Annotated in this window: 56 protein-coding genes and 2 pseudogenes (1 of these 58 running past the window's edge); 39 read left to right on the top strand and 19 right to left on the bottom strand. The window is 65.2% G+C overall.

All coding sequences use genetic code 11. The features are described from left to right. The first annotated feature begins 360 nt into the window (after window positions 1-360). Window positions 361-1,602, top strand: coding sequence for an IS110 family transposase (locus HCA61_RS24860; protein ID WP_169690867.1), 1,242 nt, complete (start codon window positions 361-363; stop codon window positions 1,600-1,602). A 93-nt stretch (window positions 1,603-1,695) separates the two neighbouring features. Next, on the top strand, window positions 1,696-2,946 hold the full coding sequence (locus HCA61_RS24865; RefSeq protein ID WP_169690868.1) for an amidohydrolase family protein: 1,251 nt from the start codon (window positions 1,696-1,698) through the stop codon (window positions 2,944-2,946). Between the two features lie 221 nt (window positions 2,947-3,167). Here HCA61_RS24865 and HCA61_RS24870 read toward each other — a convergent pair. Next, window positions 3,168-4,362: pseudogene (locus HCA61_RS24870) on the bottom strand (IS110 family transposase). Window positions 4,363-4,849: 487 nt separating this feature from the next. Between HCA61_RS24870 and HCA61_RS26530 the strand changes: the two are divergent. Next, a complete protein-coding gene (locus HCA61_RS26530; protein WP_169690869.1) occupies window positions 4,850-6,292 on the top strand; it encodes an IS256 family transposase in 1,443 nt (480 codons plus the stop codon). Window positions 6,293-6,643: 351 nt separating this feature from the next. Here HCA61_RS26530 and HCA61_RS24880 read toward each other — a convergent pair whose 3' ends face one another. Then, complete coding sequence (locus tag HCA61_RS24880; protein ID WP_169690870.1) at window positions 6,644-7,153, bottom strand: TnsA-like heteromeric transposase endonuclease subunit; 510 nt, start codon at window positions 7,151-7,153, stop codon at window positions 6,644-6,646. Window positions 7,154-7,398: 245 nt separating this feature from the next. Here HCA61_RS24880 and HCA61_RS24885 point away from each other — a divergent pair, with 245 nt between their 5' ends. The 4 genes from HCA61_RS24885 to HCA61_RS24900 all read left to right on the top strand — a co-directional run bounded on the left by HCA61_RS24885 (window position 7,399) and on the right by HCA61_RS24900 (window position 11,386). Further along, the gene (locus tag HCA61_RS24885; RefSeq protein WP_346777643.1) at window positions 7,399-8,358 is read left to right on the top strand and encodes a PLP-dependent aminotransferase family protein; all 960 of its coding nucleotides are present in this window, start codon (window positions 7,399-7,401) and stop codon (window positions 8,356-8,358) included. A gap of 155 nt (window positions 8,359-8,513) precedes the next feature. Then, the gene (locus tag HCA61_RS24890; RefSeq protein ID WP_240960122.1) at window positions 8,514-9,281 is read left to right on the top strand and encodes a hypothetical protein; all 768 of its coding nucleotides are present in this window, start codon (window positions 8,514-8,516) and stop codon (window positions 9,279-9,281) included. Window positions 9,282-9,400: 119 nt separating this feature from the next. Beyond that, window positions 9,401-10,402, top strand: a complete 1,002-nt coding sequence (locus HCA61_RS24895; RefSeq protein WP_169690871.1) for an ABC transporter substrate-binding protein — start codon at window positions 9,401-9,403, stop codon at window positions 10,400-10,402. 105 nt (window positions 10,403-10,507) lie between these two features. Further along, window positions 10,508-11,386, top strand: a complete 879-nt coding sequence (locus HCA61_RS24900; RefSeq protein WP_346777644.1) for an SGNH/GDSL hydrolase family protein — start codon at window positions 10,508-10,510, stop codon at window positions 11,384-11,386. Between the two features lie 21 nt (window positions 11,387-11,407). Here HCA61_RS24900 and HCA61_RS24905 read toward each other — a convergent pair whose 3' ends face one another. From HCA61_RS24905 to HCA61_RS24915, 3 genes are all read right to left on the bottom strand, one after another. After that, on the bottom strand, window positions 11,408-11,995 hold the full coding sequence (locus HCA61_RS24905) for a DUF2510 domain-containing protein (protein WP_169690873.1): 588 nt from the start codon (window positions 11,993-11,995) through the stop codon (window positions 11,408-11,410). An 80-nt stretch (window positions 11,996-12,075) separates the two neighbouring features. Further along, the gene (locus HCA61_RS24910; RefSeq protein ID WP_240960123.1) at window positions 12,076-12,771 is read right to left on the bottom strand and encodes a DUF4352 domain-containing protein; all 696 of its coding nucleotides are present in this window, start codon (window positions 12,769-12,771) and stop codon (window positions 12,076-12,078) included. Between the two features lie 35 nt (window positions 12,772-12,806). After that, window positions 12,807-13,301 (bottom strand): hypothetical protein, encoded by a 495-nt coding sequence (locus tag HCA61_RS24915; protein ID WP_169690874.1) that lies wholly within the window; start codon window positions 13,299-13,301, stop codon window positions 12,807-12,809. Between the two features lie 136 nt (window positions 13,302-13,437). Here HCA61_RS24915 and HCA61_RS24920 point away from each other — a divergent pair, with 136 nt between their 5' ends. Next, window positions 13,438-16,632 (top strand): type I restriction endonuclease subunit R, encoded by a 3,195-nt coding sequence (locus tag HCA61_RS24920; RefSeq protein ID WP_169690875.1) that lies wholly within the window; start codon window positions 13,438-13,440, stop codon window positions 16,630-16,632. A gap of 103 nt (window positions 16,633-16,735) precedes the next feature. On the opposite strand, the gene HCA61_RS24925 is transcribed toward HCA61_RS24920, so the two are convergent. After that, the gene (locus HCA61_RS24925; protein ID WP_346777645.1) at window positions 16,736-17,380 is read right to left on the bottom strand and encodes a TetR/AcrR family transcriptional regulator; all 645 of its coding nucleotides are present in this window, start codon (window positions 17,378-17,380) and stop codon (window positions 16,736-16,738) included. Between the two features lie 99 nt (window positions 17,381-17,479). On the opposite strand from HCA61_RS24925, the gene HCA61_RS24930 reads away from it, so the two are divergent. Genes HCA61_RS24930 through HCA61_RS24950 form a run of 5 tightly spaced genes read left to right on the top strand, consistent with a single transcriptional unit; the run spans window position 17,480 to window position 23,361 of the window. After that, the gene (locus HCA61_RS24930) at window positions 17,480-18,640 is read left to right on the top strand and encodes a VOC family protein (protein WP_346777646.1); all 1,161 of its coding nucleotides are present in this window, start codon (window positions 17,480-17,482) and stop codon (window positions 18,638-18,640) included. Then, window positions 18,637-19,578, top strand: coding sequence for a fumarylacetoacetate hydrolase family protein (locus HCA61_RS24935; protein WP_169690877.1), 942 nt, complete (start codon window positions 18,637-18,639; stop codon window positions 19,576-19,578). Before HCA61_RS24930 ends, HCA61_RS24935 begins: the two co-directional genes overlap by 4 nt. After that, window positions 19,575-21,467 (top strand): acyl-CoA synthetase, encoded by a 1,893-nt coding sequence (locus HCA61_RS24940; RefSeq protein ID WP_169690878.1) that lies wholly within the window; start codon window positions 19,575-19,577, stop codon window positions 21,465-21,467. Before HCA61_RS24935 ends, HCA61_RS24940 begins: the two co-directional genes overlap by 4 nt. Continuing rightward, on the top strand, window positions 21,464-21,814 hold the full coding sequence (locus HCA61_RS24945) for a DoxX family protein (protein WP_169690879.1): 351 nt from the start codon (window positions 21,464-21,466) through the stop codon (window positions 21,812-21,814). Before HCA61_RS24940 ends, HCA61_RS24945 begins: the two co-directional genes overlap by 4 nt. Next, window positions 21,811-23,361, top strand: coding sequence for a bifunctional 3-(3-hydroxy-phenyl)propionate/3-hydroxycinnamic acid hydroxylase (locus tag HCA61_RS24950; RefSeq protein WP_169690880.1), 1,551 nt, complete (start codon window positions 21,811-21,813; stop codon window positions 23,359-23,361). The genes HCA61_RS24945 and HCA61_RS24950 overlap by 4 nt, the downstream gene beginning before the upstream one ends. A 94-nt stretch (window positions 23,362-23,455) precedes the next feature. Here the strand turns inward: HCA61_RS24950 and HCA61_RS24955 are convergent, their stop codons facing one another. After that, on the bottom strand, window positions 23,456-24,463 hold the full coding sequence (locus HCA61_RS24955; RefSeq protein WP_169690881.1) for an iron-siderophore ABC transporter substrate-binding protein: 1,008 nt from the start codon (window positions 24,461-24,463) through the stop codon (window positions 23,456-23,458). 157 nt (window positions 24,464-24,620) lie between these two features. Between HCA61_RS24955 and HCA61_RS24960 the strand changes: the two genes are divergently transcribed. Beyond that, the gene (locus HCA61_RS24960; protein WP_169690882.1) at window positions 24,621-24,965 is read left to right on the top strand and encodes a CD225/dispanin family protein; all 345 of its coding nucleotides are present in this window, start codon (window positions 24,621-24,623) and stop codon (window positions 24,963-24,965) included. Here the strand turns inward: HCA61_RS24960 and HCA61_RS24965 are convergent. Beyond that, window positions 24,904-26,007 (bottom strand): hypothetical protein, encoded by a 1,104-nt coding sequence (locus HCA61_RS24965; protein ID WP_169690883.1) that lies wholly within the window; start codon window positions 26,005-26,007, stop codon window positions 24,904-24,906. The two genes, HCA61_RS24960 and HCA61_RS24965, sit on opposite strands and share 62 nt — an antisense overlap. A 30-nt stretch (window positions 26,008-26,037) precedes the next feature. Further along, window positions 26,038-26,178: a helix-turn-helix domain-containing protein gene (locus tag HCA61_RS26535; RefSeq protein ID WP_308198798.1), complete on the bottom strand. Its 141-nt coding sequence runs from the start codon at window positions 26,176-26,178 to the stop codon at window positions 26,038-26,040. A 253-nt stretch (window positions 26,179-26,431) separates the two neighbouring features. Between HCA61_RS26535 and HCA61_RS24975 the strand changes: the two genes are divergently transcribed. The 3 genes from HCA61_RS24975 (at window position 26,432) to HCA61_RS24985 (ending at window position 29,898) form a co-directional block, all read left to right on the top strand. Next, complete coding sequence (locus tag HCA61_RS24975; protein ID WP_169690924.1) at window positions 26,432-27,991, top strand: FUSC family protein; 1,560 nt, start codon at window positions 26,432-26,434, stop codon at window positions 27,989-27,991. 258 nt (window positions 27,992-28,249) lie between these two features. Next, window positions 28,250-29,329, top strand: a complete 1,080-nt coding sequence (rsgA, locus tag HCA61_RS24980; RefSeq protein WP_169690885.1) for a ribosome small subunit-dependent GTPase A — start codon at window positions 28,250-28,252, stop codon at window positions 29,327-29,329. Between the two features lie 47 nt (window positions 29,330-29,376). Continuing rightward, the gene (locus HCA61_RS24985) at window positions 29,377-29,898 is read left to right on the top strand and encodes an N-acetyltransferase (protein WP_169690886.1); all 522 of its coding nucleotides are present in this window, start codon (window positions 29,377-29,379) and stop codon (window positions 29,896-29,898) included. Between the two features lie 136 nt (window positions 29,899-30,034). Here the strand turns inward: HCA61_RS24985 and HCA61_RS24990 are convergent. From HCA61_RS24990 to HCA61_RS25000, 3 genes and pseudogenes are all read right to left on the bottom strand, one after another. After that, a pseudogene (locus HCA61_RS24990) lies at window positions 30,035-30,457 on the bottom strand (amino acid transporter); the annotation flags it as partial. 200 nt (window positions 30,458-30,657) lie between these two features. Continuing rightward, window positions 30,658-31,833, bottom strand: coding sequence for an ATP-binding protein (locus HCA61_RS24995; RefSeq protein WP_169690887.1), 1,176 nt, complete (start codon window positions 31,831-31,833; stop codon window positions 30,658-30,660). Between the two features lie 203 nt (window positions 31,834-32,036). Then, entirely contained in the window at window positions 32,037-32,546 is a 510-nt protein-coding gene (locus HCA61_RS25000) for an AsnC family transcriptional regulator (protein ID WP_169690888.1), read from the bottom strand. Window positions 32,547-32,733: 187 nt separating this feature from the next. On the opposite strand from HCA61_RS25000, the gene hppD reads away from it, so the two are divergent. Both hppD and HCA61_RS25010 read left to right on the top strand, forming a co-directional pair. Beyond that, window positions 32,734-33,939, top strand: coding sequence for a 4-hydroxyphenylpyruvate dioxygenase (hppD, locus tag HCA61_RS25005; RefSeq protein WP_169690889.1), 1,206 nt, complete (start codon window positions 32,734-32,736; stop codon window positions 33,937-33,939). Window positions 33,940-34,007: 68 nt separating this feature from the next. Beyond that, window positions 34,008-34,634 (top strand): maleylpyruvate isomerase family mycothiol-dependent enzyme, encoded by a 627-nt coding sequence (locus HCA61_RS25010; RefSeq protein ID WP_169690890.1) that lies wholly within the window; start codon window positions 34,008-34,010, stop codon window positions 34,632-34,634. A 5-nt stretch (window positions 34,635-34,639) separates the two neighbouring features. Here HCA61_RS25010 and HCA61_RS25015 read toward each other — a convergent pair whose 3' ends face one another. Next, a complete protein-coding gene (locus tag HCA61_RS25015) occupies window positions 34,640-35,083 on the bottom strand; it encodes an SRPBCC family protein (protein ID WP_169690891.1) in 444 nt (147 codons plus the stop codon). Window positions 35,084-35,239: 156 nt separating this feature from the next. Here HCA61_RS25015 and HCA61_RS25020 point away from each other — a divergent pair, with 156 nt between their 5' ends. The 5 genes from HCA61_RS25020 (at window position 35,240) to HCA61_RS25040 (ending at window position 40,098) form a co-directional block, all read left to right on the top strand. Further along, the gene (locus HCA61_RS25020; RefSeq protein WP_169690892.1) at window positions 35,240-36,367 is read left to right on the top strand and encodes an NDMA-dependent alcohol dehydrogenase; all 1,128 of its coding nucleotides are present in this window, start codon (window positions 35,240-35,242) and stop codon (window positions 36,365-36,367) included. A gap of 36 nt (window positions 36,368-36,403) precedes the next feature. Further along, window positions 36,404-37,030: a TetR/AcrR family transcriptional regulator gene (locus tag HCA61_RS25025; protein ID WP_169690893.1), complete on the top strand. Its 627-nt coding sequence runs from the start codon at window positions 36,404-36,406 to the stop codon at window positions 37,028-37,030. An 88-nt stretch (window positions 37,031-37,118) separates the two neighbouring features. After that, the gene (locus tag HCA61_RS25030; protein ID WP_169690894.1) at window positions 37,119-38,336 is read left to right on the top strand and encodes an acyl-CoA dehydrogenase family protein; all 1,218 of its coding nucleotides are present in this window, start codon (window positions 37,119-37,121) and stop codon (window positions 38,334-38,336) included. After that, on the top strand, window positions 38,333-39,364 hold the full coding sequence (locus HCA61_RS25035; RefSeq protein ID WP_169690895.1) for a phosphotransferase family protein: 1,032 nt from the start codon (window positions 38,333-38,335) through the stop codon (window positions 39,362-39,364). Before HCA61_RS25030 ends, HCA61_RS25035 begins: the two co-directional genes overlap by 4 nt. After that, a complete protein-coding gene (locus HCA61_RS25040) occupies window positions 39,361-40,098 on the top strand; it encodes an SDR family oxidoreductase (protein WP_169690896.1) in 738 nt (245 codons plus the stop codon). The genes HCA61_RS25035 and HCA61_RS25040 overlap by 4 nt, the downstream gene beginning before the upstream one ends. A 77-nt stretch (window positions 40,099-40,175) precedes the next feature. Here the strand turns inward: HCA61_RS25040 and HCA61_RS25045 are convergent, their stop codons facing one another. Further along, on the bottom strand, window positions 40,176-40,775 hold the full coding sequence (locus HCA61_RS25045; RefSeq protein WP_169690897.1) for a ribulose 1,5-bisphosphate carboxylase large subunit: 600 nt from the start codon (window positions 40,773-40,775) through the stop codon (window positions 40,176-40,178). A 93-nt stretch (window positions 40,776-40,868) separates the two neighbouring features. On the opposite strand from HCA61_RS25045, the gene HCA61_RS25050 reads away from it, so the two are divergent. From HCA61_RS25050 to HCA61_RS25065, 4 genes are read left to right on the top strand one after another with little or no spacing between them, the layout of a single operon-like run. After that, window positions 40,869-41,372 (top strand): methylated-DNA--[protein]-cysteine S-methyltransferase, encoded by a 504-nt coding sequence (locus HCA61_RS25050; protein ID WP_346777647.1) that lies wholly within the window; start codon window positions 40,869-40,871, stop codon window positions 41,370-41,372. Beyond that, complete coding sequence (locus tag HCA61_RS25055) at window positions 41,353-41,862, top strand: RNA polymerase sigma factor (protein ID WP_169690898.1); 510 nt, start codon at window positions 41,353-41,355, stop codon at window positions 41,860-41,862. The genes HCA61_RS25050 and HCA61_RS25055 overlap by 20 nt, the downstream gene beginning before the upstream one ends. Next, window positions 41,859-42,446 carry a methylated-DNA--[protein]-cysteine S-methyltransferase gene (locus tag HCA61_RS25060; protein ID WP_169690899.1) on the top strand — a complete coding sequence of 196 codons (588 nt, stop codon included), beginning with the start codon at window positions 41,859-41,861 and terminating at the stop codon, window positions 42,444-42,446. Before HCA61_RS25055 ends, HCA61_RS25060 begins: the two co-directional genes overlap by 4 nt. 5 nt (window positions 42,447-42,451) lie before the next feature. Continuing rightward, window positions 42,452-43,354, top strand: coding sequence for a DNA-3-methyladenine glycosylase 2 family protein (locus HCA61_RS25065; RefSeq protein WP_169690926.1), 903 nt, complete (start codon window positions 42,452-42,454; stop codon window positions 43,352-43,354). On the opposite strand, the gene HCA61_RS25070 is transcribed toward HCA61_RS25065, so the two are convergent. Next, a complete protein-coding gene (locus tag HCA61_RS25070; RefSeq protein ID WP_206040580.1) occupies window positions 43,291-44,829 on the bottom strand; it encodes a bifunctional 3'-5' exonuclease/DNA polymerase in 1,539 nt (512 codons plus the stop codon). The two genes, HCA61_RS25065 and HCA61_RS25070, sit on opposite strands and share 64 nt — an antisense overlap. 67 nt (window positions 44,830-44,896) lie before the next feature. Next, a complete protein-coding gene (locus HCA61_RS25075; RefSeq protein ID WP_169690900.1) occupies window positions 44,897-46,240 on the bottom strand; it encodes a DUF3533 domain-containing protein in 1,344 nt (447 codons plus the stop codon). 145 nt (window positions 46,241-46,385) lie between these two features. Between HCA61_RS25075 and HCA61_RS25080 the strand changes: the two genes are divergently transcribed. From HCA61_RS25080 to HCA61_RS25110, 7 genes are all read left to right on the top strand, one after another. Then, complete coding sequence (locus HCA61_RS25080) at window positions 46,386-46,979, top strand: DUF4178 domain-containing protein (RefSeq protein WP_169690901.1); 594 nt, start codon at window positions 46,386-46,388, stop codon at window positions 46,977-46,979. Beyond that, entirely contained in the window at window positions 46,976-47,482 is a 507-nt protein-coding gene (locus tag HCA61_RS25085; protein WP_169690902.1) for a DUF2617 family protein, read from the top strand. The genes HCA61_RS25080 and HCA61_RS25085 overlap by 4 nt, the downstream gene beginning before the upstream one ends. Continuing rightward, complete coding sequence (locus tag HCA61_RS25090; protein ID WP_169690903.1) at window positions 47,470-47,880, top strand: DUF4247 domain-containing protein; 411 nt, start codon at window positions 47,470-47,472, stop codon at window positions 47,878-47,880. Before HCA61_RS25085 ends, HCA61_RS25090 begins: the two co-directional genes overlap by 13 nt. Window positions 47,881-47,913: 33 nt before the next feature. Next, on the top strand, window positions 47,914-48,384 hold the full coding sequence (locus tag HCA61_RS25095; protein ID WP_169690904.1) for a DUF350 domain-containing protein: 471 nt from the start codon (window positions 47,914-47,916) through the stop codon (window positions 48,382-48,384). A gap of 31 nt (window positions 48,385-48,415) precedes the next feature. Beyond that, window positions 48,416-49,972, top strand: coding sequence for a polyamine aminopropyltransferase (locus HCA61_RS25100; RefSeq protein WP_169690928.1), 1,557 nt, complete (start codon window positions 48,416-48,418; stop codon window positions 49,970-49,972). A gap of 67 nt (window positions 49,973-50,039) precedes the next feature. After that, entirely contained in the window at window positions 50,040-50,390 is a 351-nt protein-coding gene (locus HCA61_RS25105) for a helix-turn-helix transcriptional regulator (protein ID WP_308198799.1), read from the top strand. Further along, on the top strand, window positions 50,387-51,331 hold the full coding sequence (locus tag HCA61_RS25110) for a permease prefix domain 1-containing protein (RefSeq protein WP_169690905.1): 945 nt from the start codon (window positions 50,387-50,389) through the stop codon (window positions 51,329-51,331). Before HCA61_RS25105 ends, HCA61_RS25110 begins: the two co-directional genes overlap by 4 nt. Window positions 51,332-51,413: 82 nt before the next feature. Here HCA61_RS25110 and HCA61_RS25115 read toward each other — a convergent pair whose 3' ends face one another. Together HCA61_RS25115 and HCA61_RS25120 are read right to left on the bottom strand one after the other, a co-directional pair. Continuing rightward, window positions 51,414-52,220, bottom strand: a complete 807-nt coding sequence (locus tag HCA61_RS25115; protein ID WP_169690906.1) for an ABC transporter permease — start codon at window positions 52,218-52,220, stop codon at window positions 51,414-51,416. After that, window positions 52,213-53,214 carry an ABC transporter ATP-binding protein gene (locus HCA61_RS25120; protein ID WP_169690907.1) on the bottom strand — a complete coding sequence of 334 codons (1,002 nt, stop codon included), beginning with the start codon at window positions 53,212-53,214 and terminating at the stop codon, window positions 52,213-52,215. Before HCA61_RS25120 ends, HCA61_RS25115 begins: the two co-directional genes overlap by 8 nt. Window positions 53,215-53,306: 92 nt before the next feature. Between HCA61_RS25120 and HCA61_RS25125 the strand changes: the two genes are divergently transcribed. Then, a complete protein-coding gene (locus tag HCA61_RS25125; RefSeq protein WP_169690908.1) occupies window positions 53,307-53,936 on the top strand; it encodes a TetR/AcrR family transcriptional regulator in 630 nt (209 codons plus the stop codon). A gap of 72 nt (window positions 53,937-54,008) precedes the next feature. Here the strand turns inward: HCA61_RS25125 and HCA61_RS25130 are convergent, their stop codons facing one another. Beyond that, window positions 54,009-54,671, bottom strand: coding sequence for an IclR family transcriptional regulator (locus HCA61_RS25130; RefSeq protein WP_206040583.1), 663 nt, complete (start codon window positions 54,669-54,671; stop codon window positions 54,009-54,011). A gap of 176 nt (window positions 54,672-54,847) precedes the next feature. Here HCA61_RS25130 and HCA61_RS25135 point away from each other — a divergent pair, with 176 nt between their 5' ends. The 3 genes in view from HCA61_RS25135 to HCA61_RS25145 are tightly spaced (at most 53 nt apart) and all read left to right on the top strand, a layout consistent with a single transcriptional unit that may run on beyond the window. Beyond that, window positions 54,848-55,279 (top strand): nuclear transport factor 2 family protein, encoded by a 432-nt coding sequence (locus HCA61_RS25135; RefSeq protein ID WP_169690910.1) that lies wholly within the window; start codon window positions 54,848-54,850, stop codon window positions 55,277-55,279. Between the two features lie 53 nt (window positions 55,280-55,332). Next, window positions 55,333-56,163, top strand: coding sequence for a glucose 1-dehydrogenase (locus HCA61_RS25140; protein WP_169690911.1), 831 nt, complete (start codon window positions 55,333-55,335; stop codon window positions 56,161-56,163). Beyond that, window positions 56,156-56,447, top strand: the 5' end (the start) of a protein-coding gene (locus HCA61_RS25145; protein WP_169690912.1) for an SDR family oxidoreductase. It continues 506 nt past the right edge of the window; 292 of the gene's 798 nt are visible here — the first part of the coding sequence; the start codon lies at window positions 56,156-56,158; its stop codon lies beyond the right edge, outside the window. Before HCA61_RS25140 ends, HCA61_RS25145 begins: the two co-directional genes overlap by 8 nt.

A 56,447-nucleotide genomic window follows, 5' to 3' on the forward strand; every position in this document is an offset into this window, starting at 1 on the left:
TGCCATTCGTCAATGATCAAGTAGCGCGGTGTGAATCATGCGCAACGACACACCCTATTACCGAAGCATCTTTAATGGGAGCTACCGACCACGTCCCGACTGTGGCAGGGTCGGTGAAGGTAGCGGCCGACGGGACAACACTCTTCTGACCCGACACCGATTCCCTTCGCCGAAGGGAGCCCGATGTCTGAAGTCAGACCGTGTACCCGGCCGGTCGTGAGGGAAGCGGTGATCGCTGATGGGATGACGTACCCCGATGCTGTGCGCGTCGGTGAGTACTCGAGCCATTAGGACGCCGACTGCTTTCCTCCGCTGCCAACCGAAACATAGTGAAGAGCAGCCTGTTCGGAGGTCCACTCCATGTTGTTCATCGGCGATGACTGGGCGGAAGGGCATCACGATATCGAGGTCGAAAACGACACCGGACACCGTCTGACGCGGATGCGGTTGCCCGAAGGCGTCGAGGGGCTGGCCCGATTGCACGAGGTGGTGGCCGAACATCACGATACCGACAGCACCGGTAGCGACGACCCCGCTGGCGGTGCGGTCGTAGTCGGGATCGAAACCGATCGTGGGGTATGGGTATCGGCGCTGCTCGCATGCGGATACCAGGTCTATGCGATCAACCCGATGTCAGCAGCTCGATACCGGGACACGAATTCCACCTCGGGAGCCAAATCCGATACCGGCGATGCCCATGTTCTCGCCGAGATCGTCCGGCTGGACCGGGACCATCACCGCCAGATCGCCGGGGACTCCACGCAGGTCGAAGCCTTGAAGCTGCTCGCTCGCGCCCACCAGGGCATGATCTGGGACCGGACCCGACACCTTCAGCGGATGCGGTCGGCACTACGCGAGTACTTCCCGGCATCATTGACTGCGTTCGAGCACCTCACCGCCCCGGACACATTGGCATTGCTGCAGAAAGCCCCCGATCCGCACCGCGCAGCCCGATTGACCACCGCGCAGATCACCGCGGAACTCGCCCGAGCACACCGGCGCGGTGACCGCACCGCCAAGGCCACCCGCATCCGCGATGCGCTCCGGGCACCGGCGCTGCGGCAGCCGGCCGAGATCGAGGCTGCCTACGCGGTCGTTGTGGCCGGGCAGGCTCGCTTGCTCGCGCATCTGACCGAGCAGATCGACGAACTCGAACAGGAAGTGAGGCGCAGTTTTCGTCGGCACCCGGCCGCTGAGATCGTCCGCAGCTGTCCCGGCCTCGGGGATGTGCTGGGCGCCCGGGTGCTCGCAGAGTTCGGCGACGATCCCAATCGATATCGGAATGCCAAGGCCCGCAAGAACTACGCCGGGACTTCCCCGATCACCCGAGCATCGGGTAAGAGGAAGACGGTGCTGGCGCGCTACGCCCGCAACAAGCACCTGGCCGATGCGTGTCACCAGTGGGCGTTCTGCTCGATGAACACCTCACCGGGTGCTCGTGCCTACTACGATGCTCTGCGGGCCCGCGAGGTCGGTCATCATGCGGCTTTGCGTCAGCTCGGTAACCGGCTCGTCGGGATCGTCCATGGATGCCTGAAGACCGGAACGGTCTACGACGAGAACACTGCTTGGCCGGGAGTCCTCGCGCAGGACGCGGCTTGACACAGATACGCCATGGGATGTCTGACTTCCCGGTTGCGTCTGTAGCGCAGCCGAATTCACTGACCAGACGATCATGCGAGGAGCGTGCTCACGGTGGCTAATCTGGATGAGCTGATTCACAACACCGACTTCACCCAGAACGTCAAAGGGCAGGTGACCTTCCTCCCCGAACCGGAGAAGGCGCACCGTCCTTTCCCGTTCATCTCGGTCGACGACCACATCGTCGAGCCCAAGAACACCTTCGAGGGGCGGCTGCCGGCGAAGCTCGCCGGCCGCGCCCCGCGTGTCATCAACCGCGACGGCGCGGACATCTGGGTATACGACGGCAAGGAGATCCCGAACGTCGGCTTCAACGCCGTCGTCGGGCGTCCGGTCGACGAGTGGGGCTTCGACCCGCAACGCTTCGAGGACATGCGCCGCGGCTCGTGGGACATCCACCACCGCGTCAAGGACATGAACCTCTCGGGTGTGTATGCATCCCTGAACTTCCCATCGTTCCTTCCCGGCTTCGCAGGCCAGCGTCTGCAGCTGGGCACCGAGGATCAGGAACTCGCGCTCGCAGCAACGCGCGCCAACAACGACTGGCACCTCGAAGACTGGGCCGGTCCGTATCCGGACCGCATCATCCCCTGCCAGATCCCGTATTTTCTCGACCCGGAGATCGGTGCGCAGGAGATCTATCGAAACGCGGAACGCGGCTTCAAGGCCGTCACGTTCTCCGAGGGGCCGCACTCGCTGGGCCTGCCGTCGGTGCACTCGGGTCACTGGGATCCGATTATGCGTGCCTGTGAGGAGACCGAGACCGTCATCAACCTGCACATAGGCTCGTCCAGCACGTCGCCGAGCACGTCGGAAGACGCACCGCCTGACGTGTCCGGCACACTGTTTTTCGGCTACGCGATGTTCGCCACGGTCGACTGGCTTTTCTCCAGGATCCCGGTGCGCTTCCCGAACATCAAGATCGTGATGTCGGAAGGAGGAATCGGTTGGGTCCCTGCGCTTCTCGATCGACTCGATCACATGACCACATATTCGTCGATGTATGGCACATGGGACGGCATCGACATTTCGCCGGCGGATGTCCTGAAGCGGAACTTCTGGTTCTGTGCGGTCGAGGACCCGTCGACAATGGTGCTCCGCGACCGGATCGGCATCGACCACATCCTCCTCGAAGAGGACTACCCGCACAGTGACAGCCTGTGGCCGCGCACCATGGAGGTCGTCACCGAATCCATGAAGGGGCTCTCGGCCGATGAGCTGCGCAAGATCACATGGGAGAACGCGTCCAAACTCTACCGGCATCCGGTGCCGCAGAGCGTGATCGACGATCCGAACAGCTTCTGAGCGAGCCCTGCCCGGGTCCGGTCGTCCGTCCGTGCAGGGGTTTATCCGGCCGATCTGTCAGACGGCGGTGGTGTTGTTTGCGGGAACGTCTGGTCGACCTCGTCGATACCGTCGATGAACTTCCGTGGGGCCGCGACCGTAGCAGCTGAGCGAGCAGGGGTGCGAACGGGCGATCGGCTTGACGATTGCGTTTCGACCGGGGGGGTGTCCCTATGGTTTCGTCAAGCGGCGGCAGCGGTGGGAGCGCGATAGAAGGTCTTGTTCTTGAGCATCGCGAAGAGGACGTCGCAACGTCGCCGTGCGAGACAGATCAGGGCGGCGTTGTGCTTCTTGCCTTCGGCGCGCTTCCGGTCGTAGTAGGCGCGTCTGGTCGGGTCGTGCAGCGCAGCGAACGCGGACAGGAACAACGCCCGTTTGAGTTTGCGGTTGCCCGATCGGGCGGGGTGCTCGCCGCGAATCGACGAGCCGGAGCGATGGGTCACCGGGGCAATGCCGGCGTAGGCGGCCAGGTGCGCTGCCGAGGCGAACGCGGAACCATCACCGACTTCGAGAAGGATGCGTGCTGCGGTCCTGATGCCGACGCCGGGCATCGACATCAGGACCTGCGAAAGAGGGTGGTCGTCGAGCATCCTCTCGACGTCTTCGGCGATGCTCTTGCGTTGTTGCAGAATCTCTTTCAACGAGTCCGCGAGTTTCGGCAGGACGACCTCGGCGGCGTTGCTGCCCGGCACCGTCACGGTTTGCGCATCGAGCGCGGCGAGGACCTCCTCGGCGAGACGGGCGCCCATCCGAGGCGCGTGCTTGGTTGCGAGCGTGGTGAGCCGGCGCTTGCCGGCCTTGCGGATACCGACCGGACCGCCGCAGCGCGACAGGATTTCGAGCACCGCCGGATGAGTGATCCGCGGGCCGAGAACGCGTTCGAGGGCGGGGTGGATGCCGGTGAGCAATCCGCGGATACGGTTGCTGATGCGGGTGGCCTCTCCGGCGAGGTCGTCGTCGAACCCGACGAGTACCCCGAGCTCGGCCAGGGCTTCGTCGCCGACGTCGACCCGGCGCAGTGTGTGCGGCATGGTCCGGGCGGCGAAAGGCGATGATGAACGCATCTCGTGCATCGGTCTTGGCCTGTCCGGGGTACAGGTCGGCGACGCGCCGCATCGTCAACCCCGGCAGGTAGGCCACGGCATGGCCGCAGGCGCGGGCGACGGTGACCGGCAGAGCACCGATGGTGTTGGGTTGGTCGACGATCACCAGCACGGGGCCGTGTTCGGCGAGACGGTCGAATACGGCGCGGAGTTTGGTTTCGTCGTTGGGCAGGGCTTTGTCGAACAGGCGGGTTCCGGTGGGGTCGAGTGCGACGGCGTGGTGTTCGCCTTTGCCGACGTCGATGCCGCAGTACACGGCGTAGGTCGGGTCCATGAAGCGTGCCTTTCGTTGCGCGCCGGACGGTCACCGATCCGACGTCGACACCCGGCACCCACGTTACGAGGAGACCTACCGTGACTTCCGGTGGCCGTGTCCCTAATGACATCTGAACGGTCGCTGCGGAACGGTTGCTGGTCTGCTGTGGTTGTTCGCCGCTGGTGGTCCCGGCCGACGATGGATGCCTGCCGTGTCCCAGGGGACATACGATCCCTCCTGATAGATCGGCGCTGCGGCGTGTCGGGACCATTACCCGCCTGTTGGTCCTCAATGTTGTTGGTTGTGGTCCAAGCCCGTCCGCACGGTCGACACCTCGTAGTTCGCGAGCCAGGAGCTCTCAAACGAGACCGGGAACCGTGCGGATCGCTGGGATCGTGAACGGCTCATCGGAGGGAAGGCCAGCGAGCCTCGTCATTAGGGTGCCGCGCGTTCTCGCTGGGTGGAAGCCACGCGAAGGAGATCGGACGTCGAAAGGCAGGGGCTGGTGAAACTGTTCTGTGGGATTGATTGGGCCGAACGTCACCATGATGTGGCAGTCGTCGACGGTGACGGCATGTTGGTGGCCAAACTCCGGATCGATGACAGTGCTGAAGGATTCGGTCAACTACTTGGGTTGCTGTCCGAGGCGGGTGATTCGCCCGACGAACCGATTCCCGTGGCGATCGAGACATCACGCGGCTTGCTCGTCGCGGCGCTGCGCGGAACGGGGAGAGCGGTCTATGCCATCAACCCGATGGCGGTGGCCCGGTACCGTGATCGGCACTCGATGGCACGGAAGAAATCCGATCACGTAGACGCGATGACGCTTGCGAACATTCTGCGTACCGATGCGCACGCGCACCGGACGTTGCCCGCCGACAGTGACCTCGCACGGTCGATCACGGTGCTCGCCCGCGCCGCCCAGGATGCGATATGGCGGCGAACCAAGGCCACCCAGGAACTGCGGGCACTGCTGCGCGAGTACTACCCGGCCTTCCTCGCGGCATTCGCCGGTAGTAGTCACACCAACCTCGCGATGCCGGATGCCCGTGCGATACTCGCGATCGCACCAACACCCGCGCAGGGCGTCCGCTTGACCAAGACTCGCATCATCTCCGCATTACGCAAGGGTGGTCGGCAACGTCGGCTCGAGGACACCGCGACCCGCATCCTTGAGGCGCTGCGCCGCCCGCAACTGCGGCAACCCCTGCTGGTGGAGAAGGCGCTGGGTCGTCAGGCGAGCGCCTTGGTAGTGGCGACGGGGGTGTCGATCGACGGTAGTCGGGAGGTGCTCGGTACCGCGGTCGGGGACAGTGAATCGTTCGAGTTCTGGCGCGAGTTCCTCACCAGCCTCAAAGCTCGTGGTCTGTCCGGGGTGCATCTGGTGATCTCCGATGCACACAGCGGACTCAAAGCTGCTATCGCGCAGCAGTTCGCGGGTTCGGCGTGGCAGCGGTGTCGGGTGCATTTCATGCGCAACATTCGGGCTACGGTCGGGGCGAAGCATGTGCCGCCGGTGATGGCCGCGGTCAAGACGATCTTCGCGCACACCGACCCCGCCGAGGTGGTCGCGCAGTGGGATCAGGTCACCGACACCTTCGCCGGGTCGTTCCCGAAGGCCGCGGCGTTGATGGAGTCGGCGAAGTATGATGTGTTGGCGTTCACTGCTTTTCCGAAGGCGCACTGGCAGAAGGTGTGGTCGAATAATCCGATCGAGCGGTTGAACAAGGAAATCAAGCGTCGAGCCGATGTCGTGGAGATCTTCCCCAACCCGGCCGCGTTCCTGCGGTTGGCGACTGCGGTGGTGATCGAACAGCACGACGAGTGGCAGGTCACCCGACGGTATGTCTCGGATGTGAGTATGGATGAGCTCCGGGCGGTGATCGCGGCGAAGGAACACGCTACCGAGCCGGTGTTGGCGTTGACCGGGGTGGACGAAACAGCATAGTATTTCGCATGACTCGTTGATCACCGCGCGTACCGCGAGCCGATCCGAAGTCCACCACTCCACGGGGCACTATCCTTCTCACGCCGTCACCTCCGTGTCGATCGACAACGCGCCGCCCCCGGCCGAATGAATCTCCACCTCCATGGACAGGGGATGGTCCAGTTCGGTCGTCAAACGTCGACGCCACAACAAGTGGTACACGTTGGCGAGGACGACCGTTTCCGATTGCCCAGTCGAGTTGCCGACGCGTTGAAGGCCACCGCGAAGAGGTCGAGGTTCAATGAAGCTCGCGTGGATCGCGGCGGCGATTTCCGGTGATGGTGCGAAACGGTCCTGCCGGTACCCGGCGAGCTACCGCAGATTCGCCGAGTATGTCGATGGAAGGCCGGTGAAGATCTCGTATTCCCAGCCGATCTCACCGCAGATGGCCTGGGTCATCTCGAACTGCGCAGCAGCCTTCTCCACATATCGTTGAGGTCGGACGTCGATCAATCGGCCGTCGCCGTCACTCAACCGTACGAAGAAGTCCGGAACGTGGCTCTTGTGGCCCCGCGTGCCGAACGGCCACAGCAGCGCCAACGGCTGCGCCGCGATCGACACGATCCGATCGTCGAAGTCGGCGGACAGTAGATACTCCCGTTCCAGCAGCGACTCGAACACCACATGGCCGCGAACCGTGCTCGACCACCAGGACCCCTCGTAGTTGCGCTTCCCCGGCCATGTGAAGAACTGCCGTATCGGAAGCGCCCGTTCGATCGACAGCACCGATACGTGCGGCGATGACAGATCGTTGCGGACCTTGCCGCCGAGGCGGACGAGAACGCGAGTGTGGTCGGTCTGATTCGACGGCAAAGTTGCCATCACGCCGGACCTGCTCACGGCAGCGGTTTCAACGCGCGTTCGATCGGTGTCACGACACGAACCGTATGCCATAATGATTGACAATCAAGCATCAAACCGTAGTGTGTCGCAAAGTTTGTCAAAAATGCCAACTGTCTTGTCAACGGACATAGTGGTCCGACGGTATCGACTCTGAATCATCGTGCAGGAGAGCCGCATTCGCTTCTACTTGACATAATAATAATTATCGGCAATTTCTGCCGGGAGTGGCGTCACTCGCCGTGCACCTGCGCCGCACCCGCGGAATTGCAGTGATTCCAGATGATCTCGTGATACTCCCTGGCGTTGCCGCCGCTACGCGTGTCCTAGCGGTGGCTGCCGGCCTCGACGGGCGCGACGTCGCCTTCGAGGATCCCGGATATCATCGGGCCCGCCGCGCGCTGACCACCGAAGGCGCTCGCATCCGACCGGTTCGCGTCGACGACGACGGACTGCCTCCACAACTCCTCGCCGACACCGATGCCGCCGTCTACTGCACACCCGCACACCAGTATCCGCTGGGATCGCGCATGCCCGTCGCGCGTCGCGCCGAGCTGGTGGACAGAGCGACCGCTACCGGAATGCTCGTGATCGAAGACGACTACGACGGCGAATTCCGATACGACGTGTCGGCTCTGCCTGCTCTGCGCAGCGTCGACGGCGGACGCGAGTGCGTCGCCTATCTCGGGACCGCGTCGAAGATCCTGTCGCCGACGCTACGGCTCTCCTGGCTGATACCTCCAGATCCACTGCGCGCCAAAATTTCCGAGGCAGTATCCGTGTGCGGTGAGGGGGCGAACGCGACGTCGGCACTCGCACCGTCCGCATTCATCGACGACGGCTCCCTGACCCGGCATCTCGCGCGAACTGCGCGCACCTACCGGGCTCGCCGCGCCGCATTCGTGGACGCGCTCCGACGACGGACCGACGGTTTGGAGGGGGTGAGCGTGGTGGGTATCGATGCAGGACTGCACGTGGTGTTGCGTCTGCCCGATGGCCTCGACGACGTAGCGGTCGCGGCAAGTGCCGAGCAACTCGGGGTCCGTATGACCCCGATGTCGGTGCAGCTCGCCGGTGAGCAGGGACCGCGAGGACTGGTGTGCGGTTACGCCTGTCTACCCGAATCCGCAGCTGAGGAGGTTGCGACGGCCATCGCGACCGCGGTGCGGCAGGCGATCGCCGGATAGGGGAGACCACACTGGTTCGATGAGGATGTCGACCCGTGAGCGGCACCGGACAGATGTGACGAGGTCGTGGGTAACGGCGTGGCGATCGGGCTCGATTTCTTCTGCGAGGCCGCGCCGACCATGTGCGTGTGGCCGGGGTAGTCGGAGGAGCGCACTTGAAGCCCTACCTGAGGGTTCTCGCGGGGATGTTCGCAGGCATCACGCTGTGGTTGGCAATCGTGGAATTGATCCATGGCAATGCCGGGCCTGCCCTCGTCCAGTTGATCTTCACTGTCGGTCTCGTCTACCTCGCTGTCGGCAAGCTGATACGAGAGCATTACTTGCGGGTCGCAGCCGAGCGCGACGCGCTCGCTGCCCGAGCAGAGGCAGGGCACCGCGCGTTCTTGGCTGGGCATCCGGCAGCCTTCGCGCCCCCGCCTCCACTACCGCCTCCGTCGAAGGCGCGTCGCGGTGTCGTGGTCGCCGTGGTTGTAGCAGCCTTCTTCGTGCTCATCGGGATCGTCAGCGACATCTCCGATGGGCTCGATGCGCCATCCGAGGACGGTGCGGTCACGACGCCGCAGTCGTCGGCTCGCGCTACTGCATCCGCTCCGCTGACGGTTCCGATGTCGACGGAGGCGGCGACGACGGCGCGCACTGTAGCGCCGGCGAGCACGGTCGCTGCCACGGCGAAACCTGTGAGCGCGCCGACCGCGATCATGCCGAACGTGATGTGCATGGACCTCCAGGCAGCGCAGGATGCGATTCAGGCTGCGGGCGTGTTCTATTCGAGGAGTATCGATGCCACGGGCGAGGGTCGAGCGCAGGTGTGGGATCGGAGCTGGATCGTGATCGAACAGGTGCCGGTGTCTGGTGCGGTGGTCGGTGAGGCGGATGCGGTGCTGTCGGTCGTGAAGAGATACGAGTTCGCCGGATGCGGCTGAGACGCGAGCTTTCGCATTGCCTGCATGACGCCGACGTGAAACAGGCAGGCTGAATAAATTAGGTTAGCCTTATCCGGGCGACGCGCTTGTTGTCCGGAAAACAGGCAAGGAGTCGACGAATGAAACGTTCTACCCTGGCGGCTGCCCTCGCGGTGGTCGGGATGATGACTGCGGGCTGCACTTCCACCTCAGCAGAAGACGAGACCTCGCAGCCGACCTCATCGGCTGCAGAGAGTAGCGCGTTCCCGACCAGCGTGACGGGTGCGCTCGGTACGGTCACGATCGACGAGCGCCCCGAGCGCGTGGTTGCGATGAGCTGGACAGACGCCGACATCCTCCTGTCGCTGGGCGTGACGCCCGTCGCGATCGGCAAAGCACCCAACGATGCGGGTGTGCAGCCGTGGACCGATGAACTCCTGGGCGACGGCGACCGCCCCGCGATTCTGCAGGGCGTCAACGCGAACGTCTCGATCGAGGAAATCGCGGCGCAGGCCCCAGACCTCATCGTCGGCACCAAATCGTTCGGACTCGACACGCAGTACGAGCAGCTCTCTGCCCTCGCGCCGGTTGTGCACTATGCGGAGACACCGTCGGCGGAAACCTGGCAGGAAGCGACGACGCGCATTGCCACCGCGCTCGGAATCCCGGAGCGAGGCACCGAAGTGGTGGAGGAAACGGAAGCCGCGATCGCTGATTCGGCGGCGGAGCATCCCGCGCTCGCCGGAAAGACCTACACCTTCTTCGTCGGGCCGCAGCCCGATTCGGTCTACATCGTCAACTCCACCGAGGATGCGGGTGCGAAGTTCCTCGACCAGCTCGGCCTGACGCTCACGCCTTTCGCCACGTCGCAGGAAACCAGCAGCGTGCCGGGGCGCGCGCTGCTCAGCTACGAGAATGTCGCTGATACCGACGCCGACATCATCGTCGCCACGAGTGCGAACGACGGTCTTGTCATCCTGGAGGGCCAGCCGGCGTTCGCTTCGCTCGATGCGATCCAGCGCGGTGCGTACGTTCCGCTTGCCGCGACATTGGCGCAGTCCATCGCATTCCCGTCGCCGCCGAGCCTGGATTGGGCGCTGGGGCAGATCGTCCCCGAACTGGACGAGGCCGCGCAACGATGAACCGGGTTTGCTTTGGTAGATCTCCGCATAGCGACTCTGTCGTTTGCACTGCCGTCACAGCATCGTTAACCGATAATGACCTTCGTGAAGGCTGGTGCATCTGAAGTGACCGAGGGACGAAATCCAATTCCCGCGGTGCGCGCGTTCGTGGTGGCGGCGATCGTTGCTGCGATCGCCGTGTTGTCGAGTCCGGCTCTGGGCTCGGCGGATCCGAACATCCGCTACGTCGCGCTCGGCGACTCGAGAGCGGCCGGACCGTATCTCGACGCCGCAGCCCACGCCAACGGGTGCTCGCGGTCGAATCTCGGATACCCCGCGGTCGTGGCGCAGATACTCCATCCGGAATCCTTCACGAATGTGTCGTGCACCGGGGCGCGTACCGAACATGTCACGTCGGTGCCGCAGCCTACGTCGGCCGGTCCGGTACCGCCCCAACTCGAATCGCTTACTCCGGACACCACGTTGGTCACGGTCAGCATCGGTGGAAACGACATTGCCTGGCCCAACCTGGTTTCCGCGTGCTACACCGACGCGCCCGGCGTCGATGCGAATTGCAGGAACGATCCGGCAGTGACCTCTCGCATGGATGCCGCGCTCGGCGCGCTCGGCCCGAAGGTGACCGCCACCCTAGGAGCGGTTTCCAGGAAGGCACCGAATGCCCGAGTTCTTCTCGTCGGGCACGGCGGCATCTTCGGCACCCGCGGATGCTGGCCCAACATCCCCACGAGCGACCCCGACGCCGCGTTCGTCAACGGGTTCTTCACCAGGATGAATCGTGTGCTGGCGGGCGCTGCTTCAAGTGCCGGAGCCCAGTTCGTCGACGTCACGGTCGGGGCCGAGGGGCACGACGCATGCGCCCTGCCTGGTTCCAGCTTCTTCGAGGGGCGGTACTCGTTGTCGCTCGCCCGGCAACTGCATCCCACCGAAGCGGGAATGCGGCACATGGCCCGGCGGGTGGTGGATGTCCTGCACCGGGCCGGGTAAGCGACACGTGCCCTGGCGCTGTTACGGCGCGCCGAACCCGTAGGTGTATTCACCGCTGGTCCAGTTCATCGTCGCGTGATACGTGCGACCACGCATGCGACCGTCGCCGAGGTCTTCGGTGCCCACGAAGCATTCGAAAACGGTAGTGGTTTCACTCAAATTGTCGGTTGAACCCCCGTTCACCGGTGAGCAGGTCACCGACAGAATCGGACCGTCGTACATTCCATCGTTCACGTGCTCGACAGCCATTTCTTCGACGCTCGATTCGATGCTCGTCACGCTCGCCGAACGGGAGAGGCGCTCGGCTGCATCAGCGGCTTCCTGCGTGGCCTTCTCCTCAGCGACACGGGCTGCTTCACGCTCCGCGGCCTCTTCTGCGGCAGCTACCTGGGCGTCGTGATCGACCTTCCATGCCACCGCCCCGCCCACGACCGCGAGGACGACGATGATAATGGCCACGACGATCGGCTTCTTGCGAATCTTCCGTTTCGGCTTGCCGTTCGAATCAGGGTCGGGCAGGTCGAGCCAGGTGCTTCCGTCCCAGTAGCGCTGCCCGCCGCCGGGGTTCGGGTACCAACCGGCGGGAGTCGAGGAGTTGTTGATGGGCATCGAAGTGTTCCTTTCAGGAAACCTGTGGGGTGCTGGTGCGCCCGACCCCTCGTCGGGCGCACCAGCGGGGAAGGGTGGAGTCACCTCAGCGAAACGGTCACTCCACCGGAGAACATGGAGTCGTGCAGTTCGACCGCCGTGGGAACCGCCCCGACGGGCATGTCGAATACGAGGGGCATCGTGACGGTGTTGCCGGGGTTGATTTCATCCCAGAACGTCACGTCCGAGTCGAGGTTCAACGCAGCAGCCGTGTCGGGGCTGAAGGTTCGGCCCTGTTCGTCGAGCAGCTTCTGGTCGCTCGGGCTCAGACCCTTGGGCGCATCGGAGATGTTGCTGACCGTCATCGTGACGATCACGAACTGTCCCTGTGCTTCCTCGGCAAGAAATGGGTTGTCGCCCAGGGATGTCAGGCCGGCCTCGACTCCGGTGACGACGAACTCGAACTTGCCATCGCGCACCGGCGTGTTCATGGAGGCCGCCGCCTCCTCAGCAGCGGTAGGTGACTCCACCTCCGGGGCAGCACCGACCGGGGTATCGGCCTGCGGTGCCGAGGGTGCGGGATCGGCGGCGCCGGTGGGTTCGTTGTCGCCCCCGCTCGATACCGACACGATGACGACGAGTGCGACGAACGCCCCGACGATCCACGGCCACTTCTTTTTCTTCTTCGGCTGCGGCGCAGGTGCGAATCCGCCGGACTGCTGCCAGCCGGTGGGCTGCGGGGAGTACTGCTGGGTAGGCGGCTGGATCCGCGGATCAGGCTGGTTCGGCATGGTCATGACAGGCCTCGATTCGTATGGGGATGAAATGTGGATCAGTGACCGAGAGTGAGATGCACTCCGGATTCGGCGGCGGATTCGTCGTACGAGACGGATCCGCGATGCGAGATCTCCACGTCGTAGTGCGACGCACCACGCGGCACGTCGGTGACGGTGAAGAAGAACGTGCAGAAGTCGCCTTCGCTCACGCTGGAGGTCAGCGCTCCTGTTGCAAGCAGTGCGCCGACGTCGTCGGAGACCCGAACTGGGGTGGAGGGTGAGATGTCGTCGTAGCCGTGGTCGCCTTCGCACTCGAACCCCGGCACAGTGCTGTCGGCGGCACCATCGATGAGCGTGACCGTGCCGCCGATTTCGAACAGGGGCGCGTCCGACACTCGATCCGCAACGAGCGAACCCGTGGCGAGAAGAGCGCAGGTCATCGTCGCGGCGCACAGACCGACCGAGAAACCCGGCCAGAACCGAGTGCCGGTTCCGCAGACCTCGGTGAGAGGGTCGGAATCGGCGGTCGGGGGAGCGAACTGAATGGTCACGGCGATCTCCTGATCGGGCAATCGGAACGCTCGAATCGTGCGTCCGAACCGAACCCGCGAACCACTTTCCTTCCGATAACCCCTATTATCGGCGCTCTGTCTCGCTCGTATCTGCGAGAGCTTCTAAATTGTGTGCATGGCAGACATTCTGGATTTCCCCGGCCGTCTCAACGAATCGGCATGGGAGCAGATGGCACTCGAGACGCTGGGCGAACTAGGGTGGCGGTACGTACACGGCGGTGACATCGCTCCCGGATCCGGAGAGCGCACGTCCTGGGACGACCTCCTCGTGCCCTCGCGCTTGCGATCCGCCATCGTCACACTGAACCCGCATGTACCTGCCAGCGCTGTGGACGACGCCGTCGCTCTTGTGGCGACAGCAGGTTCGACCGACGCCATCGCGGAGAACCGGGCCATCCACGAGTACCTCACCGAGGGCCTGCGCAAGATTTCCTACACCGACGACGCCGGCGTCGAGGTCACGCCCACCATCCGGCTCGTCTCCGTCGACCCCGACGACAACGACTGGTTCGTCGCCAACCAGGTCACCGTGATCCGCGGCGACTACGAGCGCCGCTTCGATCTTGTGCTGTACATGAACGGAATGCCGGTCGCTGTCGTCGAACTGAAGAACGCCGGTAGCGAGTACGCAAGCCTGACCGATGCACATGCTCAACTGCAGACGTATCTGCGCGAATTCCCGCTCGCATTCCGATACGCGGTGATTACGCTGGTATCGGACGGCGTCACCGCGTCCTACGGCACTCCGTTCACGCCCTTCGAGCACTTCTCCCCGTGGAACGTCGACGACGACGGCGCGCCCGTCGAACCCAGTGGCGAGCATCATCCACTCGACATCGCACTGTTCGGCCTGTTCAACCAGGAGCGTTTCCTGCAACTGCTCCGCAACTACACAGCATTCGACGAGAGTGAGAACGGCCTCATCAAGCGAATTGCGAAGCCTCACCAATACTTCGCGGTCGCCAAGGCGGTGGGGTCGACCGTCGTTGCCGTCGGCTCCGGAGGTAAAGCCGGAGTGGTCTGGCATACGCAGGGATCCGGCAAGTCCATGGAGATGGAGCTCTACGCGAACCAGGTCATCCGTCATCCTCAGCTTGCGAACCCGACGATCGTGGTGATCACCGATCGCAACGAGCTCGACGGCCAGCTCTACGAAACCTTCGCGCGGTCGCAGTTGCTCCCGGAGCAGCCCAAGCAGATTCGGCGGCGGGAAGAACTGCGCCAGGAATTGTCCGGTCGCACCACCGGCGGCATCTATTTCACGACCCTACAAAAGTTCGGAAAGAGCCGCGAGGAACGCGAGGCCGGTCTCGGTCACCCCGAGCTGTCCGCTCGTCGGAACATCATCGTCGTGGTCGACGAAGCTCACCGGAGTCATTACGACGACCTCGACGGATACGCCCGCCACCTGCGTGATGCGCTCCCGAACGCAACCCTCATTGCATTCACCGGAACGCCGATCTCCTTCGACGATCGCAACACCCGGGCTGTGTTCGGCGACTACATCGACATCTACGATCTCACCCGCGCGGTCGACGACGGAGCCACCGTCCCCGTTCATTTCGAGAGCCGTCTGGTGAAGGTCTCGTTCGCCGGGGAGATCACCGAAGAGCAGATCGACGCCTCCGCAGACGAGCTCACCGTCGGTCTCGACGACACCGAACGGACCCGCATCGAAAAGTCCGTCGCAGTGATCAACGCCGTCTACGGCACACCTGCACGATTGCAGATGCTCGCGGAAGACCTTGTCGCACACTGGGAGAATCGACGCTCGCAGATGGCGAAGTTCGTGGGCTCGGAAGAGAACCCGACCGCACCCGGTAAAGCGATGATCGTGTGCGCGACACGTGAGATCTGCGCCAACCTCTACAGCGAAATCGTCGCACTTCGCCCCGGCTGGCACTCCGACAACCTCTCGTCCGGCCGTATCAAGGTGGTGTACTCCGGTGATGCAACGGATCAGCCACCGATCAGCGACCATGTGCGCCGCGATTCCGAGAACGCCGCAATCAAGAAGCGGATCAAGGATATCGACGACGAGCTCGAACTCGTGATCGTCAAGGACATGATGCTCACAGGTTTCGACGCGCCGCCTCTGCACACCCTGTATCTCGACCGGCCGCTCAAGGGCGCCCTGCTGATGCAGACGCTTGCTCGTGTCAATCGCACCTTCCGGGGGAAGAGCGACGGTCTGCTGGTTGCGTATGCACCCGTCGCGGAGAATCTGGCCGATGCGCTGGCCGAGTACACGGCCTCCGACCGAACAACCAAGCCGCTCGGGCGACCGGTCGACGAAGCCGTCGACGCCGTCAAGAACTGCATGACGATCCTCGACAACATGCTGCACGGATTCGATTGGAGGTCGCACCGCAACGCTCCCGGACCACGGGCCTGGCTCGACGCGGTGCTCGCGACCGTCAACTTCGTGCGGGACAAGCAGAACCCACAGAACAATGTGTCAGAAGGCGAGAAGACCCTCGCTGCTCGCTATCGCGAGCATGCGTCGCAGCTGTCGCGGGTGTGGGCGATCTGCAGTACTCACGAGGACGTTCGACCCCTGGCTCGCGACGCACGCTTCTTCGAAGAGGTGCGGGTGTATGTAGCGAAGTTCGATGCTGCTGAACGGCAAGCGAACGGTGTCGCGGTACCCGAGGACGTCAAGCGCGCGTTGCGTGCCCTCATGGCTGCGTCGGTGGAATCCGGTGAGGTGCTGGACATCTACGACGCAGCAGGCATGCCCAAGCCGTCACTGGCCGACCTCAACGCGGACTTCCTCGAGCGCACGCTGCAGGCGAAGAACCCGGCCTTGGCGATCGAGGCGCTGCGCAAACTGGTGTCGGAGGAATCCCGCAAGGTGTCGCGCCACAATTTGGTGCGGCAGCGAGCATTTTCCCAGAAGCTCCAGGATCTGATGATCAAGTACACCAACAGCCAGCTCACTTCGGCCGAGGTGATCGCGGCACTCGTCGAGGTGGCGAAGGAAGTGCAGGCCGAAGCGCTGCGTGGGCAGCGATTCGATCCGCCCCTGGGCGATCACGAGTTGTCCTTCTACGATGCGGTTTCCCAGAACGAGTCGGCATTGGACGGGATGGGAGAAGACGTTCTCGCCCAGATCGCCCGGGAACTCGTCGGTGTCATGCGGCGCGATGTCAAGACCGACTGGAAGGTCCGTGAAGACGTCAAAGCCAAATTGCGGTCGCAGGTGAAGCGTCTGCTGACCCGCTACAAGTACCCGCCGGACCGGCAGACCGGAGCGATCAAGTTGGTGCTCGAGCAGATGGAGGCGATCGCCCCGACGATGGCTGCGTGACGCGACGTCGCGGTTCCCGCGATCATAATTGCTTCCCACACTGACGCTTTCGAGTGTGGGAAACGGTCTGGTGCGCGGGAAGAATGCTGCTGAGCTAACACTGTCACGCACTTTCCGTCCGTACCAGCAAGTCGTCGACGTCGGGCAGGTTCATTCGGCATATCTCGACGGCGTCCGAGTCGGAGAGTCCGAGCATGCACAGGATGTTGATTGCGAAGTCGTCGGCAGCGGCGTCTGCGTCCAGTGACGGGTCGGCGTCGAGAAGCGCTGCGAGAGAAAGTGCACCGCCCCCGGCGATGGACACTGCGATACGGCTGTCCGTGTTCCTGAAGCGTCCGGAGGCTATGCCGGCGTCGATGTCGCGGCGTGCTCGCGGGACGAGTCCGCGGTCGGCGACCGTGATTTCCAGGCCGCGGTGGAGCAGTACTCGTGTCAGCGCAGGTTCTCGGCGACAGAGTCGCACAGTCAGCCGGAGGCTCTGCCCGAACACCACAGCGGGATCCTCGTGGTCGGACAGGAGGTCGAGGATGCTGCCGAAGCGTTCGAGCGCCTCGTCGACTGCTGTCTCGAACAGTTCGTCTTTGTCGGTGAAGTGGTTGTAGAAGCTTCCGAGGCCCACGTCGGCCAGCCGGGTTATCTCGAGGACCGGAACGTTCGTCCGCCGCTCGGCTAGCAGCTTTTGCGCGGCGGCGATCAGCGCTGCGCGGGTGCGGGCGCGGCGCTGATCGGAACGGGTCTGTGTCGGCACCACCCCATTCTCACACCTTCATTGCTGACGATTTCGTCAGAACACCTTGACTGATGCACACGTCACATGTGACGATTTCGTCAACATAGGAGGTGAACGGTGCCCCAACGCAGATCACACGCCAGCCCGGCGGTGGGCCACGACGCTCATGTCGGCATACACAGCGACCAGGCGGGGCTTCCGGGAGAGCACCCGGGCCGAGCACGGAACCCGATCATCAAGGTCCGGGATTTGGCATGGCTCGAGTTCGAGAAGCCGGATTTGCGCGGAGCTGAACGCTTCGCGCACGCATTCGGGTTCGCCACGGCAGCGAAGACGCCTGGCGAACTGCATTTGCGGGGAACGGAGCGGGCTGCGCCGTGCGTGATCATCCGCGCCGGTGCGCGGTCGAGATTCGTCGGATTGACCTTCCACGCTGCGGACGTGGCCGACCTGCTGCGCCTGGCCGACGCGACCGAACGCACAGTGCGACCCCTGCCGGAGTCCATCGGCGGTCTCGGCGTCGAACTCGTCGACCCGAACGGGCTTCCGGTCCGCGTCGTAGCAGACACACGCGAGCTGGACGAGCTGCCCGTGCAGCCTGCACTGACCCACAATTTCGGTGGTGAACTGCACCGCGTCAACCGCACCCAGCGGCCGCCCCGTGTGCCGGCCCAGGTGCAGCGACTCGGCCACGTCGTTCTGCAGTCCACCCGCTATCGCCGAACCCTCGGCTGGTACCTGGAGCATTTCGGGCTGATCGTCAGCGACTTCCTCTACTACGACGGCCAGCGTCACCGTGGTCCGACGATGAGCTTCATCCGCTGTGACCGCGGATCGGAACCCACTGACCATCACACCCTGGCGATGACGCTCGGCCCGGCCAACCGATATGTCCACTCCGCCTACCAGGTGGCCGACCTCGACGCGATCGCCGCAGGCGGTGAGTACCTGCGGGACGAGGGGTACCGGCGCTCCTGGGGCATCGGCCGGCACATCCAGGGCAGCCAGATCTTCGACTATTGGCGCGACCCTGACGGTTTCCTCGTCGAGCACTTCAGCGACGGTGACATGTTCGACGCCTCCCTCGCTCCCGGTTGGGCACCGATGACCGCCTCTGGCCTGGCCCAGTGGGGTCCGCCCGCGACCAAGGACTTCCTCGGCATCGCGCCGGGAAAAGAATCGGTCGCCGAGTTCCGATCCATGATCCATTCCCTGCGCGAGGAGAACGAGTGGGACCTCGAACGCCTCCGCGGACTGATGAAAGTAGCTGCAACGTGAGTACCTCTGTTCTTCGCACCGCCGACGCCTGGTGGGCCCTGACCTCCGAGGGGACCGCCGCCCGCGTCGACACTGCCGCCACCACGACTGCCGAGTTGCTCGCCGACCGCGCAGCCGTCGAGGCGGCCGCCGCATCGTCCGCCGGCACCCCGGTCGACGACCTCGACCTGCTCGCCCCCGTCACAAATCCGTGCCGCGTGGTCGCGCAGATGACCAACTACGTCAGCCACGTCACAGAATCGGGTATGGATCCGGAGACGATCCCGTTGACGTTCTTCCGCAAGGCATCCGGCTCGATCAGTGGCCCCCACGACGACATCGTCCGCCCTTCGCACGTGAAGTTCCTCGACTACGAGGTGGAACTCGGCCTGGTGATCGGACGCCCGCTCGAGGTCGGCGTCGAGATCAACTCGGACAACTGGACGGATTTCGTGGCTGGGGTGGTGATCACCAACGACGTCTCTGCGCGCGACGTCCAGCTTCCCAAAACCCAGTTCTACGAAGCGAAGTCGTATCCGACCTTCACCCCCACCGGGCCCGTGCTGGTTCTCCTGGACGCGTCCGAACTGGAACGATTCCGCGAGTTCCGGTTGCGGCTCGCGGTCAACGGCGAGACTCGCCAGGACAACACCGGCGCCGACATGATCTACGCCCCGGCCCAGGCGCTGGCGGCGCTGGCCCGTTTCCAGCGACTCGCACCGGGTGACCTCGTCCTCACCGGGACTCCAGGAGGAACCGCGCTGAAGGCGCCGCCGCGCGTGGTGGAGAAGATCGGCGCCCTGCTCCCTCCCGCAATGAAGTGGAAAGCATTCTTCAAGTCCCAGGCGAAGAACCCTCGCTACCTCGAGGACGGGGACGTCGTCGAGATCACGATCGAGACCCCCGACGGCAAGATCGACCTCGGCACCCAGCGCACCACTGTGAGGTACGCCCGATGACCCCCGACAATGAGGACACTGTCCTCTGGCCCGCGACCTTCGACCATCCCGGCGACCTCGCCGCCGTCGAAGCGGTGCCGTTGGACGACCGGGGTCTGCCCGAGACGACCTACGAGGCCCTCGCGCGGGCCGGCAGCCTCTGGCCCGACCGTACCGCGATCACCGTGCTTCCCGATGCCGAAAGGTGGCAGTCGCCGACGCGCCGCACATACCGCGAAATGCTGGTAGACGTGCACCGCTACGCCAACGCGCTGCACGGGCTCGGCGTCCGCCGTTCCGATGTCGTCGCGATCATGTCGCCGAATTGCGACGAACTGATCACTGCCACCCTCGCCGCCGAGCTGGCCGGTATCGCGATGCCCGTCAACGGAGCGTTGGCCGACACCCACATCCGGCACCTGCTCGAACGGTCAGGTGCCCGGGTACTGATTGCCGCCGACTCCACGCTGGACCCGGCGGGATGGGAGCAGGTGCGGGCGCTGGTCGCAGCCGACGTGCTCGACACTGTGCTGCTTATCGCCCCGACAGGCGAGACAACGGACGTCGCAGCGGAACTGGAGGGAGCGGCCGTGCTCTCGTTCGCTGCGCTCGCCGCAGAAACCGGCGGCGAGCGATTCGATGGTGAGCTGCCGACCGCGGACGACGTGGCGGCACTGTTCCACACCGGTGGCACTACCGGTGCACCGAAGCTGGCCGCACACACCCATCGCAACGAGATCGTCGACGCCTGGTCGGTCGCGGCAGCTTCGGAGCTGGGCGAGAACACGACGATCTTCGCCGCGCTGCCACTGTTCCATGTCAACGCACTGGTGGTGACACTGTTGGCGCCGACGCTGCGCGGTCAGCACGCGGTGTGGGCGGGACCGCTCGGTTACCGCGATCTACCGCTGTACGGGTGCTTCTGGAAGGTTGTGGAGCACTACGGGATCACCACGATGAGTGCGGTGCCCACCGTCTACGCCGTCCTCGCCAATGTGCCCGTCGACGCCGACATCAGCTCGCTGCGAATGGCGGTCGTCGGTGCGTCGATGCTGCCGCCCGCCGTGCGCCGTGCGTTCGAGGAGCACACCGGGATCACCTTGCTCGAGGGCTACGGCCTGACGGAGGCGACGTGCGCGAGCGCCCGCAGTTTCCTCGACCACCCCCGGCCCGGATCGGTCGGGCAGCGGCTGCCGTACCAGCGGATCAAGGCGGTCCGCATCGACGACGATGGCACCTGGACCGACCTGCCTGCCGGTGACTCCGGCGTGCTCGCGATCAGCGGCCCGGCCGTTTTCCCGGGGTACGTCGTCGGCCGCGACGTCGAAAGCGGACTCGTCCTCGACGGACTGGGCAAGCTGGTCGACGGATGGCTCGATACCGGTGATCTCGGCGCCGTCGACGCGGACGGGTTCGTGCACCTCACCGGTCGGGCGAAAGACCTGATCATCCGCGGTGGCCACAACATCGACCCGGCCCAGGTCGAGGATTCCCTGTTGTCGCACCCCGCGGTCACGGGTGCGGCCGCAGTCGGGATGCCCGACGTGCATGCCGGGGAGGTCCCCGTCGCTTACGTCACCCTCAGCGCTCCCACCACCGAAGCCGACCTCGTCGCATGGGCGAAGGAACACGTCGCCGAACCTGCCGCCGCCCCCAAGTCGGTGCAGGTCGTCGACATGCTTCCGGTGACGGCGGTCGGCAAGCCGTACAAGCTGCCGTTGCGGGCCGACGCTGCCCGCCGCGCCGTCACCGCGGCCCTCGCAGAGCACGACGGCGCCGTCGAGGTGACGGCCGACGTGGAGGACGGCGGCGTGACGGTCACCGTGGTCGCCCAACCCGGCACCGACCAGACAGCGCTGGCCCAGATTCTCGACGCCTTCGCACTGACATGGCGGGTGGCCACCCGGTGACCGCACTGACAGTTGTCCTCGCGGTGCTCGCGGCCCTGCCCTTCATCATGTTCGGGCTCGCCAAGGTCACGGGACGACTCGGAATGCCAGAGCGAGCCGCTCACCTCGGATTCACCGAGGCGGCCTACCGACGTATCGGCGTCCTGGAGATCGTCGGCGCGGCCGGACTCCTCGTCGGCCTGGCGTTTCCCCTGATCGGGGTCGCGGCGGGTGGGTGCCTTCTGGTGTTGGTCCTCTCGGGTGCGGTGCTCCACCTGAGAAGCGGTGACGGTCCGAAGGGTGCGGCACCGGCGCTGGTCGCCGCCATGCTGGTTGTGCTCTACGGCATTGTCGGGGCGAGTATATGAGGACGACGGAACCTGTTGACGTGATCGTGGTCGGGGCAGGACCGACCGGTGTCACTGCAGCGGCACTGCTCGCTCGGTACGGCGTTCGTTGCCTGGTACTCGACCGGTGGTCGGACGTCTATCCGATGCCCCGAGCTGTCCACCTGGACGACGAGGTGTATCGGATCCTCGGCCGGCTCGGCGTGGCCGACGCGTTCGCGGCCGTCTCCCGGCCCGCGCTCGGACTGCGACTCCTCGACAGCGATCACCACGTCCTCGCCGAGTTCACACGAGACAGTCGAGTCGGCATCCACGGCTACCCACAGGCGAACATGTTCGACCAGCCGGCGTTGGAGGCGATTCTCCGGGCACATCTAGCGACCCTGCCTACGGTCACCTTCCGCGGCGACGTGGAGGTGACTGCCGTCGACCAGGTCGCACACGACCGGGTGCGGGTCGTCTTCGAGGACCGCGCGACCGGCACCGCCGAAGTGGCCGAGGCCGCGTTCGTACTCGGGTGCGACGGCGCGAACAGTCTGGTGCGCAACAGTATCGGCGCAACGATGACCGATCTCGGTTTCGAGCAGCGCTGGCTGGTCGTCGACATCGAGACCGACCACGAACTCGGCGCGTGGGAGGGCGTGCACCAGGTGTGCGACACCCACCGCGCGGCGACGTACATGCGCATCGGCGACCGGCGGCATCGCTGGGAATTCCGTCTCCTCGACGGCGAGAGTGCTGCGGACTTCGCGACTGCCGACGCGCTTGCACCGCTCGTCGCGCCGTGGACCGGATCCGTTCCCGTCGAAGATCTGGTCCTGCACCGGATCACCGATTACACCTTCCGCGCACAGATCGCGGATCGATGGCGGGACCGGCGGATCTTTCTCCTCGGTGACGCCGCGCACCTGACGCCGCCGTTCATCGGTCAAGGTATGGGTGCAGGCCTGCGCGACGCCCTCAGCCTGTCATGGAAGGTGGCGGGGGTGCTCTGGGGCGGTCTCGACGAGGGGTGGCTCGACACTTACGAAACCGAGCGCCGCCCACATGCGAAAGGCCTGATCACCCTGGCGGTTTGGATGGGACGCGCCATGACGGGCGGGGGCCGGCTCGGTGACATCGCCCGCGGGGTACTTGCGCCCCGGCTGGACCGGGTCCCCGGTCTGAGCCACCGGGTCACGGACAGCACAACACCGCCACTACGTGGACGCACTGTCGCGTTGGACCGAGGGGGCCACGGACTTGCCGGCACCCTGTGCCCGAACCTCCCGACGGACGCAGCGGGTACCTACTCACGTTTCGACGACGGGCCCGCCGCAGGCCGATTCTCGCTCGTGACGGCCGTGCCGGTCAGCCAGCACACGCGGTTGCTGGTCACCGAACGCGGCGGGACCGTCGTCGATGCCGCCCCGGGTACGCCCCTGCACGGGTGGTTGAACGCAGGCAATGCCCGCGCCGCGCTCGTCCGCCCCGACAACACCGTGCTGGCCGCGGGCCGGTCGGCGTCCGCGCTGGCGTACCGGATGCCGTCGTTCCATGCTCGGCCGGTTCGACAGCGAACCCGGTGACCGGTCGCGGTTCCCGCGATCAGAATCGCTTCCCACACCGACGCTTTCGGGTGTGGGTAGCGTTCTGGCGCGCGGGACGAGTGCTGCGGAGCTGTCAGGATCCGAGCATCTCCTGCAGGTCGTCGAGCACCAGCATCGCGCCGGTGGGGCCGAGGCCGAGGAACCAGGTTTCGTCGCTGACCCGCTCCACTCGACCGTCCTTGACGGCCTCGATCTGATTCCAGAGCGGCCCTGCGACAACGGTGGCCTCGTCGGTGCTTTCGGGCCGGCCGTAACTGGTGTAGAAGATCTGGTCGCCGTCGGCTTCCATGATCGTCTCGGGGCTCAGCTCCACCGCGAGCTCGTCGATGTCCTGGATCGCGGGTCGGGGGAGTCCGGCATCCTGCAGAATCACGCCGATGAACGACAAGTTCCCGTACAGGCGGATCTTCCCCGACATGAACCGGACGAGTGAGATCGTGGGGTCACCATCGATCGATGCGCCGACCTCGTCGGCGCGCGCCTGGTAGTTGTTGAGAACTTCCACGGCCTCGTTCTCGTCGCCCACGGAGTCTGCGACGAGCAGGAAGTTCTCCTTCCACGGAAATCCGGGCCTGATGCTGAACACGGTCGGTGCAATCGACGAGAGCTGCGGGTAGAGCTTGTCTGCGCGCAGCTGGCTGCCGAGAATCAGGTCTGGTTGGAGGGCGCTGATCGCTTCGAGGTTGAGGTTGTTGATCGTTCCGACATCGGCGACGCCGTCGAGCTTGTCGGCCAGGTAGGACGGCTGCCCGGAGGCGCTTTCCGGGCTGGCCAGGCCGACCGGGGTGATGCCGAGCGACAGGACGTCGTCGAGCTCACCGCTGTCGAGCACGATCACCCGTTCGGGTTTGCTCTCGATGACGGTCTCACCGAGAGCATGGGTGACGGTGCGTGGAAACACCCCGGGTTCGGCGTCGCTGCCGAGCTTCGCCGTTTCGGTGTCTGCCGTGCTGAACCGTTCCCCGCCGGTCGCGACATCGGCGTTGCCGGCAGCTTGCCCGGCAGTATCGGTCGAGCCGCAGGAAGCGAGCAACGCAACTGCGAGGGCTGCGACGCCGACGCGAGACCATGATCTGAACATGCAGGTGAGGCTAACTTACTGATTCCGATCTTGGTGGGGTGAGTCACGGTGTGCGAAACCAATCTGCCGTGCGAGGGAACCAAAACACGATTCGACGCATCCAAGTATGTGACGGGGGCGGCGTGCCTCCGCGCATGCAGACACACACGGAGGCGCGATGTCCCAGCAGTTCGCTCAGGCAGGTTTCCAGTACGGCCAGGTCGCAGCTCCCTCGCGACCGGCGCTGCCCGCGCAGAACACCGGTTGGGCGGTTGCCGCACTCCTCTTCTTCTGGCCGCTCGCATTCTCGGCGTTCGACAACTCCTCCAAGGTGTTCCCACTGTGGATGATGGGCGATTACGAGGGTGCCGCCCGTGCGTCGGCGCAGGCGAAGAAACTCGGCAAGATCGCGCTGCTCGTCTGGGCAATAGTCATTGTTTTGCTCATCGTGCTCTACGTCGTCATCTTCGCTGCGGCGATGGCGAGCCTGGAGGCAGTGACGGAGTACCCGTCGTATCGGTGAGTTGTTCGGTCCGGACGGTGATGTGGTGTGAGAGCACGGCCATGCTGAACAGGCCGACCGCGAGGTTGGGCAGCGCACCGAATCCTGAGGTGGCGAACTCGGCCAGCGCGTTGAGAGCAGTGAAGATCAGCGCCGCGGTGCGCAGGGCGCGAAGCCCGCGCAGCGAGTCGTTGCGATGCACCGCGATCATGGCGGGTAGTGCCATTGTCAGCGTGATCGTCGCACTTGCGAACAGGATGCCGCTGGTGATGCTCATGCTGTCGATGTCGATCCGGGTGTCTGCGGTACCGAGATGTACTCCGCCCGTCACGATCTGCACGATGCCGAGTGCCACGCCCGCTGCGGCGACCAGCACCATGATCCATCCGACGACCGGAACCCAGCGTGGGCTACTGAACAGCTTCGCGATCAGGCGGGCCGCCAACCGCTGACCTGCTCCGAGACGATCATCGCGGTGTTCTGCTGCGTCGAGTACCGCGCGTACTCCCTCGATCGTGTGTATGTCGGCACCGAGCATTTGTGCTTGCTCGAGCATGAGTGCCGCGGCCTCGCGTCGGTGCGGTGGGATGCCACCGGCGAGTCCGTCGGCGGCGATGGCAGCAGCGTTGGCGAGGTATTCCTGCGCAGTCGGCGCGCGGGTGATCCGAACCAGTCGGTTCGCCACGAGCACGACGACGATGAGTACGTACATGATTTCTGCGGACGGACCGTAGAAATAGTCGTTGTCTTTCGTGACGAACTTGCCGATCTCGTCGAGAAACAGGCCGAAGCCGATGCCGCCGACGACAATTGCGAGCAGCCGTGGCCCGAAACCGAGGAAGAGCCAGCCGATCAGGAGTGCCGTCATCATTGCGGCCCCGCCGTAGAGCGCGTGCGCGATGTGCAGTGTCTCGCCGCCCACTTGCGGGTACCCGGTCAGTTCCAGGTAGAGGCGGGTGACGAGAATCGTGATGATGGCGATGACGAGAAATGCCTCGGCGTAAGTACTGCCGTAGGCAGTGCGCAGTACGTGCCGCTTCGCGTTCCCGGATCCGACCGTCACGAAATCTGATTCAACCGGATCGGCGGCGTTTCAGCCGGAGAACTGGCGTCGGTAGGAGCTGGGTGTGGTTCCGAAGGCCGACGCGAAGTTCTGCCGGAACGTCACAGTGCTCCCGAAGCCGCACACGGACGCGACGGCGTCGATGCCCCAGTCGGTGGTTTCGAGCAGCACTCGCGACTCGTGCAGGCGACGCTCGCAAAGAGCAACCTGGTCGAGTCCACCCTGCAGGGGCGCTCGGCGACAGCCTCCGCCTGACCATGAACTCCGGAGCAGACGCCGTGAGATGCGCCTCATCGGCATTCACGGATTCGGGGATGGCCTCGCCCACTTCCTAGTCTGAATAATTGTGGAGAACGGAGCAGATGGTCAGCAGACGCTGGCCACTGATCTCCCCATCCCCGCCCCGGGCTCGCTGCGGACGGCGATGCTGGCAGTGCCGCCCCACGGGCGCCGATGGCCCGGTGCCGCACGTGCCGCCCTGACTGTTGCATTACCCGGGTTCATCGGTGTCGCGATGGGATTCGGTTCGGTTGCGGCAGTCGCCACCCTCGGCGCCTTTGCCGTCGTCTACGGCGAAGGCCGGCCCTACCGGAAACGGTGGCGAGTCATCATGATCGTCGGGCTCGCTCTCGTTGCGTTGGCAGGCGTCGGCGCCGCCATCGGATCGGAAGTCCATCGGGTCGTGAGCGCGGGTGGATCCGCGTGGTGCACGATGGCAGTGGCACTCGCGATGACGGTCGTCGTTGCGGTGTGCGCATTCGTCGTCGATGCGCTGCGTCTCGGCGCACCCGGAGCGTTCCTGTTGCTGTTCACCCTGGAAATCGCCTCCTTTCTGCCTGCCTCGGGTGTGTCCGTCGCGTCGGTCGCAACGTGGACTGCGATCGGCGCGGGCACGGCGCTCGTAGTCGGGATGTCCGGCGTGATGGTCCGGCCGCGCACTCCGGAACGTATCGCGGTCGCTGCGGCGGTTGCCGCAGTCGACGCCGTGATGGCGGAGAACTCGGCGATGCGTCGCCGCACCGCCGTGCATGATCTGCACGCCGCATGGCAATGCCTGCACGATGCGGGGCTCGCCGGGTCGGCGGGAAACACCGATCCGGAGAGCTTCCCGGACCATCCGCTGACGCAAACGTTGTATGCCGCCCACCTGCGCTGTACCGCAGTTCTCCACACGGGGCACCACGATGAAGCAACCCCTGCGGACCACCTCAGGCCGCAGATTCCGCTGCGCAGACCCTCGGTGCGTTACCGGCTCGCTCGTGCCGCGCACTTTCGAGCACGGTCGACGACCATCGTGCTGCGGCTGCTTGTCGCTTGTCCGGCGGCAGGGGCAATCGCCGTTGCGCTGGGCGTCGGCAGGTCGGATTGGGCGGTCATCACGGCTGCGATGATCCTGCACCAGGGACCGGACCGGATCCTCGGTACGTACCGGGCAGTTCACCGGTTCGTGGGCACGGTGCTCGGTCTCTCATTACTCGCCGGACTGGTGTGGTTCGATCTGCACGGTGCTGCGCTCGTGGCCGTTCTGGCCTTGGCGATGGCCGGGACGGAGAACTTCCTGGTGCGCAACTACGGACTGGCGATGGTGTTCATCACCCCGCTCGCGGTGATCCTCGGTGTACTCGGAGCGCCGGGCGATCTGGCGACGGTTGCGCAGGACCGATTCCTCGAAACGGTGGTCGGGGTGACTGTGGCCGTGGCTGTCATGTGGTGTGTGCTGCCGCGCGCGCATCGCAGGCACCTCACATTCGCGGATGCGCGGATCCGTGACCGCGTCTCGGAAATGACCGCCGCGACAGACGGCGAGGACCTTTCCGAGCTGCGCCGCGACCTCGAGTTCGACCTACACGCCTCCACGGTCGCAGCCATCACGGCCGCGCACACCGAACCTGTATGGGCCCGCGATCATTGGCCGGAGCACCGTCGTCTACACGAACTCGGCTACCGGATTCTGACGTCCTCCGGCGGTCCCTACCGCGGATGACGGCCGAGGGAGCCGATAAATGACTGGTGGGACGCAATCGTCGAGTGTTAAGGTCGTGCGTCCGAGTTCGACGTAGAGATCGGGAGGTGAGTTGATGATTGCGGTGAAGACCGCTGCGCTGTGCAGCGCCCGGATCATCCTTACTTCCTGGGCTCCGGTCTGATCGATTCCCATCGTCGACAGCGGCGCGAACCGTATCGGTTCGTAGCCTCGATGGTTTCGGTGCTCGAGCGGGGCCCCTCACCCAAGGGTCTCACCATGTATTCATCTCGACCTTCCCCGTCTCCGCTGTCCGCACTCGGCTGGGACGACTCGTTCGAAGCGCTATTCGCAGAATATGCGGCCGCTGGTCTGGTTCCGGCTCGCGTCGTGCGGGTCGACCGTGGCCGCTGTGACACATTCACCGAATCGGGTCCTGTCCGCGCTGCCAGCGTGGCGGTCGCCTCCCTCGACCCCGTCCTGTCCGTGTGCACGGGCGACTGGGCAGCGCTGCGCCCAGGTCCGGAACCGGAACTGGTGGCACTGCTGCCCCGGCGCAGCGCAATCACCAGGGCATCATCGGATCGCACGTCCCACCAGCAGGTTCTGGCGGCGAATGTCGATTCCGTCGTCATCGCGGTATCGCTCGCGGCACCGCTCAACGCGGGCCGGATCGAACGCCTCCTCGCGCTGGCCTGGGACAGCGGAGCAAAGCCCGTCATCGTACTCACGAAAGCCGATGTCGCCGACGATCAGGGAACAGCGCAGGACGTCATCACTGCCTTGGCTCCCGGCGTGGACATCGTCTCCACCAGTTCCACCACAGGTGCGGGCCTGGACGTCCTGTCGGAGATGCTGACCGGGACCACTGTCCTCCTCGGCCCATCAGGAGCAGGGAAATCCACACTCGCCAACGCGCTGCTCGGAAGTCAGCAGATGGACACCAGCGAAGTGCGGGCCGGCGACGGCAAGGGCCGGCACACCACCGTGCACCGCGAGTTGCTGCCGTTGCCGGGCGGCGGAGTGCTCATCGATACCCCGGGTCTGCGAGGTATCGGGCTGCAGGATGCCGCAGACGGGGTCGAGCGGGCGTTCTCCGAGATCGAGGCCTACGCACACGACTGCGCTTTCCGTGACTGCCAACATCGCAGTGAACCAGGCTGCGCGGTTCAGGAAGCCATAGTCGACGGCAGGTTGGATGTAGGCCGACTCGATCGATACCGCAAGCTGTTACGCGAAAGCGAGTGGGCCGCCTCTCGCGGCAACGACGCTCGTGCGTCGAGCAAGAGAAACAAAACCCAGAAGCAGATCACGCGCGACCTACGCGCGACCTATCGATTCCGCGACCGCCAGCGATAACCCCGACCGTGACGCTATCGCTGTGCCACTTACTATCTCGAACGGAGATGAACGCTTTGAGCACTCATACCGACTGGATTTCCCGCGCCGAGACCGACGCCGAGATCCCTGCAATCCGCGAGATCAACCTCGCAGCATTCGATACCGCAGAGGAGGCCGGCCTTGTCGACGCCCTACGCGCCGATCCGGCATGGATAGGCGGCCTGTCCATCTTCAGTGCGGGACCCGACGGCAAGCCTGTCGGGTACGCGCTGCTGACTCGCTGTCACGTCGACGACACTCCGGCCCTGTGCCTGGGGCCGTGCGCGGTCCTGCCCGAACATCAGAACACCGGGGCGGGTTCCGCTGCGATCCGTGCTGTTCTCGAGGCCGCGGAGCAGGCGGGTGAGAACTTCGTGATCGTTCTCGGGCATCCGAACTACTACCCGCGTTTCGGCTTCACCCGCGCTTCCGAGTACGGCATCCGGCTCAGTATCGATGTCCCGGACGAGGCGTTGATGGCACTGAGCCTCAGCTCCGAACCGCTGCCCAGCGGCACTGTTCGCTACGCAGCGCCCTTCGGTATCTGACCCGAGCCGAAACGCTCCGCTCCACTTGCCCGTTGCCCTGGGCTCGCCCGCAGTCATGCCGGGCGAGCCCAGGTGCACCGAAGCCCTTCTGCTTGTCGAATGTGTCTTCAGAGTGGGCCCGTCGGCTACCGGAGACTCATCGCTTCGTACGGCGACGGTGGAGAACCGTGCAAGCACCGGCAATGGCAGCCGTGAGGGCGCCGGTCGCGAGCAGCTGAGTGCGGGCGGCGCTGTCGAACAGCGCCAGCACCACGATGCCGGCGAGCAGGCCGAGTGTCGCGTACGACAGGTACGGAAATCCCCACATCTTCAGTGGCAGAGTATCTTCGGTTCCGTTTCGTCGGGCGCGACGTCGCAACACCATGTGCGACACCGCAACGAACGTCCACAGCACCAGAATGGTGGAACCGACCGCATTGAGCAGCAGTGGGAGAACCTTCTCCGGGTAGGCGTAGTTCAGTCCGACGGTGACGAATCCGAACGCGACCGACGCGAGCACCGCGTTGCGGGGCACCCCGTTCCTCGAGGTGCGGCCGAATGCGGGGTATGCCGAACCTCGGTGCAGGGCCGGCTCGCCGTCACGCTCGCCGTCGCGCTGCTGGCGGTGCTCGCGGTACCGGGCTTCGAGACGGTCGCTGACGCCGCCGCCGACCGCTGACTCCGAGCAGGTGTCGGAGCACCGACGATGGGCGGAGACGGTTCGAATAGGAGAATGGCGTCACCCCGGAGATTTCCTTGGGGTGAGGCCCTTCTCGCGTATCAGGCGGCGGGTTGGCGCCGGATGAAATCCGCCATGCCGGGCACGGTGAACGCGATCCGTCCGTGCTCGGGCGCCCAAACTAGGCCCTTCTTGATCGCGGTCTCGCGGACGTCGCTGACACCGCTGACAGTCGCTCCCATCAGTTCGGCCACTTTGCCCGACCTAGGTGCATCTTCGCCGGTGGCGGCGAGGGCCGTCAGGTAGCGGCGCTCCCTCTCCGTCGCCCGATTCCACCGGGAGGGGAAGAAACCTTCATCGAGGTGGCTTCGCCCGACCTCGACGGCAAGTTCTGCGTCTTCTGTTTGGAAAGGTGCCTCCGGTGCGAGGTTCCAGATGGCCTTGCCGTACTCCTGCAGGAAGTACGGGTAGCCGCCACTGGCGGTGACGAGCACTTCGAGCGCGTCGTCGGTGAAGTCACCTCCGTGGTGGCGGACCGGGATCCTCAGCGCGTCGGCGGCGGCGTCTTTGTCGAGCGGGCCGACTGTGCTGTAGAGGAACTGGCGTTCGGCGTAGGAGCGGTTGTCGGCCAGGATGGCAGGCAGGTTGGGAAGACCGGCGCCGATGAGGAAGAACGGCCATTCGCGTTGGCCAGCCCGGTGTTGGACGGTCAGGAGCGCCGAGAGAAGGTCGGTGTCGAGGTCCTGCATTTCGTCGATGAACAGGCCGAAGGCGCTGCCCCGCGGTTTGAGTGCGGTGGTGATCGCTTCGACGAGTTCCTCGATGTCGAGGTCGATGTCACCACTCGAAGCGGCGGGTTGAGAGGTGCCGACGTTGACGGTGGCCGGTCCGAGACCGAACTCGAGGGAGAATCCGCGGGCCAGCTCGATCAAGGGGTCGATGAGCTTCTGGATCTTGTGCTTGCGGCTGTACCGGCGCAGGCCGACAGTCAGTTCCTGGCCCAATTTTGCACGCACGGCGGCGGTGCCGGCAGCGTTGGGTCGTGCTTCGATACCGATGGTCAGCCATCCCTGCCGGTCGGCGTGTTCGGCGAGAGTGTTCAGCAAGGTCGTCTTACCGACTCCACGTAGGCCGGACAGGACCATGCCCCGGTCGTAGTTGCGTCGCTTGCTTCGAGCGACGAGCAGGTCGAATGCGTCGATCTGCTCGTCCCGGCCTTCCAGCGCGGGAGGACGCAACCCTGATCCGGGCTTGAAGGGGTTCAGTTCCAGATCCATATGGAGGAGTATAGGCAGCTATGGGGAATTTCCCATACCTAACCATACTGTCCCCGAAGTTCCCCGATCTGCGCCCTACGTCATCTCGGCGCGGGTGCGGTTCAGGCAACTGCAACTGTGCACGGAGCGAAGGTTCGGAGCCGTCTCGGTCGAATTTTCTGTGCAATCCGCACAGTTGTATCGATTCGTGCTGGTGGATCAGGTCAACGGCGGTACGCCGGTGCCTTCGCCGATCGTTCGGGCTCGAGCGTTCGCAGCAGCGGCATCGCGCGGTAATGCACCACTTCGGACAGCACCATCACGCTGGTCGACCGGGCGACGATCGACGACCTGTTCAATTCGATGAGAGTCTGCTGTAGCCCGATGTGTGAATCGGCGCCGATGCGACACAGGATGTCGCCCGCGCCTGTCGTGGCGAATGCCTCGAGCACTCCGGGAATCGCCTCCAGTACTTCGGTGACCGCTTCGAGTGCGCCCTGAACGATCTCCATCGTCACGAAGGCCTGAACTTCGAAGCCTGCTGCAGCCAGGTTGATTCGGGGTTCGTAGCCGGCGATGACGCCGGTGCCCTCCAGTCGTTTGAGGCGCGCGGAGACCGTCGCGCGCGCGACCGTCAGGCGGCGTGACAATTCGAGTGCACCGATCTTCGGATCGGCGTGCAGCGCGTCGAGTAGCGCAAAATCCAACTCGTCCAGTTGTACGGGCTCGCGCATGGCGGGTCCTTCCCATCGAGCCGCAAATTCTATGCCGATTGTATAGCTGGATGGCCACTCTCCTGTGGATTCGAGCCAACGCGACCAGTTGGGAAAGGGGACGTTGCGCGACCCCGTTCGATGGGTTTCTCCTGGTGATACACGACACATCGACCGGTGCCGCAGACGGCGGCAGGAGGTTCACGACATGACGCTCGAATACACCCTCACCGACAGCGAGAAGCTCGCCCACCTCGACGCCGACGAACTGCATCGACTCGTCGGGCTCGTCGAATACGACAGTGACAGTGACCCGTTCCCCGTGAGTGGCTGGGATGCGGTGGTGTGGGTGGTCGGTAATGCCACCCAGACCGCGCACTACTTCCAGTCCGTCTACGGAATGGAACTCGTCGCCTATTCCGGTCCGAACACCGGAAACCGTGACCATCACGCATACGTATTGCGCAGCGGTGCTGTGCGATTCGTGGTCAAGGGTGCGGTCGACCCGGACAGTGCGCTGATCGAGCATCATCGACGCCACGGCGACGGTGTCGTCGACATCGCACTGCAGGTGCCTGATGTCGACAAGTGCATCGAACATGCCCGCCTGCAGGGCGCGACGATCATCGAAGAGCCCCGAGACATCGCCGACGAGCACGGCACCGTGCGTACCGCGGCGATCGCGACGTACGGCGATACCCGCCACACCCTCGTCGACCGGTCGCGCTACAACGGGCCGTACCTGCCCGGGTACGTCGAGCGCACCTCCACTTTCCGCAAGCGTGACGGCGCCCCGAAGCGGCTGTTCCAGGCACTCGATCACGTGGTCGGCAATGTCGAGTTGGGTCGGATGGACGAGTGGGTCGGTTTCTACAACCGGGTCATGGGATTCACGAACATGGCCGAGTTCGTCGGGGACGACATCGCCACCGATTATTCGGCTCTCATGAGCAAGGTCGTGTGCAACGGCAACCACCGCGTCAAGTTCCCGCTCAACGAGCCGGCGATCGCCAAGAAGCGTTCGCAGATCGACGAGTATCTCGACTTCTATCAGGGTCCGGGTGCGCAGCATCTCGCGCTCGCCACAAACGACATCCTCGCCACAGTGGATTGGTTGCGGGCCGAAGGTGTCGAATTCCTCGCGACCCCCGACGCGTACTACCAGGACCCCGAGCTGCGCGCCCGGATCGGTGAGGTGCGGGTCCCGATCGAGGAACTCGAGAAGCGCGGGATCCTCGTCGATCGGGACGAGGACGGATATCTGCTCCAGATCTTCACGAAGCCGATCGGCGACCGCCCGACAGTGTTCTTCGAACTCATCGAACGCCACGGGTCGCTGGGATTCGGCAAGGGGAACTTCAAGGCGCTGTTCGAGGCGATCGAGCGGGAGCAGGCTGCGCGAGGCAATTTCTGATCGCGCGATGAGTTCCTCACCTCGGGCTGGTCTGCACTGGCAGAAACTCCGAGTGAAGGGACCGGCCGATGCCGAAGTCTGCACATCCGTATGTTGCCGGGGAGCGGCGAGACCTCCTCGAGGTACTCGACCGACTCGACGAGCAGCAGTGGGCCACCGCGTCGCTGTGTGAAGGGTGGCGGATTCGAGAAGTGCTCGCGCACACCACCACAGCGTTCAGGTACAGCATTCCGAAGCTTGTTCTCGCAATGGTGAAGGCGCGAGGTGACATCAACCGCGCGTCCGACGCGTGTGCCCGTGCCGACACTCGTGCATTGTCGGACGCAGAGCTACTCGACAGTCTGCGGAGGAACATCGAGCATCCGTGGCATCCGCCGGGAGATGGGCCGGAGGCGACACTGTTCCACGAAGTGATTCATGGCCTCGACATGACCGTCGCGCTCGGCATCGACCGAACGGTGCCGAGCGAGCGCATCGAGATGATGATCGGATCGTTGAATCCCAAGGCCATCGAGTTCTTCGGCGCCGATCTGACCGGTGTCCGATTGGAGGCCGACGATCATGACTGGTCGTTCGGCACGGGCTCTACGGTCACCGGATCGGCTCAGCATCTCCTGCTGGTCCTGGCGGGCCGGACTCTTCCGCCGGGTCTGTTGTCAGGGGAGCAGAGCGGACGGTTCACCGCGGGGGTGTGAACCTGTCAGGCGAGTTGCGTGAGGCGGGTGCGCAGCGCCTGCTCGGTCTGTCGTACGGCCGTGCCCACGATCGGCTCGATGAGTTTGCCGAGGGCGCGGCCGGCGAGGCCTCCGGGAAGTTCGTAGCCGAAGATGACGTCCAGGCGGGCTTGCCTGCCGTCGAGTTCGGTGAACTTCCACGATGATGACGTCCGGAAACCCGAGACCGACGACAACACGATCACCTTGCTGTGTTCCCATTCGACGATCTCGACGCGGGAATCGAGGTTCTTCGGGCCGACTCGCATGGTGGCGTCGAACCTCGCGCCGAGGCCCTGGATCTGTGCTCCGACCGGTTCGAATCGGACGACGCCGAACATCCACTCGGGGACGGTGCGATGGTCGTCGACGTAGTCGAACGCGACGTCGACAGGAACATTCGCGACGGCGCTGTGGCGGACCTCGATCATGGTGAGTAGATCCCTTCGACACTTGTTTCTGTTACGTAGGGTAGCTATTACTTTTCGGTGCGGGAAGAGGCGCGTCCGAAGTTCTCTCCCGAAATGCCGGAAAACCTGTTTCACTCTGCGGTAGATCGCGTGGTTCCCATCGCATAGGAGGCTTCGGTGAAGGTCAAAGCGGCAGTGATCAAGGGCGTGAACCAGAAATGGGAGATCGAGGAGATCGATCTCGGCGACCCGGTGGCGGGTGAGGTGCAGGTCAAGCTTGCGGCGTCCGGGTTGTGCCACTCCGATGAACATCTGCGTACCGGAGCGTCACCGCTCCCGTCGTTCCCCGCGCTCGGTGGTCACGAGGGTGCGGGCGTCGTCACCAAGGTCGGTCCGGGCGTCACTTCCGTGGCGGAGGGGGACCACGTCGTCCTCGCGTTCATCCCGGCGTGCGGACGGTGTCGCTCGTGCGCGAAGGGGTTGCAGAACATCTGTGACGAGGGCGCCGGACTCCTCACCGGAAAAGCGATCTCCGACAAGACCAACCGGGTGACGCTGGACGGCGAGCCGGTCATCCAGATGTGCCTGCTCGGTACTTTCGCCCCGTACGTCACGGTCAACGAGGCGTCGGTCATCAAGATCGAGAAGGATATCCCGCTCGAGAAGGCGGCGCTTCTCGGTTGTGGTGTCGCGACCGGTTGGGGATCGGCGACGGCGATCGGCGGGACCAAGGTCGGTGACGCAGTGGTCGTAATCGGCGTCGGTGGCGTCGGTATCAACTCTGTGCAGGGTGCGGCCCACGCCGGTGCGCGCTTCGTGATCGCGATCGATCCCGTCGAATTCAAGCGGGACAAGGCCAAGGAATTCGGTGCGACGCACACCTTCGCGTCGCTCGAGGAGGCCGCTCCGGTGATCGGTGAGATCACCTGGGGCGCAATGGCAGACGTCACCATCATCACCGTCGGTGAGATCCACGGCGACATGATCGCGCCTGCGCTCGCGGTGACCGCGAAGGGTGGTCAAGTCGTGGTCGTGGGTATGGGTGACGCGCGGGATACCGAGGTCACCATGAGTCTGTTCGAGCTCACGCTGCTGCAGAAGCGGGTGCAGGGCGCGATCTTCGGCGGTGTCGGGCCGCGTTCGCAGATCCCGAAGCTGCTCGAGTTGTACCGCAACAATCAACTCGAACTCGATGGTCTCGTCACCAAGACCTACAAGCTCGAAGACATCAACGAGGGCTACGCCGACATGCTCGCAGGCAAGAACCTGCGCGGGGTCATCGTCTACGGCGACGACGACTACTGAGTCTGTACGGGGTGGCCGTCCTTTACCGTGATGTCCATGGACACGCGTGAGGATCAGGTCTCCGGCGACACCGGGTCGTGGCGACACTACGGCCCGGTGTCGCTACCGAAACCTCTGGCTGCCGCACTCGAAGCGTTTGCCGAGCGAGGCTACGACGGCACCTCCATCCGGGAGATCGCCGCGCGCGCGGAACTCTCCGTCCCCGGTCTCTATCACCACTACCCGTCGAAGCAGGCGCTCCTGGTGTCGCTGACGACGGCCGTGATGAACGAGTTGCTCGACCGCAGTCGGCGTGCCCTCGCGGAGGCCGGACCGACCCCGTCCGAGCGGTTCGACGCGGTGGTCGAGTCGCTGCTGCGGTTCCACATGTTCCGCCGCGACCAGGCATTCGTCGCTTCCACCGAGATGCGCAGCATGGAGGCCGGGAGTCGCGAGGCATACGTCGCGTTGCGCGACGAGCAGCAGCGCATGATCGACGAGATCATCGAGGCAGGGGTCGAGTCGGGCGAGTTCACGACGCCGTTTCCCAGGGATGCGGGACGCGCGGTGGCGACGATGTGCATCGGGGTGGCCGATTGGTATCGCCCGGACGGCGCGCTCACCCCGGATGAGCTCGTCCAGCGGAATCTCGCAATTGCCCGCAGTGCTGTAGGGGCGAGCTGAGCGTCGTCTCGTCTTGACCGGACGGCGCGTGTATGTCACCGTATCCAAAACCGAGCGATCGATCGGTCGGTGTGGAGAGGGAGTGATCATGGCAGTCGATCTGTCGTATTCGGATCAGGTAACCGGCCTGGTCGCGAAGACCGAAGCATTCATCCGCGACCACGTGTTGCCCATCGAGGACGCCAACGGTGGTGACATCACCGCTGCGGGCGGCGATGCCGTCCGTTCGGACCTGCAGAAGGCCGCCAAGGATGCGGGGGTCTTTGCACCCCACGCCCCCATCGAGTACGGCGGGCACGGTCTCGGCATGTCCGACCGCGCACCCGTCTTCGAAGCCGCGGGCTACTCGCTGTTCGGACCCACCGCGCTGAACATCGCCGCGCCCGACGAGGGCAACGTGCACATGCTTGCGCACATCGCGAGCGACGAACAAAAGCAGCAGTTCCTCGCCCCGCTCGCGGCGGGCGATGTCCGATCCGCGTTCGCGATGACCGAACCCGCCCCCGGCGCAGGCGCCGACCCCAACGCGCTCAACACCCGCGCCGAGAAGGTCTCGGGTGGATGGAAGATCAACGGCCGCAAGCACTTCATCACCGGTGCTGATGGTGCCGGCTTCTTCATCATCATGGCGCGCACGTCCGGTGAGCCCGGCCAACGCGGCGGCGCCACCATGTTCCTGGCCCCGGCGGACACCTCGGGTCTGACGGTCGGCAGGCACATCGGCACCCTCGACAAGTCCATGCTCGGCGGCCACTGCGAGGTGACGTTCGAGGATCTGTTCGTCCCCGACTCCGCCGTGCTCGGTGAAGTCGACCAGGGCTTCGCCTACGCACAGGTCCGGCTGGGCCCGGCGCGCATGACCCACGTGATGCGCTGGCTCGGCGCTGCCCGCCGCGGTCACGACGTCGCTGTCGGATACGTCTCCGAGCGCGAAGGCTTCGGCTCGAAGCTCGGTGACCTCGGCATGATCCAGAAGATGGTTGCCGACAACGAGATCGACATCGCCGCCACCCGTGCTTTGCTCACGCAGGCATGCTGGGAGCTCGACCAGGGCTCGCACGCCGCCAACGCCACCTCCATCGCCAAGACCTTCGCGGCCGAGGCGATCTTCCGGATCGTCGATCGCTCGGTGCAGATGTGCGGCGGTCTCGGCGTATCGGAAGATCTTCCGCTCGCCCGTCTCTCGCGTGAAGTCCGACCCTTCCGGGTGTACGACGGACCCTCCGAGGTGCACCGCTGGGCAATCGCCAAGCGCACCGTCGGCGCCGCTCGCAAGGCTGCTGCTGCAAAGGCGACCACGTCATGACCACGGTGCACCACGAAGGACTCGATCTTCCCGCGCTCCAACGATTCCTGTCGGAATCCGGTGTCGCTGTCGACGGTGAACTGCGTGCGGAACTCATCGCAGGCGGCAAATCCAACCTCACCTACGGCATCTTCGACGACACATCGAAGTGGGTACTCCGCCGTCCTCCCACCGCCGGCCTGACCCCGTCCGCACACGACGTGGCCCGTGAATTCCGCATCACGTCCGCGCTGCAGGACAGCGGAGTGCCGGTAGCGCGGACGATCGCGTTGTGCGAGGACGATGCAGTGATGGGCGCACCGTTCACCGTCGTCGAGCATGTCGACGGACGTGTCATCCGCAGCAAGGACGACCTCGACACCATGACCGACGACGAGATCGCCCGTTGTACCGACGAACTCGTCCGCGTCATCGCAGCTTTGCACAATGTCGACTTCAGTGCCGTCGGGCTGGGTGAACTCGGCCGCCCCGACGGGTACGTCACACGGCAGGTGAAGCTGTGGGCGAGCCAGTGGGGCAGGGTCAAGACCCGTGAACTTCCGGACATCGAACGTCTGCATGCGTCACTCGCCGATTCGATACCCGAGTCGCCCGCGCCGTCGATCGTGCACGGCGACTACCGCATCGACAACACCATCCTCGACCGGAACGACGTCGGAAAGATTGCGGCAGTGGTGGACTGGGAACTGTCGACGCTCGGCGACCCGCTCACCGACCTCGCGCTGATGTGCGTGTATCGGCATCCGGCACTCGACGATGTGCTCGGATTCCCTGCCGCGTGGACGAGTCCGCGCCTGCCCGCCGATGACGATCTGGTCCAGCGATACGCGGTGGCGTCGGGTCGTGACATCGCGCACTGGGACTTCTACATGGGGCTCGCGTACTTCAAGCTCGCCGTGATCGCCGAAGGCATCAACCACCGGTGGCGTGTCGGCGCGACCGTAGGAGACGGGTTCGACAAGGCAGGCGAAGCAGTTCCCGCCCTCGTCGCAGCCGGTCTCGACGCAATGAAGGGAGCAGCCTCGTGACGGCGAGTGCACTGGTGACCGGGGCGTCACGCGGTATCGGGTTCGGCGTCGCGGTGAGGCTCGCAGAGCAGGGCTACGCCCTCACGATCTCGGCGCGCGACGAGGAGCGGCTCGAGAAGGCCGCAGGCCGACTGCGCGAGGCGGGTGCGCCCGAAGTGCGCGCGGTCGCCGCCGATCTCGCCGATCCCGAAGTGGCGGCACGAGTGGTCGGTGCGCACGAGGAATCGTTCGGCACGATGCGGGCACTGATCCTCAACGCCGGTGTCGGCACCGCGGGCGCGATCGCAGAATTTCCGGCACGGCGCTTCGACAAGACACTCGCGGTGAACCTCGCCGCACCGTTCGCGCTACTCCAGGCATCGCTGCCGCTGCTGCGGGCCGCCGCGGCAGCAGACCCTGCCCGAGGCGCGAAAGTGGTGGCCTTGTCCTCCATCACCGGCGTGTATGCCGAGGCCGGTCTCGCGGCGTACGGAGCGACGAAGGCGGCGCTGATCTCCCTGGTGGAGACCCTCAATCTCGAAGAGTCCGGCAACGGTGTCGCCGCGTCGGCGATCGCACCGGCGTACGTCGACACCGACATGTCGGATTGGATCAAGGAGAAGATCCCCGCAGAGACGATGCTCGAGGTGAACGACGTCGTCGAACTGGTCGACGCGCTGCTCAAGTTGTCGTCGCGGGCGGTGCTGCCGAGGCTGGTGCTCAGCCGCGCGGGAGCGAGCATGTACGAGGCCTGACGGCCCCTGCGGTTGTGACCGAACGTCACCTTCATGCAGTTCAACGGCATGAAGGTGACGTTCGGTCGATGAGGGCGTCAGTCGTCCTGGGCCTTGTCTTCGCCGCGGCGGAACAGGAAATTGAAGCCGGGCATTCCGGTGATGGCCTGACGCACGTCCTTGGCGACCTCGAGCAGTTCGTGAAGTTCCGGTCCGACGGTCTCAAGGGTCGCGAGGACCGGCATCAGGCCGACCATTCGCTGGGAGAGTTCCGGGAACTGATCGAGCATCAGAATCGCCGCGCGCACTTCGTCGGGCGACAACTCGTCGAGGAATTGCGACGCCAGTGGTGCCGCCTGCTTCGCGAGCGGCGCGTAGGTATCGAGCAGTTCCCCCGCGACGTCGGTGCTGGCACCCGCCGACTCGATGACCTGCTTGGCGTGGGCAGCGGTAGCCGCGGCTTCCTCGACGACCTGTGTCGTCGACTCGATCACCGCGGCAGCGCGGGAGACGGCCGCGGCAGCGTCGGTGACGACGCCGTCCACTCGTGCCACGAGTGTTTCGGCGGTGTCGAGCAGGGCTTCGACCCGCCCGGGGACCGATACGGCGAACAGGACGGTGTCGGCGGTGCGGTCGACGAGAGCGCGAGCCATCCCGGCGGCCGGTCCGACGAGGGGCAATGCGGGCAGCGAGATCATCCGCTCATAGTGCAGGAACGAGCCACCTCACGTTTTCACCACCCTGTGCGTCTACCCCATGTAGACCCCGCACCGGATGGAAGGATCGAAGCCGTGACTGCATCACGTACCCACACCGTGATCGACTCGCCGATCGGCGAGCTGACCCTCGTGAACACCGACGGCGTGCTGTCGGGCCTCTACATGCCTGATCACCACCCTGCTCCGGATCGCAACAGCTTCGGACCGCAGAGCGCTGCCGGGTTCGAGGACGCCACCGGCCAGCTCCGCGAATACTTCGACGGCACACGCACGGCTTTCACGATCCCGCTGGCGCCTGCGGGTACCGAGTTCCAGCGCACAGTGTGGGCAGCGCTCCTGGCCATCGAATTCGGCACCACCTCGACCTACGGGGAAGTGGCGGCCGCGATCGGCCGGCCCACCGCGGTCCGCGCCGTCGCCGCGGCCAACGCACGGAATCCGCTGAGCATCGTTGTTCCGTGCCATCGCGTCATCGGCAGCAGCGGCAAGCTCACCGGGTACGCCGGGGGAGTGGAACGCAAACTGTTCCTCCTCGAGCAGGAGAAGCGGATAGCCCATGCCCCCACGCCGGCCTGAGGCACATCTGCCACCGTTCGAACGGGTCGTGGCCGAGCACGGTGCGACGGTGCTGCGAGTGTGTCGCGCTATGCTCAGCGCCGCCGACGCCGACGACGCATGGTCGGAGACGTTCCTCGCGGCACTGCGTGCGTACCCGGATCTGAAGCCGGGCGCCAACCTCGAGGCGTGGCTCGTGACCATCGCGCACCGCAAGGCCATCGATGTCCACCGCGTCCACGGGCGGACACCGATACCTACCGAGGTGCTACCCGAGCGGGCATCGACCACCGACCTTCCCGGCACCGGCGACGACGAACTGTGGGGCGAGGTTGCGGCCCTGCCGTTCACCCAGCGCGCCGCGCTGGTCTACCACTACATCGGCGGACTGCGGTACGCGGAAATCGGTGAACTGCTGGGCAACACCGCAGAAGCTGCACGTCGTGCCGCATCCGACGGCCGCGCAGCATTGCGTCGTCACTACAGCACTGAGACAGGGAGCGTGTCATGACCTTTCCGACGCCACCGGTCGCGAAGTCCGATCTTGCGTGGCTGCATCGACAACTCACGATCGATGCCGAAGTCGCCGGTCTCCTCGACGTTGCCTACCGGATCGTCGATTCGGCGGTCGGTCCGCTGCTGCTCGCTGCGACCGAGGCCGGACTCGTTCGGGTCGCGTATGTCGCCGACGGACAGGACGACGTGCTGGAAGACCTCGCGGCGCGGATCAGCCCTCGCATCCTCGAAGCGCCGGGACGACTCGACGTCGTGGCGACGCAGCTCGACGAGTACTTCGAGGGCAGACGCGCATCGTTCGATCTGCCGCTCGACCTCCGGCTCGCCACCGGGTTCCGGCGCGACGTGATCACGCACCTCCCCGACATCGCATACGGGCACACCGCCAGCTACGCCGAAGTGGCGGCGGCGGCAGGAAGCCCGAGGGCTGTGCGTGCAGTGGGTACGGCCTGCGCGAAAAACCCTCTGCCCGTGGTTGTTCCTTGTCATCGGGTGGTGCGCAGCGACGGCGGGATCGGGCAGTACGCCGGGGGCGTCGAGGCGAAACGGATCTTGCTGAGTCTCGAGACGGCGGCGTGACCACTCTGCGTCTGCCATTGGTGCCGCCGTTCGCCGTGTCGGCGATGCTCGACGCACTGCGGAGTCACACCGTCGCAGGACACGAACGGCACGACGCTCAGACCCGCACCCACAGCCGTGCGGTCCGGGGTCGTGGAGGGCCCGCGGTCGTGTCGGTGACGTTCGAGAACGATCCGGACGCCGCGTATGTCACCGCGTGGATCGACGCTACCGACGACCGCGATGTGCCCGAGCTCGAACAGTGCATCCGCACCTGGCTGGACCTCGACGCCGCATCGACCGCGATCGACGCGGCGTTGGGTGCAGATCCGTTGTTGGCACCGTTCATCGCAGCCCGGCCCGGCCTTCGCGTGCTCGGCAGCACCGACTGGTTCGCGACTGCCGTGCAGACAGTGGTCGGGCAACAAGTGAGCCTCGCGGCCGGCGCGACGTTCGCGACGAGGCTCGTTGCAGCATACGGCGAAAACGTTTCCGACGGGCTGCGGTGTTTCCCGACGGCGCAGCGTCTCGCAGGTATCGATCCCGACGAACTGAAGACGACGGTGCGTATCACGGGGGTGCGCTCACGCACGGTGCATGCGCTGGCGAACGCTGCTGCCAATGGACTCGACCCGGTTTCGGGTCCCGAATTTCGTGCCGATCTACTCGCGCTGCCGGGAATCGGACCGTGGACGGTCGACTACCTGTCGTTGAGGGCCCTCGGCGACCGCGACGCGTTTCCCTCCGGCGACCTCGTGCTGCGTCGAGCGTTGGGAGGTATCTCCGCCGGTGAGGCAACCGCGCGCGCCGAAACCTGGCGGCCGTGGCGCGCTTACGCCGTGTCTCACCTGTGGACGCACGCGGCCTATACGACGTCCCGTACATCCTCGTCCCCGGCGGCGGCCTCGTCGTCCGACTCGTCGGCGTAACAGGCACGGACCGACGTCGACATGGGAAACCGAACCTCGGTGTCGCCGAACATCAACCGAGTCGCCGCCTCGACCGAAGCTTCGATGTGCGCGACCGCGGCATCGGGGTTCCGGGTGTGTACCACCACCTCGTCGTGCTGGAAGAACACGAGTTCTCCGTCGCGACCGTCCGGAGCCGCCGCGAGCCGGCGACGAACCTCTGCCAGCACACACAGCGCCCACTCTGCCGCCGTGGCCTGGACGACGAAATTCCGGGTGAATCGTCCGCGTGCGCGCACATCCCCGTGCGAGTGAAATCCGGGTTCTACTGGGGGACAGGCACGCCCGAGCCATGACTGCACCACCTCTCCGCGTTCCCCGGCGCGGGCCGCGCGTTCGACGAACTCCACTGCATCGGGAAAGCTCTTGCGCAGCACTGTCAGCAGCGCACGGGAATCTCCGGAGGTTGCGCCGTACAGGACACCGAGCACCGCGACCTTCGCTTTCGCGCGGTCGCCGCCGAACGCGGTGGCCGCCACCGGGGCGTAGAGGTCATCGCTTCCTGCTGCTGCGACCATGCGGGGATCTGCCGACATGGCAGCGAGGATGCGGGGTTCGAGCTGCCCGGCGTCGGCGATGACAAAGGTATGCCCGGGGTCGGCGATCACGCTCGACCGCAATGCTTTGGGGATCTGCAGGGCGCCGCCGCCGCGGCTTGCCCACCGTCCGGAGACCACAGCTCCCGGCACGTAGACGGGGCGGAAGCGGTTGTCGTGTACCCAGGTGTCGAGCCAACTCCACCCGTTGGTGCTGTACAGCTTCGACAGGTCGCGGTGCCGCAGCAGCAACGGCACTGCGGGATGGTCGAGTTCACGCAGCACGTACTTGCGGGTCGACGCGATTTCGATGCCCTCGCGGCGGAACGCGTCGAGCACCTCGACGTGCGACGCCGGATTCACAGCCCGACCGAACACGAGCTGGATCTCCGCGACCACCTCGGCGATCCGCGAGGGAAGTTCATAGCCGAGTGGACGTCGACCGAGGGTGCGTTCGAGCAGTGCACGGTGCGCGTCGGCGGAGAAAGGCAGCCCGCTGACGCCCATTTCTGCGGCAGTGAGCGTGCCCGCGGATTCTGCTGCCACCAGCAGATCGAGGCGACGATCGACGACTGTGCGGCGTCGCTGCTCGACGAATCGCTCGATCACGGCGGCGATGTCGGTGGCGGGTGCCGCGTCGAACAGCCCCGGCCGTTCATCGGCCGGTTCCTCCATGGGTTCCGGTGGGATGCCGTCACGCGTATTCAGGATCGCAGCGGTGGTCGCGAGGTCGTGACATCGCTGCACCCGCACACCGGCGCGCAGCAGACCGGGGTACACGGTGGCAGTGGAAGTCCACACCCAGCGCGGGCTGCGGGTCGATTCGATTTCCGCGACGGTCGCGGCCAGATCGCGACAGTCTCGCGTGTCGCTCACCGGAGTGCCCGCGTCGTCGACCAGTGCGATGGTGCCGCCGCGTACACCCCCGCTCTCGGAGGGATGGGGAACGACGACGGCACGCACCGACCTAGTCTGCTCTATCGGTCGAAGACGTGGTATCGCCCGCCAGCAGTTCGGTGGAGCGGTGGAATCCGCGACGGTCGTACAGCCACGTCACGATCGCCCCGAGTGCCACGCCGACACCGAGCCCGACGAACGTCATCGCGACTCCGTGCGTCAGTCCTGCAGCGCCGTGGCCGTCGAAGTAGAGGATCGCGCGGGTCGCGATGTAGATCTGATGCATCGGCTCGAACGTCGACAGCCACTCGAACAGCTTGGGCATCGCTTCGATCGGGACCGTGCCGCCGGACGAGGGCAACCCGAGCACGATGAAGATGAACAGGTTCACGAGCAGGCCTGCGGATCCGAACACGGACATCACCGACACCGAGGTGATGCCGACCGCGCTGATCGCGAGCGCCCCGTACTCCCACATCAGCAGGGCGCGCGGCACCGGCATGCCGAGTGCCGTGCCGATCCACAGATACAGCGCGGACACGATCAGCGACAGGACGACGATGATCCCCCACTTGATGAACAACACGGTCAAGCGGGACATCCGGGTGGTCTCTCTGTTGATGTAGAGCGGCCCGTATTCGGTGGGGATGAACCCGAGAGCGGTGTCGACGAGGGTGTTGACGATCGTGGCGCCGGTGAACCCCGCGAGGATCAGCAGCAACGTGAAGTAGAACGCGGACAGGCCGGCGCCGGTGCCGTCGGGCAGCGGTTTGTGTTCGACGTTCAGGACGTTGATCGGATCTTGGAGCGTGAGGAGGCTTCCTCCCGACAACTGCAGGTCGGGTGCGGTTTCGACGAGGGTGTTCGTGACCTGCGTGGTGAGTTGCTCCCCGACCGTTTCGTTGACCTGGGTCATGGCGGTGTCGCCGATGATGCCGACGATGCCGGTCGAGAACGTCCCGGTCCGGGGATTCGAGTAGACCGTGATGACGGGCCTTTCGATGTCGCCGGGTACGACACTGCCCTGCGCGAGAATCGATGTGCGTTTGGTGAAGTCGCTGGGGATCACGATCGCGCCGTACAACGACCCGTTGTCGAGGCCGGAGTTGGCGGCGGAGATACCCATCTCCTGCATGGCGATCTCTTCCGGATTCAGGCCGTCCAGGATCGCCGCGGTGATCTCGGTCCCGAGGTTCCGCGGTTCTTCGTCGCCGGGCATCACGTCCCCGACGTCCTGGTTGACGATCGCCATGGGGAATTCGCGCAGGTTCTCCGACGGATTGACCATGCTCGCGAGGTAGAAGTAGCCGAGCGCGGACATCACTGCGGTGACGACGACGAGCGGTGCGAGCCAGAATCGGGGGCTCCGCAGCGTATTGCGGTGGGGATCGGTCACGGTGCCTGTTGAACTCACCCATTGATTGTGCACACGCGTGTGCGAATTTGTGTCCGATGAGTGGGACGAAGTGCTCGAGCGCACGACGACGGGACGGCTGGGTCGGGGCTCACGTCGGCCGGTAGGGTCGAGCCACGGAACTGCTGTCGACCTGGGGTACTCGATGACCGAAGTCCTGCTTGTCCTGCTGATCGTCGCTGTCGTCGTGGCCGTTGTCGTCGTGGTGATCCGCACTCGTAAGCCGTCTGCACCTGCCGCGCGGGTGGATCCGCTCGCCGACTATCCGGAAGTGTGGGATCCCTACGCGATCGGTGTCGGCGACATCATCACGTATGCGGGTATCGACCACGTGGTGCGCGGCACACTGACCCTCGACGAGGAGGGCTATCGCTGGCACGAGCACCTGCTCGACGGTTCGACCGGTCGCCGCTGGCTCACCGTCGAGAACGACGAGGGCGAACTCGAGATGACCTTGTGGATGCGACGTGAGGGCACCGGCCTCGAACCCGGAGGAGATGTCGTCCTCGACGACCGCGTCCACCGTCAACTCGAAGCGGGCACCGCCCGATTCACAGCGGAAGGAACGACCGGCACGGCACCGAGCGGCACCATGGACTACGCCGATTATGCAACCGCAGACAGCACCGGCCTGATCGCGTTCGAGCGGTGGTCCCGCGACGGGTCGTGGGAGGTGTCCACGGGACGTACGGTCACGCGCAGTGAACTGACCGTCATCCACGCGGGACCGGACAAATGAGTCACCACGTGCTGGAAATCGCTCCGCGTGACGTGTCGGCCGCGGCGCTGGGACTCGTCCTCGATGCGCCCGCGCCCACGCCGTTGGTGTCCGAGCAGCTGACCGATTCCGCCGCGGGCACACTCACCCTCGGCGTACTAGGGGCATCGCACGTGGTCACTGCGGAATCGGGCGAACACATGCTCACCGAACAGGTTTCATGCGATGCCGTAGACGCGGGGGGTCGTCTGCTGCCCGATCGCGAGGATCGCGGAAGCTACCGTTTCCGGAGCCGCGCAATCACGTTGCAGCGCGACGAATTGGCCCGACGAGCCGAGGAACTCCGCGACGCAGCGTCGTCGGGGCCAGGCTGGTTGTGTGCGGGATTCCCGGGGGACGGCGACGCGCTCACCGTACTCACAGGCACGGCCGAGTCGGGTGAATGGTATTGGCGCACCTGGCATCTCTACCCCCACGCCGACTCGGGTGTGATTGTCGAAACCGAAAGCCGGTGGCGGCCGTGAGGAGGGTGGCAGCCGGATTCACGCTCGTTGTCGCTGTGCTCGCGACCGCGGGGTGCGGCAGTCAGGTGCGCGATTACATCGCCGACACCTACGAGCACCGTGGCAGTTCCGGGGATATCGACACCTACAATTCGCCGGATCCGGTGGGGACCACGGTGTCCGATATCGTCGCGAACCTTGATCCCGCGGCGCGGAAGGCGGACGGTGGCAACGAGTATCTCCGGTACAACGACGACATCGTCACCGTCGGCCCTGCGGCCGGGGGAGGCAGCACCATCAGGGTCGAGGATCTCGACGGCCGCTACAGCAGCGGCGGATTCGTTTTCCTCGGGCCGGGTTTCACGCCCGGTTCACCGGCGGCAGGAAACACTTCCGGTGGATCGGGGAGCGCGAAATGACGAACGAACTCAGCAGATCGGAACCTTGACGATATGAGAGTCACCTTACTGGCCGCCGACCTCGAACTCGGCACGGTCGACCCGTCCCTGCTTGTGCAGGGGGTGGTCGGGACGCTGATCTACTTCATCATCGGCGTGGGTGTTCTGGCGCTCGGATTCACCGTGCTCGACGGCCTGACCCCCGGAAATCTGCGTCATCAGGTGTATGTGGACCGCAATCCCAACGCCGCATTGCTGCTCGGCGCAAACCATCTGGCACTGGCCATCATCGTGGTGACCGCGATCGCCACCAGTGCCGACGGGTTCGCGCAAGGGATCACCGACTCGCTCGTCTACGGCCTGGTCGGTGTGCTGTTGCAGGCGGCGGCGTTGCTCATCATGAACCGTGTGCTGCCGGGGAGGATCACAGCACTCGTCGCCGAGCCTCACATGAGCGGTGCCGCGTGGGCTGTGGCGGTCACGCTGCTGTCGGTGGGGCTCGTCAACGCGGTCGCGCTGTCGTGAACCGGTGACTACGCGTGACCCTGCAGCCGAGGTGACCACTGTCGCCGAGGATTCGAGCGGCCCGGCCCTCGGGCGCCGGACCCGCGTGGTGCTGCTCGCGGCGGTTGCCGCATGTGCCGCGTGCGGGCTGGTGTACGAGCTTGCACTGCTTACCCTTTCGGTGAGTTTGACCGGCGGCGGCATCACCGAGACCTCCCTGATCGTGGCGGGATTCGTCGCTGCGCTGGGATTGGGTGCGCTCGCCGCCAAACCGTTGTTGCCGCACGCAGCACCGGCATTCATCGGCGTGGAAGTCGCGCTCGGCCTGATCGGCGGATTGAGCGCAACGGTGCTGTACGTGGCGTTCACGTTCGTCGGGTCGTCGACCTGGGTGCTCGTCGTCGCAACTGCGGCGATCGGAATGCTGGTGGGTGCCGAAGTGCCCCTGCTCATGACCTTGATGCAGACCGGCCGTACCGCAGATGCCCGCGACACCGGGAAAGTCCTTGCGAATCTCAACGCGGCAGACTACGCGGGCGCGCTGATCGGTGGCCTCGCGTGGCCACTGTTGTTGCTGCCCGCGGCCGGGATGATCCGCGGTGCGGCGCTGACCGGGATGGTGAATCTGGCTGCGGCGGCCGTCGCGGCGTTGTTCCTTCTGCGGGGGCATCTGCGGCCGGTGACCCGGGCGTTGTCGCTGGTGGTGCTGCTGCTCGCCGCCACTGTGCTGGGGATCCTGCTGCTGCGCTCGTCCGATATCGAGACCACGTCGCGGCAGCGGCTCTACCCGGATCCGGTGGTGTATGCGCAGCGGTCGCAGTATCAGGAGATCGTGCTGACCGAGCGCGGCGACGATGTACGCCTGTATCTCGACGGTGACCTGCAGTTCTCGAGCCGCGACGAGCATCGTTACACGGAGGCTCTGGTGTATCCGGCCCTCGCTCGTGACCCCGCACGTGTCCTCGTTCTCGGCGGCGGCGACGGGCTCGCCGCACGAGAGATCCTGCGTCATCCGCACGTGCGCGAGGTGGTGCAGGTGGAACTCGATCCGATGGTCCTCGACCTCGCGACGACCCGGCTCGTCGCGCTCAACGGTGGGGCGCTGCAGGATGACCGGGTGGAGGTGGTCGTCGACGATGCGTTCCGGTGGTTGCGCGAGTACACCGGTCCCGGCTTCGACGCCATCGTCGTCGATATGCCCGACCCGGACACTCCCGCGCTGGGTCGTCTGTACTCGATGGAGTTCTATGGATTGGTGGCGTCGGCGTTGAGTCCCGACGGCTTGATGACGGTGCAGTCGGGGAGTCCGTTCTCGACTCCGGACGCGTACTGGCGGACGGTGTCGACGGTGAGGTCGGCGGGCCTGGGCACCACTCCCTATCACGTGCACGTGCCGAGTTTCGGTGACTGGGGATTCGTCGTCGCGCAGGCCGGTCCACCTCCTGTTCCGTCGCTGTCGGCGAATGCTGCGCCGCGGAGGTTCCTCGACTCCGCGACCCTCACGGCGGCATCGGCGTTCCCGCTCGATCGGCAACCTCGCGAGATGGAGCCGTCGACGTTGGATCGGCCGCGGATCGTCGACGACGTCCGCCGCGGATACCAGTTCTGAGGAATACCTGTCCGGGCCGGGCTTGTTTCTGTTGCGATAGTGTGCGACACACACTATCGTGTGACGTGTGATCGACCCTGAGATCTCCACCGGCCACAGTCAAGAAGTGCGACGAGGTTCCGTCGTCGTCGCGAGTCTTCTGATGCTGCGCACCCCCGGGTACGGCTACGGCCTGCTCGAAGCGCTGGCTGCTGCGGGCGTCGCTGTCGATGCCAACACGCTCTATCCGCTGTTGCGGCGACTCGAGAAGCAGGGACTTCTCGTCAGCGAGTGGAACACCGATGAGGCGCGTCCGCGCAAGTTCTACCGGACCTCCGAGGCGGGGGAGCAGCTTGCGGCGGTTCTGCTCGACGAGTGGACCGCGCTCGGGCGCAGCCTGACGACGATCGATTCCCACACCGAAGGAGATGTGCGATGACCCTCACCGATCGTTACGTCGCTACGACGTTGCGCAGAATCCCCGGCGACAAACGCGACGACATCGATCGTGAACTGCGCGGGTCGATCGCAGACGCTGTCGATGCGCGGGTGGAATCCGGCGCCGACCCGGTGGACGCCGAGACCGAGGTGCTCACCGAGCTCGGCGATCCCGACCGGTTGGCGGCCGAATACCTCGAGCGCCCGCTGTATCTGATCGGGCCCGGTCTCTACCTCGACTGGAGACGGCTGCTTTCGGTTCTGCTGTGGATCGCGCCGATTCCCGGTGTCGTCGTGCTGGTCGTCGACCTACTCGACGGCGCATCGTCGGGGGAGGCGGTTGCATCGGGTATCTGGACAGCCGCGGTGGTTGCGCTGCAGATCGCGTTCTGGACGACCTTGGTCTTTGCCGTCCTGGAGCGCAACGGACATCGACGCGGAAACCTCACCGGCGAATGGACGGTCGAGAGGCTTCCAGAGGCGGACACGAACCGTCGCGTGTCTCTCGGCGACACCGTCTGGACGATTGCGTTTCTCGTCGTCGGGCTCGCGGTGCTGTTCCTGCAGCGCAACTACTCGGCCTACAGGTATCCCGACGGATCCTCGATCCCGATCCTCGACCCCGATCTATGGTCGTTCTGGCTACCCGCGCTCATCGCGGTGCTCGTGCTCAGCGCCGTGTTCGAGGTCGTCAAGTATGCAGTGGGGCACTGGACCGTCACGCTCGCTGTCGTCAACACCGTGCTCAACCTGCTGTTCACCATCCCGCTGGTCTGGCTGGCGTCGATCGACCGGCTGTTCCAGCCCGACTACTTCGAGGCGGCGTTCGGCGACACCGGCGACTCGATGCGCGTAGCGAACACCATCGTCATCGTCGTTGCAATCGGGGTGGCGGTGTGGGAGATCGGCGAAGGTTGGTGGAAGGTGCTGCGCTCCCGCTGATCGCCATCATTCCGCGATAGGGCGGCGTACGTTGCTACGGCACTGCGCAGAAGCCCGCAAGCCTGTGTGAGTATGGCGCAGTTCACTTCCGTCGCACCAGCGCACGCATCGTGACCAGCAGGCCGAGCGCCGTCCAAAGCGCCAGAACAAGGAGGTCGCGTCCCTCGGCCGTGAAGACTTCGGACGCGATCCCGGCCCGCAAGAGATCTGCTGCGGGCTGGATGGGCAAGATGACGTGCAACGTTTGGAACCAGTCCGGCAGCCGGCTTGCCGGGAATGTGATCGGCGAGAACAGCAGGACGAAGAACACCAGCACCTGTGAAACGAGTTGAGCCAGCATCGAAGGCAAGGTCACCGCGATCGCGTACCCCACGGCGGTGGCCATCGTCGTCACCAACAGCGAGGCCAGGATGAGCAACGGCCAGTCGAAGGAGAAGGTCAGGTCGTAGCGCACTGCCGCTACGAGGAGCCCGATCGCTACCCCGGGCAGCGCGATGAGCGTCCACACCGCGAGGTCGACAATCAGCAGCAGTGGCCGCGAAACCGGTAGTGCGCGCTGATAGTCCAACGCGCCGGTAGCCCTGGCGCGGGAGACTCCCTGCGGAACGATGACCAGACCGATGGTCAGCAGCAGAATCGTCGGCGCGCCGGAGGACAGGAAAAGTGCGCTGTCGGGAGAGATGTCGGGAATCAGGAAGCCGAACCCGACGACGATCCCGGCGGCAAGCATGGATTGGATGATGACGATGAGCGGCAACATCGCTCCGATCGATGCCAGTGACCAGCGCATCATGGTGCGAAAACTGTTCCACAGGCTCACCTGGACCGGAGCGATCGGCCCGAGTTGCAGATCGGGGCTTATCGTTGGGGCGGCGGTTGTCTCATGCATCGGTTGCCTCCTGGCCGGTCGGTGTGGCATTGGGGATGGTCTCGGTCGCACGGCCAGGTTGCGCTGTGAGGGCCAGGTACGCATCCTCGAGTGTCGCCGGCGCGAGCGAGAAACCCTCGATCCGATCGTTGGCGCGTTGGGCGGTGGCCCATGCGACGGCATTCGCCGCCTCGTCTGCAGCAACGGTGAGCAGTGTGCGCCGTCCGGTTCTGACCCGGCGCAGCACCGGCAGGGGCAGGTCCTTCTCGGTCGGGTCCGCTCCGTCAGGAGTCAGCTGCAGTTCCAGGCGCAGGTCGCTGTCCTGGGTCCCCCGCAGACGCCCGGGCGATCCGTCGGCGACCAGCCGGCCTCGATCGAGGATGACCAGCTCGTCCACGATCCGCTCGGCCTCGGCGACGTTGTGAGTGACCAGCAGGACGCCGCTGCCAAGATCGCCGCGGCGGCGCACTGCATCCCAGAGCAGGCGCCGCCGGGACGCGTCGATGTCATTGGTGGGTTCATCCAGAATGAGGAGCGGGGTGGGTTTCGCCACGGCCATGGCGAAACCCGTCAGTCGCCGGATCCCGCCGGACAGGCCGCCACCCTCGGGCAGGGCACGCTGGTCCAGCCAGGGGCCGATATCGAGCTCCTCGGCCAGGTCGGTGGCGACCGTACGGGCATCGCGGGATGAGAGCCCGCGGATGCGGCCTGCGATTTCGATCGCCGAACGCGGGGTGAGTCCGTCGATGGGTGCTTGTGCTTGCGGTTGCAGGGCCACATGCCTGCGTGCGGCGCCCGGATTCTTCACAGCGTCGGTGTGTCCCACCCGGATCTCGCCGGCGTCGGGTTTCAGCAAACCGACCACCTGGGAGACCAGCGTGGTCTTGCCCGCGCCGTTGTGGCCAAGCAGGCCCACGACTTCCCCGGAGCGGATGCGAAGTGAGATGTCGTCGTTCGCGGCGATGTGTCCATAGCGTCGCGTGAGACCGGTGATGCACAAGACGTCGGCATTCATACAGCTCCTCGGATACCGTCGGAATATAAATACTGACGGTATTGGCATACTGCTGGTATGTCAATCGTGGTCCGCGTTCTACTCTTGGAGGCATGACACAACTTCGCGGCCCACTCTCTCGGCGGGATCGACAGCAGCAGACGCGCGAGGCGCTGATCTTCGCGGCGCGCGAGGTGTTCGCAGAGGACGGCTATCACGCGGCGAGTCTGGATCGGATCGCGCGCGAGGCCGGGTTCTCGAAAGGCGCCGTGTACTCGAACTTCGACGGCAAGTCCGCCCTGTTCCTGGCGGTCATGGATCAGAACCTGGAGCTGGCAGGAGCCGACTCGAGAAATCCGTTCGAACAGCCGACCAATCCGGCTTCGACCGGCATGGAGCTGGCGGAACGAGAGGGCTACCCATTGCAGGCAACGCAGGGTTTCGCGCTGGCTACGCTGGAGTTCATCGCCAGCGCCGCCCGTGACGAGGCGCTCGCTCCGCAGTTGCATCAGCGCCTCACGGCAGTCCTCGGCCGCTACGATGCGATTGCTCAGGAGGCCCGTCCCGACGGAGAGACGCTTGCTGTCTCGGATGTCGGCAAGCTACTGGCTGCGCTGGATCAAGGCGCCGGTCTGCTCCTGCTTGCCGGAGACCTCATGCCGGATGCCGCAGTTTTCAATGCAGGAATGCGCCGCCTGGTCGATCCGGCACGAGCCGTTACCGAGGGCGATCCGGAGGCGTGACGCTGGGCCATGCGGGGCACGCGTGCCCCGCAGCCCGACCGACAGTCGGACATCGCAGATGGTGGATACAGCTCAGCGCAGGATGTCCCCGAGTGATTTCGCTGCCGCCGCCACCGCTGCGCCGATCCGCTTCTCGTCGGCCGCGGTGAACACCGAGACCCCGACCGCGGCCTGCGCCCCTCCGGGGCGGCCCCGTACGCCGGCGGAGATACCGATGGTGGTGGAGACGACCTCACCCGCCGAGACCGCATAACCGAGTCGGCGAGCCTGCTCGACCTCGGGGCGTTCGTTGGGGGCGGGCGGCAGCGATGCCAGGATCGCCAGGCCGGCGGATCCACGATCGACGGGATGGACCTGACCGGGCCGAAAAGCGATGTGTACCTGGGACCGTCGCGGTTCGATCACCATCATCGCGCGAACTGTGGTGTCTGATTCGCGCACGACGAGGTGCGCGGTGGCCTCCACGGTGTCGGCGAGATCCTCGAGGATCGGACGTGCGAGCGTACGGAGATCCTGCTCGACCGATTCGGAGAGCGTGACGAGTCCGGCGCCGAGCGAGATCCGTTTGTGGTCGTCCCGGCGGCACAATCTGTGTGCTTCGAGAGTTCGGATCAGCCGATGGGCCACCGTTCGGTGGACACCGATGCCCTCGGCGATCTCGCTGACGGACAACCCGTGCGGGTGTGATGCCAGCAGTTCGAGGATCTCCAACCCGTTGTGCAGTGTCTTCGACATGCCCGAATCCGGTTCGATCCGCGGTGCATCGAAACCTCGTACGGCCGCGGCCTCATCCTGCATTTGGGTCATCTTGCCCGGTACCTCCTTGACGTCTGTGAACTGTAACACCTAGCATTGCCATTAATCGCACATCGAGTGCGATTATCGCACATATACGAATGGGTTCCCAGGACATGACACGCATTGACAACGGTGTCGACGCGGCGCTGCTCGCGCAGATCCACCAGCTCTACGGACGGCAGAGCCATCTCATCGACGGTGGCTCGGCGCGGGCGTGGGCGGAGACGTTCACACCCGACGGCGAGTTCTGCTCGCCGAGCTACCCGGCACCTGTCTCCGGCACGGACGATCTCGAAGCATTCGCCGGCCGCTTCTACGCCACGGCTGCCGAGGCCGGCGAGGTGCATCGCCATGTCGTCACCAACGTGGCCGTCGACCGAGTCGACGACGACACCCTGCGTGCCCGGGCGTACCTGCAGATCGTCGCCACCGCGCGCGGCGGACAATCGCGGCTCGTTCGATTCACCACGATCGACGACCAACTCGTGCAACTCGACGGCGCGTGGCTGATCCACCGCCGCACCGTTACTCGCGACGACGCCTGAGTCACCGCGTCGCCGCACCGCTTTCAGATTCGCACCAACGGAGGAATTCCCTTATGTCCGCTGATACCCAGAACCCGGGCCGCACCGTCACCGCGCAGATCGTCGCGCAGTACCCGGAGATGGCAGGCAAGGTCGCTGTCGTCACCGGTGCTGCACGTGGAATGGGCGCGCAGTTCGCCCGCGGACTTGCGTCGCGCGGCGTCAACGTCGTCGGCGGCGACATCAACGACGTTCAGATGAAGGAAACCGCCGAACAGATCAACGCCGAACTCGCAGCCGAGTCCCTCGCCGCTACCCCCGGCATCGTGGTCGGTGCGCGCATCGACGTCACCGACCCGGCCGAGCACGAGGCGCTCGCCCAGGTTGCGCTGCAGGAATTCGGCTGGATCGACTTCTGGATCAACAACGCGGGCATCTTCCCGTTCGCACTCGCCGACGAGATCTCGAAGGAGCAGATCTCAGCAACGCTCGACGTCAACGTCGAGGGTGTGCTCTTCGGCGCGCAGGCCGCGGCGCGACATATGCAGCCGGGCAGCGCGATCGTCAACATGTCGTCGGTGTCGGCGCTGCGCGTGCGCAAGGGTCGCGGTGCCTACTGCGCGTCGAAGGCTGCCGTCGCGCACCTCACCGAGTCGCTCGCAGTCGAGTTCGGCGACAAGGGAATTCGTGTCAACTCGATCGCTCCGGGCTACATCGACACCGAGATGACCCGCTGGGTGCAGGAGGATCCGGCAGCGCTGAAGCACGCACTCGACGTCGTGCCGCTGCACCGTCTGGGCTCGCCGGAAGAGGTTTTCGGCCCGCTGCTGTTCCTCCTGTCCGACAGCGCCCGCTACGTCACGGGCCACTCGATCGCGGTCGACGGTGGCTCACGCCATGTTTGATCCGGTCCTGGAAACCGTGACGTACCCGTCGGTCGTCCTCATCACCGGAGCAGCTGCGGGCATGGGTGCCAACCACTCCCGTGTGCTCGCGGCTCGCGGTGTCCATGTGTGCCTGGCCGACGTGGCAGATACCTCAGCGGTCGTCGAGGAGATCGAAACTGCGGGAGGCTCGGCGTCGGCCCACACACTCGACGTCGCCGACCCGGCATCGTGGTCCCGGGTGGTGGACGAGATCCGTTCACACAAGGGCATACTCGACGGACTGGTCAACAACGCGGGGATCT

It is taken from the genome of Rhodococcus sp. HNM0563, from assembly GCF_012726195.1.
Classification (GTDB): domain Bacteria; phylum Actinomycetota; class Actinomycetes; order Mycobacteriales; family Mycobacteriaceae; genus Rhodococcus.

Excerpts from the sequence above, each read along its gene's own strand:
- HCA61_RS24860 (WP_169690867.1), top strand. The coding sequence starts at position 361 with ATGTTGTTCATCGGCGATGACTGGGCGGAAGGGCATCACGATATCGAG.
- HCA61_RS24880 (WP_169690870.1), bottom strand. The coding sequence starts at position 7,153 with ATGGCAACTTTGCCGTCGAATCAGACCGACCACACTCGCGTTCTCGTC.
- HCA61_RS24895 (WP_169690871.1), top strand. The coding sequence starts at position 9,401 with ATGAAACGTTCTACCCTGGCGGCTGCCCTCGCGGTGGTCGGGATGATG.
- HCA61_RS24905 (WP_169690873.1), bottom strand. The coding sequence starts at position 11,995 with ATGCCCATCAACAACTCCTCGACTCCCGCCGGTTGGTACCCGAACCCC.
- HCA61_RS24910 (WP_240960123.1), bottom strand. The coding sequence starts at position 12,771 with ATGACCATGCCGAACCAGCCTGATCCGCGGATCCAGCCGCCTACCCAG.
- HCA61_RS24920 (WP_169690875.1), top strand. The coding sequence starts at position 13,438 with ATGGCAGACATTCTGGATTTCCCCGGCCGTCTCAACGAATCGGCATGG.
- HCA61_RS24940 (WP_169690878.1), top strand. The coding sequence starts at position 19,575 with ATGACCCCCGACAATGAGGACACTGTCCTCTGGCCCGCGACCTTCGAC.
- HCA61_RS24950 (WP_169690880.1), top strand. The coding sequence starts at position 21,811 with ATGAGGACGACGGAACCTGTTGACGTGATCGTGGTCGGGGCAGGACCG.
- HCA61_RS24955 (WP_169690881.1), bottom strand. The coding sequence starts at position 24,463 with ATGTTCAGATCATGGTCTCGCGTCGGCGTCGCAGCCCTCGCAGTTGCG.
- HCA61_RS24960 (WP_169690882.1), top strand. The coding sequence starts at position 24,621 with ATGTCCCAGCAGTTCGCTCAGGCAGGTTTCCAGTACGGCCAGGTCGCA.
- HCA61_RS24975 (WP_169690924.1), top strand. The coding sequence starts at position 26,432 with ATGCTGGCAGTGCCGCCCCACGGGCGCCGATGGCCCGGTGCCGCACGT.
- rsgA (WP_169690885.1), top strand. The coding sequence starts at position 28,250 with ATGTATTCATCTCGACCTTCCCCGTCTCCGCTGTCCGCACTCGGCTGG.
- HCA61_RS24985 (WP_169690886.1), top strand. The coding sequence starts at position 29,377 with ATGAACGCTTTGAGCACTCATACCGACTGGATTTCCCGCGCCGAGACC.
- HCA61_RS24995 (WP_169690887.1), bottom strand. The coding sequence starts at position 31,833 with ATGGATCTGGAACTGAACCCCTTCAAGCCCGGATCAGGGTTGCGTCCT.
- HCA61_RS25000 (WP_169690888.1), bottom strand. The coding sequence starts at position 32,546 with ATGCGCGAGCCCGTACAACTGGACGAGTTGGATTTTGCGCTACTCGAC.
- hppD (WP_169690889.1), top strand. The coding sequence starts at position 32,734 with ATGACGCTCGAATACACCCTCACCGACAGCGAGAAGCTCGCCCACCTC.
- HCA61_RS25010 (WP_169690890.1), top strand. The coding sequence starts at position 34,008 with ATGCCGAAGTCTGCACATCCGTATGTTGCCGGGGAGCGGCGAGACCTC.
- HCA61_RS25015 (WP_169690891.1), bottom strand. The coding sequence starts at position 35,083 with ATGATCGAGGTCCGCCACAGCGCCGTCGCGAATGTTCCTGTCGACGTC.
- HCA61_RS25025 (WP_169690893.1), top strand. The coding sequence starts at position 36,404 with ATGGACACGCGTGAGGATCAGGTCTCCGGCGACACCGGGTCGTGGCGA.
- HCA61_RS25030 (WP_169690894.1), top strand. The coding sequence starts at position 37,119 with ATGGCAGTCGATCTGTCGTATTCGGATCAGGTAACCGGCCTGGTCGCG.
- HCA61_RS25035 (WP_169690895.1), top strand. The coding sequence starts at position 38,333 with ATGACCACGGTGCACCACGAAGGACTCGATCTTCCCGCGCTCCAACGA.
- HCA61_RS25045 (WP_169690897.1), bottom strand. The coding sequence starts at position 40,775 with ATGATCTCGCTGCCCGCATTGCCCCTCGTCGGACCGGCCGCCGGGATG.
- HCA61_RS25055 (WP_169690898.1), top strand. The coding sequence starts at position 41,353 with ATGCCCCCACGCCGGCCTGAGGCACATCTGCCACCGTTCGAACGGGTC.
- HCA61_RS25060 (WP_169690899.1), top strand. The coding sequence starts at position 41,859 with ATGACCTTTCCGACGCCACCGGTCGCGAAGTCCGATCTTGCGTGGCTG.
- HCA61_RS25080 (WP_169690901.1), top strand. The coding sequence starts at position 46,386 with ATGACCGAAGTCCTGCTTGTCCTGCTGATCGTCGCTGTCGTCGTGGCC.
- HCA61_RS25085 (WP_169690902.1), top strand. The coding sequence starts at position 46,976 with ATGAGTCACCACGTGCTGGAAATCGCTCCGCGTGACGTGTCGGCCGCG.
- HCA61_RS25095 (WP_169690904.1), top strand. The coding sequence starts at position 47,914 with ATGAGAGTCACCTTACTGGCCGCCGACCTCGAACTCGGCACGGTCGAC.
- HCA61_RS25110 (WP_169690905.1), top strand. The coding sequence starts at position 50,387 with ATGACCCTCACCGATCGTTACGTCGCTACGACGTTGCGCAGAATCCCC.
- HCA61_RS25115 (WP_169690906.1), bottom strand. The coding sequence starts at position 52,220 with ATGCATGAGACAACCGCCGCCCCAACGATAAGCCCCGATCTGCAACTC.
- HCA61_RS25120 (WP_169690907.1), bottom strand. The coding sequence starts at position 53,214 with ATGAATGCCGACGTCTTGTGCATCACCGGTCTCACGCGACGCTATGGA.
- HCA61_RS25125 (WP_169690908.1), top strand. The coding sequence starts at position 53,307 with ATGACACAACTTCGCGGCCCACTCTCTCGGCGGGATCGACAGCAGCAG.
- HCA61_RS25130 (WP_206040583.1), bottom strand. The coding sequence starts at position 54,671 with ATGTCGAAGACACTGCACAACGGGTTGGAGATCCTCGAACTGCTGGCA.
- HCA61_RS25135 (WP_169690910.1), top strand. The coding sequence starts at position 54,848 with ATGACACGCATTGACAACGGTGTCGACGCGGCGCTGCTCGCGCAGATC.
- HCA61_RS25140 (WP_169690911.1), top strand. The coding sequence starts at position 55,333 with ATGTCCGCTGATACCCAGAACCCGGGCCGCACCGTCACCGCGCAGATC.